Annotated in this window: 43 protein-coding genes, 1 rRNA gene, 2 pseudogenes and 1 riboswitch; of the genes and pseudogenes, 18 read left to right on the top strand and 28 right to left on the bottom strand. The window is 71.4% G+C overall.

The window, feature by feature from the left end; genetic code table 11:
- From ACYVOO_RS40335 to ACYVOO_RS40310, 6 genes are all read right to left on the bottom strand, one after another.
- Window positions 1–1910: condensation domain-containing protein (locus ACYVOO_RS40335; protein ID WP_461020698.1), on the bottom strand; the 1910-nt coding region annotated here is incomplete at its 3' end.
- A gap of 484 nt (window positions 1911–2394) precedes the next feature.
- Entirely contained in the window at window positions 2395–2874 is a 480-nt protein-coding gene (locus tag ACYVOO_RS40330) for a hypothetical protein (RefSeq protein ID WP_461020697.1), read from the bottom strand.
- Between the two features lie 161 nt (window positions 2875–3035).
- Complete coding sequence (locus tag ACYVOO_RS40325; RefSeq protein WP_461020696.1) at window positions 3036–4229, bottom strand: ABC transporter permease; 1194 nt, start codon at window positions 4227–4229, stop codon at window positions 3036–3038.
- Window positions 4226–4966, bottom strand: a complete 741-nt coding sequence (locus ACYVOO_RS40320) for an ABC transporter ATP-binding protein (protein WP_461020695.1) — start codon at window positions 4964–4966, stop codon at window positions 4226–4228. The genes ACYVOO_RS40325 and ACYVOO_RS40320 overlap by 4 nt, the downstream gene beginning before the upstream one ends.
- Window positions 4963–6147 carry an efflux RND transporter periplasmic adaptor subunit gene (locus ACYVOO_RS40315; RefSeq protein WP_461020694.1) on the bottom strand — a complete coding sequence of 395 codons (1185 nt, stop codon included), beginning with the start codon at window positions 6145–6147 and terminating at the stop codon, window positions 4963–4965. Before ACYVOO_RS40315 ends, ACYVOO_RS40320 begins: the two co-directional genes overlap by 4 nt.
- A 302-nt stretch (window positions 6148–6449) precedes the next feature.
- Entirely contained in the window at window positions 6450–13043 is a 6594-nt protein-coding gene (locus tag ACYVOO_RS40310; protein ID WP_461020693.1) for an amino acid adenylation domain-containing protein, read from the bottom strand.
- 390 nt (window positions 13044–13433) lie between these two features.
- Here ACYVOO_RS40310 and ACYVOO_RS40305 point away from each other — a divergent pair, with 390 nt between their 5' ends.
- Window positions 13434–15158 carry a fatty acyl-AMP ligase gene (locus ACYVOO_RS40305; protein ID WP_461020692.1) on the top strand — a complete coding sequence of 575 codons (1725 nt, stop codon included), beginning with the start codon at window positions 13434–13436 and terminating at the stop codon, window positions 15156–15158.
- A 62-nt stretch (window positions 15159–15220) separates the two neighbouring features.
- Window positions 15221–15505 carry an acyl carrier protein gene (locus ACYVOO_RS40300; protein WP_461020705.1) on the top strand — a complete coding sequence of 95 codons (285 nt, stop codon included), beginning with the start codon at window positions 15221–15223 and terminating at the stop codon, window positions 15503–15505.
- A 219-nt stretch (window positions 15506–15724) separates the two neighbouring features.
- Here the strand turns inward: ACYVOO_RS40300 and ACYVOO_RS40295 are convergent.
- Window positions 15725–16288 (bottom strand): annotated as a pseudogene (locus ACYVOO_RS40295) (HAD family hydrolase); the annotation flags it as partial.
- 305 nt (window positions 16289–16593) lie between these two features.
- On the opposite strand from ACYVOO_RS40295, the gene ACYVOO_RS40290 reads away from it, so the two are divergent.
- A complete protein-coding gene (locus tag ACYVOO_RS40290; RefSeq protein ID WP_461020691.1) occupies window positions 16594–18099 on the top strand; it encodes an FG-GAP-like repeat-containing protein in 1506 nt (501 codons plus the stop codon).
- Between the two features lie 67 nt (window positions 18100–18166).
- On the opposite strand, the gene ACYVOO_RS40285 is transcribed toward ACYVOO_RS40290, so the two are convergent.
- On the bottom strand, window positions 18167–19759 hold the full coding sequence (locus ACYVOO_RS40285; RefSeq protein ID WP_461020690.1) for a hypothetical protein: 1593 nt from the start codon (window positions 19757–19759) through the stop codon (window positions 18167–18169).
- A gap of 138 nt (window positions 19760–19897) precedes the next feature.
- Between ACYVOO_RS40285 and ACYVOO_RS40280 the strand changes: the two genes are divergently transcribed.
- The 3 genes from ACYVOO_RS40280 to ACYVOO_RS40270 all read left to right on the top strand — a co-directional run bounded on the left by ACYVOO_RS40280 (window position 19898) and on the right by ACYVOO_RS40270 (window position 23525).
- The gene (locus ACYVOO_RS40280; protein WP_461020689.1) at window positions 19898–22240 is read left to right on the top strand and encodes an alpha/beta fold hydrolase; all 2343 of its coding nucleotides are present in this window, start codon (window positions 19898–19900) and stop codon (window positions 22238–22240) included.
- A gap of 87 nt (window positions 22241–22327) precedes the next feature.
- Window positions 22328–22831: a Rieske (2Fe-2S) protein gene (locus tag ACYVOO_RS40275; protein WP_461020688.1), complete on the top strand. Its 504-nt coding sequence runs from the start codon at window positions 22328–22330 to the stop codon at window positions 22829–22831.
- A 79-nt stretch (window positions 22832–22910) separates the two neighbouring features.
- Window positions 22911–23525 (top strand): DUF1707 SHOCT-like domain-containing protein, encoded by a 615-nt coding sequence (locus tag ACYVOO_RS40270; protein WP_461020687.1) that lies wholly within the window; start codon window positions 22911–22913, stop codon window positions 23523–23525.
- A 34-nt stretch (window positions 23526–23559) separates the two neighbouring features.
- On the opposite strand, the gene ACYVOO_RS40265 is transcribed toward ACYVOO_RS40270, so the two are convergent.
- Entirely contained in the window at window positions 23560–24243 is a 684-nt protein-coding gene (locus tag ACYVOO_RS40265; RefSeq protein WP_461020686.1) for a cysteine hydrolase family protein, read from the bottom strand.
- Between the two features lie 136 nt (window positions 24244–24379).
- Here ACYVOO_RS40265 and ACYVOO_RS40260 point away from each other — a divergent pair, with 136 nt between their 5' ends.
- A complete protein-coding gene (locus ACYVOO_RS40260) occupies window positions 24380–24844 on the top strand; it encodes a pyridoxamine 5'-phosphate oxidase family protein (RefSeq protein ID WP_453349116.1) in 465 nt (154 codons plus the stop codon).
- A gap of 33 nt (window positions 24845–24877) precedes the next feature.
- On the opposite strand, the gene ACYVOO_RS40255 is transcribed toward ACYVOO_RS40260, so the two are convergent.
- Window positions 24878–26209, bottom strand: a complete 1332-nt coding sequence (locus ACYVOO_RS40255) for an aminotransferase class I/II-fold pyridoxal phosphate-dependent enzyme (RefSeq protein ID WP_461020685.1) — start codon at window positions 26207–26209, stop codon at window positions 24878–24880.
- Between the two features lie 46 nt (window positions 26210–26255).
- Here ACYVOO_RS40255 and ACYVOO_RS40250 point away from each other — a divergent pair, with 46 nt between their 5' ends.
- Together ACYVOO_RS40250 and ACYVOO_RS40245 are read left to right on the top strand one after the other, a co-directional pair.
- A complete protein-coding gene (locus ACYVOO_RS40250; RefSeq protein ID WP_461020684.1) occupies window positions 26256–27035 on the top strand; it encodes a pyridoxamine 5'-phosphate oxidase family protein in 780 nt (259 codons plus the stop codon).
- 62 nt (window positions 27036–27097) lie between these two features.
- Window positions 27098–27778, top strand: a complete 681-nt coding sequence (locus ACYVOO_RS40245; RefSeq protein ID WP_461020683.1) for an FMN-binding negative transcriptional regulator — start codon at window positions 27098–27100, stop codon at window positions 27776–27778.
- 102 nt (window positions 27779–27880) lie between these two features.
- On the opposite strand, the gene ACYVOO_RS40240 is transcribed toward ACYVOO_RS40245, so the two are convergent.
- Together ACYVOO_RS40240 and ACYVOO_RS40235 are read right to left on the bottom strand one after the other, a co-directional pair.
- Window positions 27881–28924: an EamA family transporter gene (locus tag ACYVOO_RS40240; RefSeq protein WP_461020682.1), complete on the bottom strand. Its 1044-nt coding sequence runs from the start codon at window positions 28922–28924 to the stop codon at window positions 27881–27883.
- Window positions 28925–28936: 12 nt separating this feature from the next.
- Window positions 28937–29407, bottom strand: a complete 471-nt coding sequence (locus tag ACYVOO_RS40235) for a Clp protease N-terminal domain-containing protein (RefSeq protein ID WP_461020704.1) — start codon at window positions 29405–29407, stop codon at window positions 28937–28939.
- Window positions 29408–29723: 316 nt separating this feature from the next.
- Between ACYVOO_RS40235 and ACYVOO_RS40230 the strand changes: the two genes are divergently transcribed.
- On the top strand, window positions 29724–29933 hold the full coding sequence (locus ACYVOO_RS40230) for a hypothetical protein (RefSeq protein WP_461020681.1): 210 nt from the start codon (window positions 29724–29726) through the stop codon (window positions 29931–29933).
- Window positions 29934–30169: 236 nt separating this feature from the next.
- Window positions 30170–30907 carry a DUF4232 domain-containing protein gene (locus ACYVOO_RS40225; protein ID WP_461020680.1) on the top strand — a complete coding sequence of 246 codons (738 nt, stop codon included), beginning with the start codon at window positions 30170–30172 and terminating at the stop codon, window positions 30905–30907.
- A gap of 141 nt (window positions 30908–31048) precedes the next feature.
- On the opposite strand, the gene ACYVOO_RS40220 is transcribed toward ACYVOO_RS40225, so the two are convergent.
- Window positions 31049–31735, bottom strand: a complete 687-nt coding sequence (locus ACYVOO_RS40220; RefSeq protein WP_461020679.1) for a PadR family transcriptional regulator — start codon at window positions 31733–31735, stop codon at window positions 31049–31051.
- 478 nt (window positions 31736–32213) lie between these two features.
- Between ACYVOO_RS40220 and ACYVOO_RS40215 the strand changes: the two genes are divergently transcribed.
- Entirely contained in the window at window positions 32214–33155 is a 942-nt protein-coding gene (locus ACYVOO_RS40215; protein WP_461020678.1) for an NAD(P)H-binding protein, read from the top strand.
- A gap of 338 nt (window positions 33156–33493) precedes the next feature.
- On the opposite strand, the gene ACYVOO_RS40210 is transcribed toward ACYVOO_RS40215, so the two are convergent.
- Window positions 33494–33700, bottom strand: coding sequence for a hypothetical protein (locus ACYVOO_RS40210; protein WP_461020677.1), 207 nt, complete (start codon window positions 33698–33700; stop codon window positions 33494–33496).
- An 83-nt stretch (window positions 33701–33783) separates the two neighbouring features.
- On the opposite strand from ACYVOO_RS40210, the gene ACYVOO_RS40205 reads away from it, so the two are divergent.
- Together ACYVOO_RS40205 and ACYVOO_RS40200 are read left to right on the top strand one after the other, a co-directional pair.
- The gene (locus ACYVOO_RS40205; protein ID WP_461020676.1) at window positions 33784–34065 is read left to right on the top strand and encodes a hypothetical protein; all 282 of its coding nucleotides are present in this window, start codon (window positions 33784–33786) and stop codon (window positions 34063–34065) included.
- A gap of 116 nt (window positions 34066–34181) precedes the next feature.
- On the top strand, window positions 34182–35018 hold the full coding sequence (locus tag ACYVOO_RS40200) for a PhzF family phenazine biosynthesis protein (protein WP_461020675.1): 837 nt from the start codon (window positions 34182–34184) through the stop codon (window positions 35016–35018).
- Between the two features lie 145 nt (window positions 35019–35163).
- Here the strand turns inward: ACYVOO_RS40200 and ACYVOO_RS40195 are convergent, their stop codons facing one another.
- Window positions 35164–35937 (bottom strand): CPBP family intramembrane glutamic endopeptidase, encoded by a 774-nt coding sequence (locus ACYVOO_RS40195; protein ID WP_453349144.1) that lies wholly within the window; start codon window positions 35935–35937, stop codon window positions 35164–35166.
- 221 nt (window positions 35938–36158) lie between these two features.
- Between ACYVOO_RS40195 and ACYVOO_RS40190 the strand changes: the two genes are divergently transcribed.
- A complete protein-coding gene (locus ACYVOO_RS40190; protein ID WP_461020674.1) occupies window positions 36159–38042 on the top strand; it encodes a substrate-binding domain-containing protein in 1884 nt (627 codons plus the stop codon).
- A gap of 111 nt (window positions 38043–38153) precedes the next feature.
- On the opposite strand, the gene ACYVOO_RS40185 is transcribed toward ACYVOO_RS40190, so the two are convergent.
- Window positions 38154–39650, bottom strand: coding sequence for a glutamate--cysteine ligase (locus tag ACYVOO_RS40185; protein WP_461020673.1), 1497 nt, complete (start codon window positions 39648–39650; stop codon window positions 38154–38156).
- Between the two features lie 488 nt (window positions 39651–40138).
- On the opposite strand from ACYVOO_RS40185, the gene ACYVOO_RS40180 reads away from it, so the two are divergent.
- Both ACYVOO_RS40180 and ACYVOO_RS40175 read left to right on the top strand, forming a co-directional pair.
- The gene (locus ACYVOO_RS40180) at window positions 40139–40744 is read left to right on the top strand and encodes a hypothetical protein (RefSeq protein WP_461020672.1); all 606 of its coding nucleotides are present in this window, start codon (window positions 40139–40141) and stop codon (window positions 40742–40744) included.
- A gap of 356 nt (window positions 40745–41100) precedes the next feature.
- Window positions 41101–41307: a DUF5999 family protein gene (locus ACYVOO_RS40175; RefSeq protein WP_453349135.1), complete on the top strand. Its 207-nt coding sequence runs from the start codon at window positions 41101–41103 to the stop codon at window positions 41305–41307.
- 123 nt (window positions 41308–41430) lie between these two features.
- Here the strand turns inward: ACYVOO_RS40175 and gcvP are convergent, their stop codons facing one another.
- Window positions 41431–44316: an aminomethyl-transferring glycine dehydrogenase gene (gcvP, locus tag ACYVOO_RS40170; RefSeq protein WP_461020671.1), complete on the bottom strand. Its 2886-nt coding sequence runs from the start codon at window positions 44314–44316 to the stop codon at window positions 41431–41433.
- 196 nt (window positions 44317–44512) lie between these two features.
- Window positions 44513–44610: riboswitch (glycine riboswitch) on the bottom strand.
- Between the two features lie 142 nt (window positions 44611–44752).
- Here gcvP and ACYVOO_RS40165 point away from each other — a divergent pair.
- Window positions 44753–45151: pseudogene (locus tag ACYVOO_RS40165) on the top strand (PRC-barrel domain-containing protein); the annotation flags it as partial.
- Here the strand turns inward: ACYVOO_RS40165 and ACYVOO_RS40160 are convergent.
- The 11 genes from ACYVOO_RS40160 to rrf all read right to left on the bottom strand — a co-directional run.
- Window positions 45046–46857 (bottom strand): DNA polymerase IV, encoded by a 1812-nt coding sequence (locus tag ACYVOO_RS40160; RefSeq protein ID WP_461020670.1) that lies wholly within the window; start codon window positions 46855–46857, stop codon window positions 45046–45048. The pseudogene ACYVOO_RS40165 and the gene ACYVOO_RS40160 overlap by 106 nt on opposite strands.
- A 104-nt stretch (window positions 46858–46961) precedes the next feature.
- Entirely contained in the window at window positions 46962–47582 is a 621-nt protein-coding gene (locus ACYVOO_RS40155) for a MerR family transcriptional regulator (RefSeq protein WP_461020669.1), read from the bottom strand.
- 210 nt (window positions 47583–47792) lie between these two features.
- Complete coding sequence (locus ACYVOO_RS40150; protein WP_027764781.1) at window positions 47793–48266, bottom strand: bifunctional nuclease family protein; 474 nt, start codon at window positions 48264–48266, stop codon at window positions 47793–47795.
- A gap of 147 nt (window positions 48267–48413) precedes the next feature.
- Window positions 48414–49166 (bottom strand): transcriptional regulator FtsR, encoded by a 753-nt coding sequence (ftsR, locus tag ACYVOO_RS40145; protein ID WP_461020668.1) that lies wholly within the window; start codon window positions 49164–49166, stop codon window positions 48414–48416.
- 19 nt (window positions 49167–49185) lie between these two features.
- Window positions 49186–49974 (bottom strand): FHA domain-containing protein, encoded by a 789-nt coding sequence (locus ACYVOO_RS40140; RefSeq protein WP_461020667.1) that lies wholly within the window; start codon window positions 49972–49974, stop codon window positions 49186–49188.
- 166 nt (window positions 49975–50140) lie between these two features.
- Entirely contained in the window at window positions 50141–51247 is a 1107-nt protein-coding gene (locus ACYVOO_RS40135) for a DUF881 domain-containing protein (RefSeq protein WP_461020666.1), read from the bottom strand.
- Window positions 51248–51252: 5 nt separating this feature from the next.
- Window positions 51253–51585, bottom strand: coding sequence for a small basic family protein (locus ACYVOO_RS40130; protein ID WP_027750352.1), 333 nt, complete (start codon window positions 51583–51585; stop codon window positions 51253–51255).
- Entirely contained in the window at window positions 51582–52481 is a 900-nt protein-coding gene (locus ACYVOO_RS40125; protein ID WP_461020665.1) for a DUF881 domain-containing protein, read from the bottom strand. Before ACYVOO_RS40125 ends, ACYVOO_RS40130 begins: the two co-directional genes overlap by 4 nt.
- 141 nt (window positions 52482–52622) lie before the next feature.
- Window positions 52623–55118: a sugar phosphate nucleotidyltransferase gene (locus ACYVOO_RS40120; RefSeq protein WP_461020664.1), complete on the bottom strand. Its 2496-nt coding sequence runs from the start codon at window positions 55116–55118 to the stop codon at window positions 52623–52625.
- A 138-nt stretch (window positions 55119–55256) separates the two neighbouring features.
- Window positions 55257–55865 carry a CDP-alcohol phosphatidyltransferase family protein gene (locus ACYVOO_RS40115; protein WP_453349143.1) on the bottom strand — a complete coding sequence of 203 codons (609 nt, stop codon included), beginning with the start codon at window positions 55863–55865 and terminating at the stop codon, window positions 55257–55259.
- Between the two features lie 177 nt (window positions 55866–56042).
- A 5S ribosomal RNA gene (rrf, locus tag ACYVOO_RS40110) occupies window positions 56043–56116 on the bottom strand; the annotation flags it as partial.

Here is a 56116-nt window from a genome sequence, read left to right as displayed (position 1 = left end):
ACCAAATTCGCCACCGAACCATGCGAGACCCCCACACCCTTCGGACGCCCCGTCGACCCCGACGTATAGATCACATACGCCAACGAAGCCGGGTCCACGGCCACCTGCGGCGCCACCTCAGCATCGCCGTCCCACGCCTCGGAGTCGTCCAGCCACACCACCGGCGCGCGGCTCGCGTCGGCCAGGTCCCCGAACTCGTCCCGGTCCGCCAGCACCAGCCGCACACCGCCGTCGGCGAGCATGAACTCCACCCGGTCGAACGGCAGTTGCCCGTCGACCGGCAGATAGGCGGCTCCCGCCTTCCACACACCCAGGATCGCGGCGATCATCTCCACGCCGCGCGCGAGACACAGTCCGACGACGGACTCCGGCCCCACCCCAGCGCTCCGCAGGCAGTGGGCCAGCCGATTCGCCCTGGCGTTCAGCTCCGCGTACGAGACCTCCACGCCCTCGCACACGACCGCGACCGCGTCCGGGGCGCGGAGCGCGTGGGCGGCGAACATCTCCAGCACGGGTGCCGGCCGTTCGGCGACCGCCGTGTCGTTCCAGTCGGTGAGTATCCGGTCCCGCTCCTGCGGGTCGAGCACGTCCACCGCGTGCAGACGTACGTCCGGGTCCGCGGTCACCGCCTCCAGCACCCGCACGAGCCGCTCGGCGATCGCCGCCACGGTCGGCATCTCGAAGAGGTCAGCGGCGCCGGTGACGAGCCCGCTGAGACCCGCCGGGCGGCCCTGGCCGTCGAAGTGCTCGGACAGGTTCAGATCGATGTCGAACTTCGCCACGGGCAGGTTCGGCGCGATCGGCTGGGCTGTGATGCCTGGCAGCTCCAGGGACGCCTGTGCCGTGTTCTGGAGGGTGAGCATGACCTGGAAGAGCGGGTGCCGGGCCAGTGACCGCTCCGGTGCCAGCTCCTCCACCAGCCGCTCGAACGGCACATCCTGGTGCGCGTACGCCCCCAGGCTCGCCCTGCGGACCCGGGCGAGCGCCTGGCGGAACTCCGGATCGTCCGACAGGTCGGTGCGGATGACCAGGGTGTTGACGAAGAACCCGATCAGGTCGTCCAGCGCCTCGTCGGTGCGCCCCGCGACCGGCGACCCGATCGGGATGTCCGTGCCGGCCCCGAGCCGCGACAGCAGCACCGCCAACGCGGTCTGAAGGACCATGAACACCGTCGCGCCTTCGGCCCTGGCCACCTCTGCCAGCCGCTCGTGCACCGAGGCCGGCACCGTCAGCGGCACCCGGTGTCCGCGGTCACCCGCCATGGCGGGCCGCGGGCGGTCCGCAGGCAGCGCCAGTTCCTCCGGCACCCCGGCCAGCGCCCGCCGCCAGTAGTCCAACTGGACCGAGATCCGGCTGTCCGGGTCGGACTCCTCCCCCAGCAGGTCCTGCTGCCAGAGGGTGTAGTCCGCGTACTGCACGGGCAGCGGCTCCCACACCGGGGCCTCACCGCGCACCCGCGCCGCATAGGCCGTCGACAGGTCACGTGCCAGCGGACGGTGGGACGAGGCGTCGGTGGCGATGTGATGCACGACCAGGACCAGCACATGCTCGTCCGGCGCGGCCGTGAGCAGCGACGCGCGGATGGGCACGTCCGAGGACAGCTCGAAGGTGGTGCGGGCCGCCTCCAGCCTGGCCTCGTCCACGTCCTCGCGCGCGACGTGGCGGACCGCCAGCCCCCAGTCGAGCTCCCCCGGATCAAGGATGCGCTGGTAAGGCTCGCCGTCCACGTCGGGGAATACTGTGCGCAAGGATTCGTGGCGTATTAGCAAATCCCGTAAGGCGGCGTCAAGCGCCGTCACGTTCACGGCTCCCCGCAACGCCAAAGCCATGACATTGCTGTAGGAGAGGCTCGAATTATCCAACCTTGACAGGAACCACAGCCGACGCTGCGCGAACGACAACGGGATCATCAATGCATCTCCTCAGCGCATCGGATGCCACACCGTAATTCCGCCCACCGCCGATACACCACCCGAGTCGGCCGGCAGGATCATTCCAGTCCATCTGCGGACGGCTTGGCAAGGTTCCTTAATTCGATGCGATCCCTTGTTCAACCGATGCGTTCGCGCAGTTGAACGCCACGGCGAGCCGTGCGGTGTTCGCGCCGGCGGCGGCGCCCTTGGCGGAGTCGGCCGAGCCCTTGTGCAAACAGGTGGCCACGATGTTCGGCGCCCCGAGGAGAGTGGGGGCGACTCGCTTGACCTTGGAGCCGACGTCCAGGTGGAAGAGCCGGTCGCTGCCGGGCAGCGGGTCGCGGTGCGCGGCCAGGTTGAAGGCGCGCGGGAAGGTTCCCGGCCATAGGGAATCCGAAATTCTCGCGGGTCAGCCGTTCCCGCGCCGTTCCCGCGCCGTTCCCGCGCCGCCTCCGACTCCAAGGTCACGATCTATGGAGCGCTACCCGCGCTTGCCTCCAAATTTCTTGTTGCACACAGAGAATGCCTCGACGAGCTTCTCCTGGGAGACATCGGAATCTTCCCCGATGCCGATTTCCACCGTTCCCGGCTCTGGATCCTTGGCGTCGATCCCCTCTTTACGCAAGCACTCGGCCTTCTTCAGCGCGCGGTCCTGGTCGGCTTTCGAGACGTCCTCGGGGGCGTCCTGGGCGGGCGCGTACTTCGCGCAGGCCATCCGCGCGGCCTCCTGCTCGGCGGAGGATTCCCCGGGTTGCTGGACATCCATCTCGCCCTCCTTCACCTCGCCGGGGGCAGGCATGTCCATGCCGTGTTCCTCCATGCACTTCTGGTACCTCTGCTGCTGCGGGCCCTCATCCGACAGCGACTTCCCGCTGCCGGAGGACGAGTCCTCGCCGCAAGCGGTCAGCCCGAACGTGGCGACAGCCGCGAGGGTCACCGCGGCAAGAATCTGTGTCTTCATGCCCACAAGCGTTGCCGCCGACAGGTTTCCCCGCGGTGACCGTCTCCAGCGGGAGCGAGAACGGGAACGGGAACGGAAGCACGGCGGCGGACATGAAGGCGGGGTGCCTCCGCGTCGGTGAAAGCGGAGGCACCCCTGTGACCGGCTCGGGGGATGACCGGTCAGTTCGTGGCGAGGGCTTCGGTGGGCGTGAGGTTGGCCGCGCGGCGGGCCGGATAGACGCCGGCCAGCGCTCCGATGAGGACGGCGGCCAGCGCGCCGCCGACGATGGCATCGGCGGGCAGGACGGTGGGCCAGCCCCGATAGACGGCGTATCCGACGCAGGTGCCGAGCCCGATGAGCACTCCGGCGGCCCCGCCCAGTGCTGACAGGGTCACCGATTCGGTGAGGAACTGGAGTCTGATCTGCCCACGGGTGGCGCCCAGCGAGCGGCGCAGCCCGATCTCCTGCCGTCGCTCCAGCACCGAGATGACCATGATGTTCGCGATGCCGACGCCGCCCGCCAGCAGGGCGATGGCGCCGAGTCCGAAGAACAGCGCGTTGAAGGTGCGTTCCGCGGCGGCCTGGGCCGTGAGCGCGTCCGACGGACGGCTGACCGCCACCTCCTCCGGGTGCTCGGGGTTCACGGTGTACCCCAGCACGCTGCGCACCTTGTCCACCGTCGCGTCCGTGGACTTCTCATAGAGGGTGGTGATGTTCCCGTCGAACCCCAGCTTCTCCGCGTACGACCAGCCGATGAGGGCGGCGCGGTCGACCTCGGGCGCGAGGTCGACCTCGTCGAGGATCCCGACGACCATGAACCACCGTCCGTCGATGTAGACGTGGGCTCCGGCGCGGTCGATGCCGAGCCGCCCGGCGGCGTCGGTTCCCAGCACGACCACCGGGTATTTGCTGGTGGCGGCGTTGAGGAAGGTGCCGGAGCGCATCTTGCCGCCGAGGGTCTTGAGCAGGTCGGTCCGGCTGGCCTGCACCGCGATGCCGTTGGTGGTGTCGGCGTCGATCTTGTCGGTGCGGCGGGCGGTCGCGTCCTCGACCTTTCCGACCGCGGACACGCTGGTCACCCCGGGGACACGGGAGACCATGTCTTCCGCGCTCTTGGGCAGTTCCGAGTCCTTGCCCGTCAGCGTCGTGCCGGGCTCGACGGTCAGCAGGTTGGTGCCCAGCTTCTCGATGTCGGCGATCAGCCCGGCCCGGCTGGAGGTGCTGATGCCCACCAGGCCGATCATGGCGGCGACACCGATGGCGATGCCGAGCGCGGAGAGCACGGCGCGCAGCGGCCGGCCGCGCAGTCCGTCGACGCCGACGACGGCCAGGTCACGGGTGCGCAGCCGGGCTGCGTTGGGCAGGGCCTTCATGCCGGCATCCCCGAATCGGCGTAGATCCGCCCGTCGCGGATCTCCAGACGCCGCGGCAGCGCAGCCGCGACCTCCATGTCATGGGTGATCACCACGACGGCGGTGCCGTCGCGGTTCAGTTCCGCGAGCAGTTCCAGCACACCCTCACCCGACTTCGTGTCGAGGTTGCCGGTCGGCTCGTCCGCGAGCACGAGCGGCGGATTGCCGACGACCGCCCGGGCAATCGCGGCGCGCTGCTTCTCGCCACCCGACATCTGGTTCGGACGGTGGCCCAGCCGGTGGCCGAGCCCGACCCGCTCCAGCGCGGCCTTCGCCAGCCTGCGTCGTTCCCGGGGCGGTATGCCGTGGTAGAGCAGCCCGGTCGCCACGTTGTCCACGGCGGAGAGGTGCGAGGTGAGGAAGAACTGCTGGAAGACGAAGCCGATCCAGTGGGCGCGGACCGCGGCGAGCCGCCGGTCGGGAACATTGGCGACGTCGTGTCCCTGGATGAGGACCCGGCCGCTGCTCGGCTTGTCCAGGGTCCCCATCAGGTTCAGCAGCGTCGACTTTCCGGATCCGGACGGCCCCAGGATCGCCATCAGCTCACCCTCATGGACGGCGAGCGAGACCCGGCGCAGTGCCCACACGCCACCGGGGTACTCCTTGGTGCAGTTGTCCACCTCGATGACCGCGGCCGACCGGTCGGCGGTCGGTTCCGTGGGCGTCAGCCCTTCCGCGGTGCTGATGCTCTGGCTCATGAGCGGGGCACCTGCACCTTCATGCCCGCCGAGAGGTCGCCCTTCACCTCGACCATGTCGGCTTCGAAAAGGCCGAGCTTGACCGGCACGGTCCGCACCTTCCCGGCCGCGTTCACGACCTTCACCTGGTAGGTGCCGTTCGCCGATGCCAGCAGCGCGTTCACCGGCACCGCCAACACGTCCTTGTGCTCGGCGCTGGTGAAGCCGACGGTCACGGGGGAACCGTCCAGCTTCTCCGCGCCGCTGTTCTTCTCCAGCGCGACGTAGATGGGGATGGTGGCGTTCTCGGTGCCTTGCCCGGTCTGGGATTTGGAGTTGGTCTTCCCGGCGGCCGCCACCTTGCCGATCGAGGAGATCCGGCCGGTGGCGCTCTCGTCACCCGGCAGCTTCACCGTCACCTTCGCGCCCACCTTCGCCATCTCCAGGTCGGTCACCGGCAGATCCACGGTGATCCGCTGCCGTGTGCTGCCGCCGGTCAGTACCGGTCCCTTGGCCGGTGCGCCGAGCTGAGCCTCGACCTCGCTCACCCGCAACTTCCCCGCGCGCATCACCACGTCGCCCGGCGCGACCACGCCGGACTCCTTCACGCCGAGGTCCTCCTGCCAGTCCTTCACGGCATCCGCGGTTGCCGAGGTGAACTCCTCGTCCACGCTCAGGTAGTCGCCGTAGCCGAGTGCGAGCAGGTTGCGTTCCAGCTCCAGCACGTCGCGCCCGTCGGACATCCCCGTCTTCAGATCCCGCCAGAACGGCGTCGAGCCGTAGAACAGCGGTACCGAGTGGCCGTCCATGGCGTAGACCCGGTCGCCCCGCTCGATGACGTCGCCGACGCGCGGGAGCCATGTGAGCCGCCCCGCCCCCTCGGCGAGCACCGCACTGCCGCTCGTATAGCCCAGCGTGCCGTCCACCTCGGTGGTGTCGATCAGGTCGGTGCGGACCACCCCCGCGGTCGGCAGCTTCTTAGCCGACCGTGCCGGCTTGCTGTCTTCGTCCTGCCCCAGGTACGCCGCGCCGGACCCGCCGATCACCAGCACGACGACCCCGCCGAGCATCACCCAGACTCCGCGCCTGCGCCGACGCGGCGGCGACGACGCCTCGTACCGCTCCTCGGCGGAGTCGATTTCCGGCTCTGTCCAGCGTTCCTGCTCGGGCAGGCTCTCCCGGGTGGCCTCAGATTCCCACATGGCTCAGCCTCCGCGTGGTCCGCTCGGCCTCGCCGCGGATCGGGCCGAGGCAGCGGACCACTGCCGTCGTAGCGGTGAAAGGTGACTTCGTCTGCATGACCATCAGGGTGCTGTGCGGCAGGTTTCCCGGCGGTTAGCTCATCCCCGCTGCGCTCCTTACGGCAGGACGACGCGGAAACCGTCACCGCGCCCCGCCGTTCAACCGCGGCGAGGCCGGGGTTGAACGGCCTCCGGCACTCCAGCACTCCAGGACGCCCGGACGGACAGACGGAGGGGGCGGACGGGCAGGCGGACGGCCTGCGCTATCGCGCCCGCATCGGCCGCAGCCGCGGCCTGGCCCGCTTCTCGTCGTCGGCCCGGGTCGCCAGCCAGGTGGCGAGAGCGGCCGGGGTGGGCTTGTCGAACAGCTCGTGGATCGGGAGTTCCTCGCCCAGCACCACCCGCACCCGGCTGACCAGCTTCGTCGCCAGCAGCGAGTGCCCGCCGAGGACGAAGAAGTCGTCCCGTACACCGACCGCGGGCAGCCCGAGGATCTCCGCGAACGCCTCGCACAGCGCCGCCTCCCGCTCGTCGGCCGGCTGCGGTCCCGCCCCCGCTGCCGCCGCCCGGTCCGGTTCCGGCAACGCGCCGCGATCGAGCTTCCCGTTGCCGGTCAACGGCAGCCCGGCGAGCGGTACCACCACGTCGGGCACCATGTGCCGCGGCAAGTTCTCCTGGGCGAACCGCCGCACCGCCTCGGTCAGCGCACCCGCGCCGTCGGCGCTCTGGTCCGCCGGCACGACGTACGCGGTCAGGCGCTTGTCACCCGGCGTGTCCTCCCGGGCGATCACCGCGGCCTGCGTCACGGCCGGGTGTCTCGCGAGCACCGACCGGACCTCGCCGGGTTCCACCCGGAACCCGCGGATCTTGACCTGCTCGTCCGTCCGCCCCAGGTACTCCAGGAATCCGCCGTCGGACCAGCGGGCCCGGTCCCCCGTCCGGTACATCCGCGCCCCGTCCCCGAACGGGCTGGCCACGAAGCGCTCCGCGGTCTGACCGGGGTGGCCCACGTAGCCGCGCGCCACCTGCGCCCCGGCCACGTACAGCTCCCCCGCCACTCCCGCGAGCACCGGCCGCAGCGCGTCGTCGAGCACATGCACCGTCGTGTTGGCCACCGGCGTCCCGATGGGGACCGTGCCGGCGGTCACGGGTGCGCGGTCGAGCCGTGCGGTCACGGCCCCGATCGTGGTCTCCGTGGGGCCGTAGTGGTTGAACACCGGCAGGTCCCCGGCCGCCTTGAGCAGTTGCTCGGCCCAGTCGGTGGGAGCCGCCTCGCCACCCAGCACCAGCGCGCTCCGCGGCAGCAGCCAGCTCAGGTCTCCGGTGGCACCGAGCGCGGCCAGGTGTGAGGGCACCACCTTCACGAAGTCGATCCCGTGCCGGGCCAGATACCCGGCGACGGCGACCGGGTCCGTCACAGCGCCGGCGTCCAGTACATGCAGCTCGCCGCCCGTGGTCAGACTGGTGAACAGGACCGTGTTCCCCAGATCCGTCACGGCCGGCTGAAGCAGTGCGTACCGCCCGCCGACGGCTCCGAAGCCCACCCGCCGCGGCACGTGGATCACATAGTTGGCCAGGTTCCCGTGGGTGACGGCGACGCCCTTCGGCCGCCCGGTGGATCCGGAGGTGTAGATCACGTACGCCAGATGGCCGGGCCGCGCGCCGGTGTCGAAGGGCGTCGCGGGCTGCGCCGCCAGTGCCGACACCACTGCCGGGTCGTCCAGGCAGAGGGTGCGGACCCTTCCTGTCGCCGGCATGTCGTCCAGCACCTCGGCGGTGCCGACCAGCACCGAGGCCCGGCTGTCGTCGAGCATGTAGGCGGTTCTGGCCGCGGGCTGGGCCGGGTCCAGCGGCAGGTAGGCGGCCCCGGCCTGCCATACGGCGAGGATCGCGGTCACCATCTCGATGCCGCGTGGCAGGCAGAGTGCCACCACCGACTCGGTTCCGACGCCGGTGTCGCGCAGCAGACGGGCCAGCCGCGCTGACCGCTCCCGCAGCTCCCGGTAACCGACCTCGACACCTGAGCAGACCAGGGCGACATCCTCCGGGGTACGCGCCACCTGCGCGGCGAACAGCCCCGGCACCGTCCGGCCCTGCGACGTCCGGTCCAGCACCGGTGCCGCGGTCCTGTTCAACTCGTCGAGGAGTTGCCCGCGTTCGGCCGGGCCGAGGACGTCCACCGCGACGAACGGGGTGCCCGGAGCGTCGGCCAGGGCCGTGGCCAGGTTGTCCAGGCAGATGTGCAGGAGTGCGCAGATCCGGGTGGCGTCGGCAGGCGCCAGTGCGTCGACGGTGACGTCGAACGCGGAATCGGTGTCGCGGACGATCAGCGTTATCGGGTAGTTGGTGCGTTCCTTGGCGGAGCGCAGTCTGACCCCTTCGAGACCGATGTCGGACTCGTCGGCCGACGGGTCGCGCCGGTAGTTGACGAGGGAGGTGAACAGCGGCCTGCCGGGTGGCACGGCGCTCGCCTTCTGGGCGAGTGCCAGCGGCGCCTGCTCGTGCTCCAGCAGCTCGGCCAGCTGACGGCGCAGCCCGGCCAGCGCGTCCGCCGCACCACGCCCGTCGACGCCCACCCGCAGGGGCAGGGTGTTGAGGAACAGGCCGGGCACCCGGTCGGCACCGGCCCCCGCGTTCATCCGGCCGGCCAGCACCGTGCCGAACACGACGTCGTCGCTCCCCGACAGTGCCGCGAGCACGCGGGCCCAGGCCAGGTGGAAGATCGTCGCCGGGCTCACAGCGGACGCCGACGCCACGTCGCGTATCCGTGCGCCGAGCCCGTCGTCGACCCGTACGCGCGCGCGTACCACCGCGGCGCCGTCACCGTGCACGTCCAGCAGTCCGAAGGGAGCGGTCGTCTCCGTGACGTCACCGAGCAGACCGGCGAAGTAGCGCGTGTGTTCCGCCGCGGGCGTGCCCAGTCGCGTCTGGGCCACGAAGTTCCGGTACGGCAGCGGCGGCGGCAGCCGGTCGCCCCGTCCCGCCAGGAACTCGCGGACCTCCTGGATGAGAACCCGCAGCGTCGTGGGGTCCTGCACCATGTGATGGACGCGCAGTACGGCCAGCCAGCACCCGTCGCTCGGCTCGGTGAGGACGTGCGCCCTCAACAGCGGGGCCCGGTCCAGCTCCATCCACGGTCCGGCCGCGGCCAGCAACTGCTCCACCGGGTCCTGGCCCGGGTCTCTCTCGACCTTCTCGACCGGAAGTGCGACCCGGCGCGAGACCACCTGCACCGGCTCGCGCAGACCGTCGGAGACGAACGCGGTGCGGTAGATGTCGTGCCGGTTCAACACTTGCCGCAGCGCGTCGAAGAACCCGTCACGTCGCTCCCGTGAGTCGAACTCCAGCACCGCTGACCGCAGGTAGACGTCGGGGTCGCCCTCGGCTCGCGCCAGATGGTGGAAGAGGATCCCCTCCTGCAACGGGGCCAGGGGGTACACGTCCGCGACGTTGGCCGCCCCGCCGTCGACATGGTCCAGGACGCGCGCGAGCTCCGCCTCGGACAGCTCGACGAGCGGCAGCATGCCGGGAGTGATCTCGGTCGCGCCCTCGGGTATCCGGTTCTCCGGCACCGCCACCTGCTCCGGGCCCGAGACCTCGGCCAGCTTCGCCGGGGTCGGGGTGAGGAACAGTGCGCGCACCGAGACGGAGATCCCGCGCGTCCGCAGGTCCTCCACCAAAGCCACGGCCACGAGCGAGTTGCCGCCGAGGGCGAAGAAGTCCTCGTCCGGGCCGACCACGTCCCGGCCGAGCGCGCGGGCGAACGCCTCGCAGAGGAACTCCTCTTCCGCGCCGGCCGGTGCGCGGCCCGCGCCCGGCACGCGGCCCGGCGACGGCAGCGCCTTGCGGTCCAGCTTCCCGTTCCCGGTCAGCGGCAGTTCGCCGAGCACGACGACCGAGGCGGGGACCATGTGGTCGGGCAGCCGGTCCCTCAGATGTTCCCTTACCCGGTCCGCGAGCCCGTCGGTGAGCCCGTCGGTGGGCCCGTCCGCGGCCGTCGGGTCGTCGGGGACGACGTACGCGACCAGCTCCGCCGCCCCGGGCACGCCCTGGCCGCCAACCGGCGGGTGCTGCCGGGCGACGACGGCGGCCCGCGCCACCTCGGGATGGGCGGCGAGGGCGCTCTCGACCTCCCCGGGCTCGACCCGGAAGCCCCGGATCTTGACCTGGTCGTCCGCGCGGCCCGCGAACACCAGCCGCCCGTCGCGGCCCCAGCGGGCCCGGTCTCCCGTCCGGTACATCCGCGTCCCGCGCTCGAACGGGCAGGCCACGAACCGCTCGCCGGTGAGCCCGGGCCGGTTCACATAGCCCCGTGCCAGTGCGTCGCCCGCCGCGTACAGCTCCCCGGTCACTCCCACCGGTGCCGGGCGCAGCGCGGCGTCGAGGACGTAGACCCGTACGCCGTCGATGGGCGCGCCGATCGGGACGTCGCCGTCCGCGACGTCGTCGGGGGCCAGCCGGGTGGTGGTGACCCCGATGGTGGTCTCGGTGGGGCCGTAGTGGTTGTAGACCTCCCGCCCCTGCTCCCCGGCCGCCTCCAGCAGGGCGCGGGCCCAGTCCGGGGGCGCGGCCTCGCCGCCGAGCACCAGCGAGCGGGCCGGCAGCACGCTCTCGGGTCCTGTCGGTGCCGAGAGCGCCGCCAGATGGGACGGAACGGCCTTGAGGTGATCGATCCGGTGGTCGGCGAGGTAGCCGCAGACCGCGGCCGGGTCGAGCACGGTGTCGGGGTCGAGGACGTGCAGTTCCCCGCCGGTGGCCAGCGAGCAGAAGACCATCGTGTATCCCAGGTCGGTCACCTGCGGCTGGAGCACCGCGTACCGGGCGCCCTCGCCGCCGAGACCGAGCCGTTCCCGCGCCGATGCCACGTAGTTCGCCAGGGAGCGGTGCGTCACGGCGACGCCCTTGGGCTTGCCGGTCGAGCCCGAGGTGTAGATGACGTACGCCAGCCCGTCCGGTTCCGGCGCGGGCGCGGGCGCGGGTCCGGGTGCGGGTGCGGGTGCGGGTGCGGGTGCGGGTGCGGGTGCGGGTGCGCCGGTTGTGGCCAGGTCGTCCACCGAGACGGTGCGTACGCGTCCGGCCGGGAGGTCCTCCAGCAGCTCGCCGGTGGCCACGAGCAGGGCGGCCCGGGCGTCGGCGAGCTGGAACGCGGTCCGCTCCACCGGCTGCCGGGGATCGATGGGCAGGTAGGCGGCGCCTGCCCGCCAGACGCCCAGGATCGCCGCGATCATCTCCGGACCCGGCGGCAGGCACAGCCCGATCACCGACTCAGGGCACGCGCCCGACGCGCGCAGGTGCCGCGCGAGCCGTTCGGCACGGGCGTCCAGCTCCGCGTACGCCGTCGCGCCGTCGGCCGAGACGACCGCGGTGCCGTCCGGTGTACGCGCCACCTGCGCGTCGATCATCCGCGGTACGGTCACCCGCGGCAGGTCGGCCGCGGTGTCGTTCCAGCCGCGCACGACCTGGAACCACTCGTCCTCGTCGAGGATCTCCGCGTCGCCGAGCGGGGTCTGCGGCGCCGCCGTCACCATCCAGTCCAGGATCCGGCGGAAGCGGCGCAGCAGGTCACCGGCGGCGGACGGCCCGTTCCGGCCGCGGTCGGCGTCCACGTCGATCTGGACCGGCGACCGGTCCGACGACCGGCCCGAGCGGTCGTAGACCGCCAGCCGCCGGTCCATGGTCGGCCCTTGGGTCAGGTTCCTGACGGTCACTTCCGCGTCGCCGAACCGCATGGGGTAGGCAAAGCTCATGACGTCGACGATCAGCCCGCACAGGGAGGCCCCGTCGCCGAGTTGCAGGTCCCGGATCATGTCCGCGTAGCGGTACCGGTGGTGGCGCAGTCCTCGGCCGATCGCCCGTCCGGTGCGGCGGACGATCTCCGCGACGGGCGTCCCGGGCGTGACGTCCAACCGCACCGGCATGATGTTCGCGGTCATGCCCGGGGTCTGCCCCTCGCGCCACCCGACGCGGCCGGGTACGGGCACCCCGAGAACGATGTCCCGGGTCCCGGTGGTCCGGTGCTCGTGGACGGCCGCTGCCGCGATGACCAGGACGGCGAGGCTCGTCTTCAACCGGCGGGCGGCGTCCCTGAGTTCGGCGCCGCGCTCCGGGCCGAGTTCGACGCTGGCGCGCGAGGGCGTCCCCTGTCCCCCCTGGCCTTCCCGTCCGGCCGGTGCGGCCGGTGCGGCCGGTGCGGCCCGGTCCGGCAGACCGTCCAGGACAGCCAGCCAGAACGCCCGGTCCGAGCCGATGTCCGGAGACATCCGGTACTCACGGTCCGCCTCCACCAACGCCGAGAACGGCTCGAACGCGTCGCCCCCGCCGGGGTCCGCGCCCGCCGACAGCGCGGAGTACGTGGCCGCCACGCGGGTGGCGATCAGCGCGCCGCTGTGCGCGTCCATGACCAGGTGGTGGGCGCGGTGGTACCAGAGCAGATGGCCCTCTCCCAGGGAGAGCACGGCGCAGGTGAACAGGGGGCTCCGGCCCGTCAGGTCGACCGGACGGCGCAGCTCAGCCCGCATCCATCGTTCGGCGGTGGCCCGAGGGTCGGCCTCGGCACTGACGTCGATGACGCGCACGGGAACATCGGCGGTGACGTCGACGTAATGCCGAGGTTGCCCGTCCACCACGCGGAAACGGAGACGGTACGCGTCGACGTCGGAGAGCACCTGCCGCAGGGCCCGCACGAACACGTCCAGATCCACGCCCCCGCGGATCTCAAGGCATTCGGCAATGTTGTACGGAACATTGTCCGGCGCAATCTGCTGGGCATACCAGATACCGAGCTGAGCCGATGTCAGCTCTCCCAGCTCGACGTTCTCATAAGGGTCTCCGTCGGAACCGACCAGCGGAATGGACACGATCCGTTCCCCTTCGGAGAGTGAATGAGCCTCGGTCACAGCGGTGTTCCGGTTCATTTCAGTGCGCACATCCTCACCAGTCGCCGAAGGGACGTCAATTGACGGCCCGGCACATGCGGGTGCGGGTGCGGTCCCGGCTGTTCAACTGCGGCATTTCAGCGGTTGAACGCCGACGCGCGATATTCCCGGGTTTGCGGCGCACAGGTACTGTCGGCGATCGTCGATCGCCCACCTCGATGAGACTCGATGAGACTCGATGAGAATTGCCTGCCTCGATGAGAATGGATTCGGTGATGGCCGGAACCGCCGGTGGGACTGAGGAATCGGCTCCGCACCGGTTGAGGAGTCCGTCACCGTCCCGATCCCAAGCCAGTCGCGGAGGACGAACCCATGTCGCATTCCCTGGCCGACGCACCCGACCTGGTGACACTGTTCCGTGAGCGGGTGGCGGCCCAGCCGGCCGCCGAGGCGGTCGCGTTCCTCGCCGACCCCGACGACCTCACCGGCGGCATGGTGCGCTGGTCGTACGCCCAGCTCGACGAGGAGGCGCGCGGCCGCGCGGCGTGGCTGCGGGAGAACGTCCCCCCGGGCTCCCGCGTGCTCCTGCTCCACCCCAACGGCCTTGAGTTCGCCGCGGCCTTCTTCGGCTGCCTTTACGCCGGAATGATCGCTGTCCCGGCTCCGCTTCCGGGCCGCTATCCGCACCACCGCAAGCGGCTCGCCGCGATCGCCGCCGACTCCGGCGCCACCGCCGCGCTGACCACGTCCCGGCATCTGGACGAGGTGCACACGTGGATGAGGGACATGGACGTCACCACGATCCGCGCCGCCGCGGGTGACAAGCCCGGATTCGGCGACCCACGGGGCTGGGCGCCCCCGTCGCTGGACCGGTCGACGACGGCCCTGCTCCAGTACACGTCGGGATCGACCGGCACCCCCAAAGGCACGGTCATCCAGCACGACCAGTTCCTGTTCAACAGCGACGAGGGCATGCGAGCGCTCCAGTGGCGCGGGCCTTCGGGCGGCTGGCTGCCGCTGTACCACGACATGGGGCTCAACGTGTTCCTGTGGCCGCTGCTGCGCGGCGACAGAAGCGTGCTGATGGAACCGCTGGCTTTCGTCCGACGGCCGCTGCGCTGGCTCCAGTTGATCGAGAGCGAGGGCCTGACCGTGTCGTTCGCTCCCAACTTCGCCTTCGAGCTGTGCACACGCAAGGTCAGCGAGGAGCAGGCGGCCACGCTGGACCTGTCCCGCTGGGACCTGGCCGGCTGTGCCTCGGAGCCCATCGCACCGGACACCCTCGCCGGCTTCGGCGCCAAGTTCGCGGCCTCCGGACTCCGCCCGGAGGCGCTGGTCCCCGTCTACGGCCTCGCCGAGGCGACCGTGTTCGTCTCCGGGCACCCGGGCCGGCGACCCGTGACCCGCGAAGTGGACCTCGACGCGCTCGCGCGGGGCACGTTCGCCCCGGCCACCGGAGCGGCCAGGACGCGCGAGATCGTCAGTTGCGGTGTGCCCACCCCCGCGGTGGAGATCCGCGTGGTCGACCCGACGTCCCGTGAGGTGCTCCCGGAAGGCTCCCTCGGAGAGATCTGGCTGCGCGGTCGCAGCATCTCCCCCGGCTACTGGCAGCGGGACGACAACGCGGAGACCTTCGACGCCGTCACCGCGAACGGCGACCGCGGCCACCTCCGCACCGGCGACATCGGCGTGCTGCACGAAGGTGAGCTGTACGTGCACGGGCGGCTCAAGGACGTCATCATCGTGCACGGGCGCAACGTCTACCCCCAGGACGTGGAGCAGGAACTGCGCGCCCAGCACCCGGAGTTGGGCAACGCGGGCGTGGTGTTCGGCGGTCCTGGCCACGCCCATGGCGGCGACGAGTCCATGGTCGTCGTCACGCACGAGGTGCGCCACATGCGGCACGACGAGTTGCCCGCTCTCGCGGCCGGTATCCGGCACACGGTGGGGCGCGAGTTCGGCATCAGCGTCGACAGCGTGGCGCTGCTCAAGCCCGGCAGTGTCCTGCGCACGACGAGCGGCAAGGTGCGCCGCGCGGCAATGCGGGACCTCTTCCACCAGGGCCTGCTGACCCCCCTCTACCAGGACCCTCGCTAGAGGGTGTCTTCAACGTCCCGTCCGGGCCGCGACGTACTGGTCCACTCACCCGAAGGGCTCCCATGCACATGCAGAACGCCGGTGCCGACACGCTCCACGCCGAACTCCAGGAGTGGCTCTGCGCCCGCCTGGCCGAGGAGCTGCGGCTCCCGCAGGGGGAAGTCGATCCGACTGTGCCCATGTCCGCGTACGGCCTGGATTCGGTCAAGGCCGTCACCCTTCTCACCACGGTCGAAGACCATGTGGGCTTCGAGATCGACCCCAACGCCGTCTGGGAGTTCCCTACCGTGGCCTCCCTCGCCGAGTCGCTGGCCGGCCAGTTGGCCGCCCGGCCCGCGCCGAGTTGATCTCAGGTTCGAGAAGGCGTTGGACACTGCTTCCCCGGACCAGGTGACGGGTGGCCGTTCGTGGGGCTTCGTCGCTCCGGTCTCCGGCCGCAGTCGTCCGCAGATGTCCAGGACCGTCGTCCTGTCCACGACGGTCCAGCCTTTCGCGACAGCTATCGCACGCAACTGTGCGTCAGGTTCGTAGGCGAGAGGGTGCCCGACCATGTCGAGCACGTCGATGTCGGACGGGGAGTCCCCCATCGCGAGGGACTGCCGCCAGTCGACGGGAATCCCGGCGGTGGCCTCTCGCAGGATCGCTCCCTTGACTCCGCTGCTCGCCGGAGCGCGGAGGTAGCGTTCCGTGCACCGGCCGTGAGGGTCGGTCTCCAGCACCAGCCCCCAGGCGTGTTCCACCCCCAGGTCCCGGGCCGCGTGCAGGACCGCCTCCTGGGGGCTGCCGGAGAGCAGACACGGGGAGAAGCCCTGGGCCCGCAGCGCTCTGACCAGCCGCCGGGCGTGCGGGAAGAGCTGCCCGCGCGCAAGCCTCCAGCCCTGCGCGCCCACCTCGCCCAGAACAGCGGCGGGGAGCCCCCTGACGCTGCGTGCGTAGGCGTCGTGGAAGTGGGCCGCGCATTCGTCGTGGTCGATGACCCGTGCGCGATAGGCGTCGATCGCCGAGCGTGCGCGGCGAACGGCGCAGACCTCAGCTCCTGGGACGGCCAACAGGACCTTGGTCACGGCCTCCGCGAGAAAGCCCTCCAGGAGCGTTCCGTCGAGGTCCAGAACAGCGAGTGCGGCTTTCATCGGTACCCTTCGCGGGGCCAGGACGCGGTACACAGTCCGTAGTACGCCGAAGCCCGCCCGGAGCGCCGACGTCTGGACCTGCCGGTCCTCCCAGGAGAACAGCCGCCGCCCCTTCCGGACGAGAAGCTCCGGCCGGGAAGGTGTTGAACCTGGTGAACCATGGAGGACGCGACCGGGGCCCGCGCGTGGCGCAACGCCAGGAGTGCGGAATGCCAGGAGTACCAGCACGCTCCTGTGCCACGGCGCCGTTGTCCCGCACACTTGCTCCCACGGTGCCCGAGTGGGCACGGGAGGGGCGGTTTCTGATGAGACATCGCGCAAGACGGGTGCTGGCGGCCGGGCTCGGGGTCCTGGTCGCCGGCGCGTTGACCTGTACGGCGCAGGCGGCTCCGTCGCAGCAGGCCCAGCAAGGGCAACAGGGGCAGCACGGGCAACAGGCCCAGCAGATACGGCAGGACTTCAACGGCGACGGTTACCAGGACCTCGCCATCGGCGCGCCCGGAAAGTACGGGGAGGAGACCTCCACGGGCTATGTGGCCGTCACATACGGCTCGGCCTCCGGCCTGCGCACGGCAGGCAAGACGGTCATCGAGCAGAACACGCCCGGGGTGCCCGGCGCCTCGGAGCTGGGCGACCAGTTCGGCTACCGGCTGGTGGGCGGTGACTACGACGGTGACGGGTTCACCGATCTGGTCGTCGTCAGCCCCGGCGAGCGGTTCGACGATCCGGACGGCTCGGACCCCGGCGGCTGGGGCTCGGTGACCCTGCTGTGGGGCGGTGCGAACGGGCTGAGCGGCCAGGGCGCCAAGCTGCTGTCGACCGGTGTCCAGGACAACTACCGGTACGGGCATCACGTCTACGCCGGTGACTACAACGGCGACGGCGGACAGGACCTGCTGGTGTCGCGCGGCGGCGATCACGGATTCGCCGTGCTCCAGGGGCCGTTCACCCGCTCGGGAGAGCCCGCCGACATCACACCGGTCGAGCTGGGGAACCTGGAGAGTTCCGTTCCCTCCGTCATCGTGGGCGATCTGAACGGGGACGGCGCCGACGACGTCGTGGTGTGCCAGTCCTTCGAGGAGTCCAGTGAGCTGTCCCGACTGTTCATGGGCGGCCCTGGCGGTCTCACCTTTGAGCGCACCCTGCCCTACGCCGCGACGGGCGCCGTCGGCGACTTCGACAAGGACGGGTACGGCGACCTCGCCTACCGCGCCGTCACCGGGCTCTACGAGGAGTTGCCGTACGACCCCGGCACCGTGAAGGTGAGCTACGGAACCGCGAGCGGGCCCGGCACCCGCACGGCCACCTTCACGCAGAACACCTCCGGCGTCCCGGGCACCAGTGAGGCGGACGACCAGTTCGGCGGCACGCTCTCGGCCGGTGACGCCAATGGTGACGGCTACGCAGACCTCGCCGTCGGAGTGCCGTACGAGGCCGTCGGCACCGCGAAGGCGGCGGGCGCGACGGTGCTGCTCAAGGGCTCGTCGACGGGTCTGACCGGCGCCGGGGCGCAGGCGTTCCACCAGGACACCGCGGGCGTCACCGGGGTCGCCGAGCAGGGGGACCACTTCGGCAGTGCCATCCAGCTCATGGACTACGGCGCCGACGGCAAGGCCGACCTCGCGGCCTCCGCGCCGGGCGAGAACGACTCCAGCGGAGCGGTCTGGTCGCTGCCGGGCGCGTCCGGCAGCCTCACCGCCACCGGGTCGTTCTCCTTCGGCCCGGCAGCGCTCGACGCCTGGTGGGGGACGAACGTGCTGGGTGCCTCCTTCGGCGGCTCGGCGTACGCGCCGCTGTGGGGCCCGGACTGAGCCAGGACTGAGCCCGGGCCGAGGTCCAGGCTGAGGTCCGGGGCCCTCGGGGCCCTGGGGCGGCTGCTCAAGGGGTGTCGCGTACTGCCGTCAGGCCGTTGAACACCCCCACGTACGCCGTACCGTCGGGACCGAGGGTCACCGGCGCCCAGTTGTTGTCATAGGCGAGGCCCGTGCCGACGAGACGGCGCCAGCGGCGCTCGCCCGTGCGGAAGTCGACGGCCGTCAGATACCAGGCGTCGATGCCCAGGGCGTTCGGCGGCTTCTCGTAGAAGTAGAGCAGCCCGCTCGCGGTGGAGAGCTTCGGCACCGTCGAGGGTGAGCGCACGTCGCTCTCCCAGACGGTGTCGCAGCCGCTGCCGTCCGCGCGCACGTCGACGCGGGTGGCGCCGCCGGTCACGGAGCGGCCGAAGGTGAGCGAGGTGATGTTCTCGTAGCCGTAGTTGTTCTCGACGACCAGGCTGTTGCCCCAACTGATCAGCGAGTTGTCGGTCGTCGAGGCGCCGCTGCCGAAGACGGGTACCTTGCACACCAGGCGTTCGTCGTCGAGCACGTCCTCGCCGCGCCGGTACACCAGGACGTTCATGCGGTCGTCGGCGTTGTCCGTGATGGCGACGTATTTCTCGCCGCCGCCATTCTCTGCGTCGGCGCCGAACAGGTCGGGGGTGGTTCCCGAACCCTGGTTCACCGAGCCGGGTTTGCTGCCCGTGCCGCGGTCGTACGTCTGCCGCCAGACCGCCCGCGGGGTGCCGTCGTCGGTGGCGCGGAAGCCGTAGAGCGCGTGGTCGGAGACGATGGAGACGCCGTCCTCGGCGACGGAGAAGGAGTTCTGGATCTCTTCGCCTTCGAGCCGGATGGAGCGGACGGTCCCCGTGTCCGGGTCGACGGTGCCGACGCGGCCCTGACGCGTCACCCACCAGAGGCGGCCCTCCCAGTCGGGCATCACGGAGGTGACCGGGTCGCATTCGCCGCTCGGGTAGAGGTTGGTCCACGAGACGCAGTCGTGCGGGACGTGTGCGGTGAGGTCCCACTCGTCGGTCACCTCGAAGCGCCAACCGCCGTCCGCCGAGCGTTCGTGCGCGAGGCGCAGGATGTGCTGCCGGGAGTCGGCGAACACCAGGCGGTCCTTGTCGTCGAGGTAGGAGTAGGCGCCGCCGGAGGTGTCCTTGAAGATACGGGAGAAGTCGAGCCGGGTGATGGCCTCCACCGTGGACGGCCGCTGCGGCAGCTTGTACTCGGCCAGCGTGTCCATGGTCTCCGGGTCGAGCAGCTTGACCAGGAACCCCTCGAAGGTCCCGCAGACGGTGACGATGCGGCCCTCCGCGTCGAAGGTGACCGTGGCGCACTCGCCGCCGAGCGCCGCCATCTTCTCGCTGCTCACCCCGGGGTTGCGGCCCTGCGGCCCCTGCCAGGGGTACGTGCCGCTGCCTGCGGCGTCCGCGTGCATGCCGCTGCGTCCGTTGGGTGCCATGTACGGATGCTGCGGCGGCTCCGTGCCGGGCACGGGCGCCGGGTCAGCGGGCGCGCCCTCGTACTGCTCGACGAGCCGGTGGCCCGGTGCCTTCGGGATGTCGTCGGCGTACGCGGGGGTCGGCAGCGCGAACACCGCGACGGCGAGGAGCGACGTCAGAGCGCAGCGGTGTCGGGGTCTGCTCGGCATGGGTGGAACGTAGGTTGGCCCACCTGAAGTGTCCATGGAAGGTGAAGGCTTTTCATGACAACGCAACAGGCGCGACGCGACGCAACGCTCGACAGTGGCCGCTTCCCGAGTGCGCACGGGCGATGGCATGGTCACGGCATGAACAGATCAGCCGGACTCCCCCACGAGGTCAACCAGGCCAACCAGGCCAACGAGGTCGACCAGGTCAACGCACCAGAGTTTCCGCGGCAGTTCGCGCGGACGCGCCGCTTCTCGCTCGGTACGGTCAGGCACCCTCGCGTCTCCCCCGGCGGTGCGCGGGTGCTGTTTCTGCGGACGGGCGGGGGCGCCGATCCGGTGGGGCGGCTGTGGGCGTGGGAGGACGGTGCGGAACGGCTGCTGGCCGACCCCCGCGCGCTCACCTCCGTTCCCTCGGGCCCGGTCACCGAGGCGGAGCGGTCGCGCAGGGAGCGGCTGCGGGAGCAGACGGAGGGTGTGACCTCGTTCGCGGCCGACGCCGAAGCGCGTCTCGTGGTCTTCGCGCTCGGCGGGACGCTGTGGGCGGTGCGTGCGGAGGGCGGGGACGGGGGCGGGGACGGGGGCGATGCGAAGGGTGCCGGTGGAGGGGCCGGGGCCGGAGAGGGGGCCGGTGGAGGGGCCGGGCCCTCCCCCGTACCGGCGGCGGGGCCCGTCGCCGGCCCGCGCCCCTCGCCCGACGGACGGCTGATCGCCTACGTGACGGGCGGTGCCCTGCACGTCGTACGGCCCGACGGCACCGGCGAGATGCGGCTCGCCGCGCCGGAGGGCCCCGAGGTGACGTACGGGCTGACCGACTATGTGTCGGCCGAGTCGATGGGGCGCATGCACGGGTACTGGTGGGCGCCGGACGGCGGGGCACTGCTGGCGGCGCGCGTCGACACCTCGCGGGTGCACCGTCGCTGGATCACCGACCCGGCCGACCCGGCGGCGCCCCCGCGCATGACCCGCTACCCGGCCGCGGGGACCGCCAACGCGGACGTCTCCCTCCACCTCCTCCACCTCGACGGGCGGCGCGTGGACGTGGACTGGGACAGGGCCGCCTTCGAGTACGTCGTCACCGCGGGCTGGGACGGACACGGTCCGCTGGTCACCGTGCTGAGCCGCGACCAGCGGACCCTGCGCACCCTCGCCGTCGACCCGGCCTCGGGAGCGACCCGGGTGCTGGAGGAGCAGCGCGACCCGTGGTGGGTGGAGATCGTGCCGGGCGCCTGGTGCCGTACGGCCTCCGGGGCGCTGGTGAGTCCGTACGAGAGCGGGGACACGAGACGGCTGCGGGTCGGCGGGGAGACGGTCACACCTGTGGGGCTGCAACTGGGCGAAGTGCTCGGCACGCAAGGGGAGTCGGTGCTCTTCACCGCGGGTGAGGACCCGACCGAGGAACATGTGTGGAGGTACGCGCCCGGACAGGGGTGCCTGCGGATCAGCGACACGCCGGGCAGTCACCGCGCCGCCATGGGCGGCGACACCCTCGTCCTGGACTCGCTCACCCGCGACGGGCAGGAGGTGAGCGTGGTGCGCGTGGCGCATGCGGCGGAGACGGAGGCGGGGAGTGGGCTCCGGGGCGCTGTGCGGAAGCGGGGGTTCATCGCCTCGCGCGCCGAGGAGCCCTCGGTCCTCCCCCGCCCCTTCTTCCTGTCCCTCGGCGACCGCCAGTTGCGCAGCGCGCTGTTCCTGCCGTCCTGGTACGAGCCCGGCGCGCCCGGCACGGCCCCGCTCCCCGTACTGCTCGACCCCTACAGCGGCCCCGGCGCCCGCCAGGTGATGCGGGCCAGGCACTGGAGCACATGCGTGTCGCAGTGGTTCGCCGAACAGGGCTTCGCCGTGCTGGTCACCGACGGGAGGGGCACCCCGGGCCGCGGCCCCGCCTGGGAGAAGGCCGTCAGGGGCGATCAGCTCACGCCCGTGCTGGCGGACCAGATCGACGCGCTGCGCACGGCGGCCCGTTCCCGTCCGTACCTGGATCTGGGGCGGGTGGCGATCCGCGGCTGGTCCTTCGGGGGCATCCTCGCGACGGCGGCCGTACTGCGCCACCCCGACGTGTTCCACGCCGCCGTCGCCGGAGCGGCACCCTCGGACCAGCGGCTCTACGACACGCACTGGAAGGAACGCTTCCTGGGGCACCCCGACGAGGAGCCCGAGAACTACGACCGCTGCTCGCTGCTGGCCGAGGCCCCGCTGCTGCGGCGCCCACTCCTGCTGGTGCATGGGACCACCGACGACAACGTGGCCTTCGCGAACACGCTGCGCCTGTCGGCCGCGCTGCTGGCGGCCGGACGGGAGCACACCGTGCTGCCGCTGCCCGGACAGTCGCACATGGTGACGGACGAGGCCGCGGCCGAGGCACTGCTCGGGTTCCAGCTCCGGTTCCTGCGCGACGCACTCGCGGGGCGCGCGGACGCGGCGCGTACGGAGCCCGCTGACCACGGGGCGGGGCGCTCGCAGGCGGATCCGGTACGGGGATGAACGCGGCGCCGCCGCGTTCCGTATGGCCTGGAGAACCGTTGCACGGAGTTGTTCCACGAGGGTTGTCCACGGAAGGGAAGTGCCGTCATGAACGCCTCTCTCACCTCACGTCTCACTTCACGACGCACCTCACATCTCGCCTCACGCCGGTCCGTCCTCGCGGCCGCGGGCACAGTCGGGCTCGCCACCGCGCTCGTCGCCTGCGGCGGCTCGGGGGAGGAAGACGGGCAGGAAGCGGGCGATGCCGCGCCCGAGGGCGATGCGGGAGAGGACGCCGAGGACGGGTCCGGTGCCGGTGAGGGCCAGGAGTTGGGCAAGGCGGCCGACATCCCCGAGGGAGGGGGCAAGGTCTTCAAGGAGCAGAAGGTGGTGGTGACCCAGCCCAGCGCGGGGCAGTACAAGGCGTACTCGGCCACCTGCACGCACAAGGGCTGCCTCGTGACGGAGGTGGCGAACGGAACCATCAAGTGCCCCTGTCACGGCAGCAGTTTCAGCATCTCCGACGGCAGCGTCTCCGGCGGCCCCGCGACCCGGCCGCTGCCCAGCGCCAAGGTCTCGGTGGAGGGCGGCACCGTGCGGCTCGACGACTGAGCTCCAGCACAGCGTGAGGCGGGGGCGTGCGGCAGGCGCGTGGTGGGGGCGCGCGCCTGCCGTCCGTATGATTTCGCCCATGACAGCCCAACGCCCGGAACCCGCGGCGCACAGTGCCCTACGCGTTTCTCACGCCGACCGCGAGAGGGTCGTGGACCAACTGCGGGAAGCGGCTGCCGAAGGCCGTCTGGAGATGGACGAGCTGGACACCCGGCTGGGCCAGGCACTCACCGCCAAGACCTTCGGCGATCTGGCACCGCTCACCGCCGATCTGCCGCCCGTCGACTCCCCCGAGCGGCCCGTCGGCCCTCCGGAGCGGAAGGAACCGCTGATCCTCAAGGGCGGCATGCACGGCGCGTCACGCACGGGGCGCTGGCAGGTGCCCGGACGGATCGCCGCGTACGGCAACATCGGGGGCGTCACGCTCGACTTCACCCTGACCGAAACCCGGCTGCCCGAGGTGGAGGTGGAGGTGCACGGCCAGATGGCGGGCGTCACCATCGTCATCCCCGGCGACTGGGCCGCGGAGACGGACGACGTGGAACCCGAGATCGGCGGCGTACAGGACAAAACGACGCCCGACCGCCTGCCCGGCACCCCGCTGATCCGTCTCACGGGCAACGCGGGCATGGGCGGCGTGATCGTCCGCCACCCCAACTTCCGCGAACGCCGCAGACTCAAGCGCGGCCGTTAGCAGAACCCTTGGCCGTGCCGTCCGCCGGGGCGTGTCAGCGCTTCTGCTGCCACACGCCCACCACGTCCGCCGTCCTGGTGACGGTGGCGACGAGGGCGAGGGTGTGGCGGATCATCGCCGGTGTGTAGTCCTCGGGCACACCGGCGATGGCGTCCTCGGGGACGACGGCGGTGTAGCCGAGGTTGACTGCGTCGAAGACCGCGTTGGGTATCGCCACGTTCGCGGAGACCCCCACGACGACCAGCGACCGTATCCCCAGGTTGCGCAGCAGCGGGTCCACATCCGTCCCGGCGAGGGGCGACAGCCCGTGCAGCCTGCGCACGACGATGTCCTCCTCCGCGACGGGCACGGGTTCGGCGACGCGCACGGCCGAGGAACCGGTCAGCTGCCGCACGGGCAGCCGCTCGGCCGCCCTGAACAGGCGCGCGTTGCTGTTCGAGCCCCGGCCGTCGGGACGACGCTCGGCGACCGCGTGCAGCACCTGCACCCCCGCCGCGTGCGCGGCCCGCGTGAGCTGCGCGACGTGGTCAAGAGCGCCCGACTCCCGTGCCGCCCGCGCCAGTTCGGGCAGCGCGCTCTCCTCCCCCACGACGCCACGCTGGCACTCGACGGTGAGCAGCGCCGTGCTCCCGGGCTCCACCGTGGCCGCGAGGCGCTCCCGCGCGGTGGAGCCCTCTCCGCCCCCGCCGTCCGTGCTGCCTGCCGCGTTCGCTGCCATCTGCGCTCCTCACGGTGACGGACGGGACACCCCGGCCTGGGCCAGGCCGGAGGATAGGAGGCATTGCGCACGGACGGAAGAGCCCTCATGATTTTCTGACACCTCATCAGGAGTCGGGCGGAGAGTGGAGAGAGCCATGTCGGTCACGGATCAGCAGCGCCGGGGGCGCCGGATCATGATGTCGTCCGAGGAACTGGACGCGTTCCTCACCGAGCAGCGCACCTGCCGGGTCGCGACGGTCGGCTCCGACGGCGCCCCACACGTCGGAGCCCTGTGGTTCTGCTGGGACGGCCAGGCGCTCTGGCTCTACTCGATCACCCGCAGCAAGCGCTGGGCCCAGTTGCGGCGCGATCCGCGGATCGCGGTGGTCGTGGACGACGGGGAGGAGTACATGGAACTGCGAGGCGTCGAACTCACCGGTGAGGCCGTGTCCGTCGGCGAAGCACCGCGCACGGGCGAGGTGTGCCCGGAGCTGACGGCGCCCGAACGGCTCTTCGCCGCCAAATACTTCGGCCTGGACCACATGCCGCACGACGAACGGCACGCGTGGCTGCGTCTGACCCCGCAGTCCGTGGTCTCCTGGGACTTCCGCAAAATCTGATCCCCCTCTCCCCCGTCGCTCCTCCTCCTTCACTCATTCATAGCGCCGCGCCTCCGCCGGTATCAGCACCCTCGCCACCGCGTCGGCCAGCGGCACGATGTCGTCCTCGGTGAGGGGTGAGACCGTCAGCCGCACCCCTGGAGGCGAGGCGAGGCGGAACCGGGCTCCGGGGGCCACGGCCCACCCCTCGTGCAGCAGCCGGGTGACGGCGCCCGTCTCGTCCGGGACGGGCACCCAGACGTTCATCCCGCTGCGGCCGTGCGCCTCGACACCCCGCGCGGCCAGGGCTCCGACCAGCGCGTCCCGCCGCTCCCCATAGGCTCGGGCCACCTCCCGTGCGTCGACGGCGGCCGTCTCCCACAGGTGCGCGACCGCGTCCTGGAGCAGATGGCTGACCCAGCCGGGACCGAGCCGCTGCCGCCCGCGCACCCGGCCGACCGTGACCTCGTCACCGGTGAGCACGGCCAGGCGCAGATCCGGCCCGTACGCCTTGGCGGTGGAGCGCACCAGCGCCCAGTGGTCCGTCCCGCCCGCCAGCGGGTGCAGCGGGAGGCCGACGATGCCGTGGCCGTGATCGTCCTCGATCAGGAGGGTGCCGGGGTGCGCGGCCAGCACCGCCCGCAGCTCTCTCGCGCGCTCGGCCGAGAGCGCGGCGCCGGTGGGGTTCTGGGCGCGGTCGGTGACGATCAGGGCCCGCGCACCCTGGCGCAGCGCGCGCTCGGCGCCCTCGGCCGACGGCCCGTCATCGTCCACGGCCACCGGGACGGGGCGCAGCCCGAGGGCCGGGACGAGATCGAGCAGGCTGCCCCACCCCGGATCCTCGACGGCCACGGCGTCACCCGGTTTCAGATGCGCGTTCAGCACCCGCTCGATGGCGTCCAGCGACCCGGACGTCAGCCCCACGGGCCCCTCGGGGACACCGTCCTCGTCGAACGCGGCGCGCGCTGTGCGGGCGAGGGAGTCGTCGACGGCGGGAGTGCCATAGAGCGCGGGGCGGCGCGCCGCGCGCTCGGCCGCCACCCTCAGCGCCTCGCTCAGCGACGGCAGCAGCGCGACATCCGGATTGCCCTGCGCTATGTCCATGGCCCCCTCCGGGACCTCCACGCGGATGGCCTCGCGGGCCGTGCTGGCAGGACGATCACGCACCCGGCTGCCGCGCCGCCCCGCCGTCTCGATCACCCCGCGCTCGCGCAGGGTGCGATAGGCCGCAGCCACCGTGTTCGGATTCACCCCCAGCTCGACCGCCAACTCCCGCATCGGCGGCAGCACTTCACCCGGTATCAGCTCTCCCGCACCCACCCCCCGCTCCACACTCTCGGCAATCTCGGCTGCACGACGACCTGCGATCCGATACTCTCCTAGCACAAAGCCAAGTATGCACTAGTACAAATACCTGCGCAAGGAGAATCCCATGCCCATCCCGGCCAACGCCCCCTCCACCGACACTTCCTCCGCCGACACCCCCTCCACTCCCGGCCCGTACTCCCCCACCGAGCGCACCGTCCCGACCCGGGCCCGCGAGCGGGCGACGTACGACCGCGAGGTGGTCCATTCGATACTCGACGCCGGTTACCTCTGCCACCTCGGCTTCGTGCGCGACGGCGCGCCCGTGGTGCTGCCCACGCTCTACGCACGAGTGGGAGAGCGGCTCTACGTCCACGGCTCCACCGGCTCCCGGCCCCTGCGGGAGGCCGGCGAGCAGGACCCCGGGCTGCCCGTCTGCCTGACCGTGACGCACGTCGACGGACTGGTGCTCGCGCGCTCGGCCTTCCACCACTCCATCAACTACCGCTCCGTCGTGGTGCACGGCACGGCCGTCCAGGTCACGGAGCGCGAGGAGCGGTCCGCCGCGCTCGACGCGCTCACCGATCACATCGTCCCGGGGCGCGCCGCCGACTCCCGGCCCGCGAACCCGAAGGAGCTGGCCGCCACCGCCGTCCTCCGGCTGGATCTCGAAGAGGTCTCCGCCAAGATCCGCGCCAAGGGCCCGAGCGACGACGAGGAGGACCTCGGCCTCCCGTACTGGACCGGTGTCGTCCCCGTGACCCGTACGTACGGCACGCCCGTCCCCGCCGACGACCTCGCGCCCGGCATCGGGCTGCCCGGCTATCTCGCGCCCGAGGCCCTCGCCACGGCCCACGGCGGGGACGGCACGGCGAACGGCGCGGTGAACGGCGCGGAGGGGCGCTGATCCCGTAGCCCGCCGCGCACCGCACGCGCACACAGCACCCACCACAAGGAGACCCGAACCCCATGCTCATCCACCCCTGGGACGCCGCCCGCGACGACGCGGAGTGGCAACGGTGGCTCGCGGGCCACGACTTCGGCCAGCTCGCCGTGAACGGCGGCCCCGGAGAGCCGCCCCTCGTCCAGCCCCTGCACTTCGCGTACCAAAGCACGCGAAGTACGCAGAGCACCCGGAGCACGTCGGACGGCGGCACACTGGGCAGCGTCCTCGCCCACCTCGCCCGTCCGAACCCCCTGTGGCCCGCGCTGGACGCGGCCCCGGAGGTGCTGCTCAGCGTCGTGGACGACTACGTCTTCGTCCCCGGCCCCTGGCAGGCGCCCGAGGACACGCCACCGGAGCACGGCGTCCCCACCAGCCTCTACGCCGCCGTCCAGTTGCGCTGCACCGCGCACATCGTCGACGGCCCTGAGGAGAAGGCCGCGCTGCTGCGCGCCCAGATGGACCACTTCCAGCCCGAGGGCGGTTCGGCGCCCGTGACGGCGGGAGAGGCGCCGTACGGGCGGCTGCTGTCCGGCATTCGCGGGCTGCGGCTGGAGGTCACGGACGTCCGGGCGAAGTTCAAGTACGCGGGGCACCGGACGGACGCGGTGCGGCAGCGCATCGCGGAGGGTCTCGCCGCGCGGGGCGGGCCGCGTGACGCGAGCGCGCGCGACCTCCAGTTGCGACGGGGCGCCACGGCGCCGTGACACGTACGGGGCCGGAACGCGTACGGGCCCGCCCGTCGCGAACCGCCCACCCCCGGGGCCGGGCCGCCCGTGGCGCGTCAGGGGGGCGCCGTGCGGGGTGCGTCAGGGGGTGGGCGCCGTGCGGGGCGGGCGGGCGCCGCTGTCCGGTGCTGCGTCGGCGTGCCCGGCGCCGCCGGAGGCGACCAACTCCCCCTGGCCGCCTCCCGTACCGCCCTTCGGCGCCGAAGACTGCGCGATGAAAGCGCCCAGCAGCACGACCGCACCGCCGACGACCTGCACGGGCGACAGATGCTCGCCCAGCAGCACCCACGCGAGCACGGTCGCGATGACCGCCTCCAGGCAGGCGACGACTCCCGCGACCTGGGGCGATAGCCTGCGTACCGAGATGACGCCGGTGAGGTAGGCCAGCACCGTCGCCACCAGGACGATCCACGCCAGCAGCGCGAGCCCTGGCACGGACGTGCCGTCCATCGGGGCCTGTCCGCCGAGCACGGCCCAGTCCATCCGCCAGGGGCGGGCGACGACGGTGAGGACGACGGCGCCGAACAGCAGCCCGTAGGCGATGACCCCGATCGGGTCGGCGGCCCGCTTGCCGTCCTTGGCCGAGCTGCCGTGGTCGGACAGTACGAAGTACGCCGTCTGGCAGCACGCGGCGCCCAGCGCCAGCAGCAGCCCGACGGGGTCCACGCTCAGCCCGGCCCACACCTCGACCACGCAGGCCAGCCCGCCGACGGCGAGCACCACACCCACGGCCGCGGCCCTGGTCACGGGCCGCCGCTGCACGAAACGCACCCATCCGAGCACAAGCGCGGGCGCGAGATACTCGATGAGCAGCGCGACCCCGACGGGGATACGGGAGAGCGCGGCGAAGTAGCACGCCTGCACACCGGCGACGGCCAGCAGCCCGTACCCGGCCAGCAGCCCCGGCCGTTCCCGCAGCAGCGCACGGTGGCGCCAGGCCAGCGGGAGCATCACGAGCGCGGCACCGGCCGCCCGCAGCCAGGTGACATGCAGGGGATCGAGGCCCGCCTCGATCAGCGGTTTGGCCGCGGGCCCTGAACCGCCGTAGGCGAAGGCCGAGAGCAGCGCGATGGCGATTCCAGAGTTCCGGCCCGGGGCGGCCGGCGCGGTGGAGGTGGCGTGCATTGCCACATGATGTCAGGAGCCAACAGCAGTGTCACCCGTGTTGCTCCTGACTCCGAGGCGTACGGCCAGCCGCCCCGTGTCCACTCCAGCGCGCCGCAGCACCTCCACGCCCCGGCACTCCTCGTCCGCCACGAGCCCCGCGAACAGGTCGATGCCCTCGGCCGCCGGCGCGCCCCGGCGCCAGGCCCTGCGCAGTGCGAGATCCATCGCCGCCGAGGCCGTCGGCGACCATCCGGGGACGGCTCCGGGCTGGTCCGCGACGGCGGGCACCGCTCCGGAGTCCTCGACGGCGCCCTGCCAGCGCAGCCCGTAGCCGATGCTGCGCTGCACGAGATAGCCCAGCAGCTTCCCCATCTGCGGGCCGCCGCCGTCCAGGAGTTCCCACACCTCCGGGTCTGACTCCAGGAGGCTGTGGAGCAGATGGGCCGTGTCGATCTGGCGGTCGCCGTCCCGCGCGGCGCGCCTGCGCGCCGTCGTCACCATCGACGCCAGCCGCTCGCTGAGCTGGTCGTCGGCTCCCCTGTCGACGGGCTGACTGGACGATGTACGGATCTCCACGCAACCACCACATCACATGCGCGCTTTTTGGACATCGGCACCCCGGGGCATATGCGGGTCCCACTGAGGTCGGGTATGGCGCCCCGCCTCTCCTCCTTGGGGAGGAGGCGCGATCTTGGCGAGAAGACGCAACCTGAACGCCCGCTTCCACGTCCCACTGGGCGAAGCGGTCCATGACATCCGACGGTGTCCCCGCCTCCCGCGCACGACCGTCCCGCCACGCCCCCGGCCGAGGAGACCGATGGCCACCCGCACCCAGCCCGTACTGGAGAGCTGGCTGGTGGCGCTGCTCGCGATCGACGGCAAGGAGTACGTGTACCGGGTCTACGCGCCCTGCGACGCGCTGCCCGGCGATCTGTTCTGGTCGGCGTTCCACGCGCACGACGACTCGCTGCTCCCCCGCGCGCTCGACTCCTTCGACACGGCCGAGATCTGGCGGCTCCGGGACTGAGCGTCACCGCTCCCGCCACCGCTACCCTTCACCGCTCCCGCCACCACCTCACCGCCCCCGTGTCGGCCACTGGCGAGGCGAAATGGCGCATGTCCCCCATGTCCGCTGACGCCGCCCGTCACCCATGGAGGGTGACGACACACGGAGTTGGCGTGATCTGAGCGGTACGGGGAACCCCCTACGCAGACCGGCAGTCCAAGCACACAACTCTCCGCACGGCAACCACTGGAGACCTCATGGCCCGGCCCCATGCACGCTCCGCGCCCGCCGCTCTCGCCGTCGTCGCCGCTCTGGCCGTCACCCCCGCCCTCGCCGGGTGCGGCGCGGGCACCGTCTCACCCGCGGACGGCGCGCGTTCGCCCTCCGCCCCCTCGTCGGCCGCGGCCTCCGTACCCGGTTCCGGTTCCGGTTCCGGTTCCGGTTCCGGTTCCGGCGAGGACAGCACGTCCGCTCCCGCCGGGTCGGCGGCCAGTTCGCCGCCCGGTCAGGCAGCACCGAAGAGCGACGGCGAGGGAGCCGACAGTGCCCGTGGCGGCGGGGCCCCCGCCTGGTGCGCCACCTCCGCGCTCACCCCCTCGGTCCGCGCCCTCGAAGCGGGAGCGGGCAACCGCTACGCGGCGCTGGTGGTCACCAACACCTCCGGCGCGCCCTGCCGCACCCAGGGCTGGCCCGGCCTCCAGTTCCTCCGCGCCGACGGCGACCCGATCCCGACCACAACCGTGCGCGACCGCTCCCAGTCCGCCACCCAGCTCACCCTCCAGCCCGGCGAGCGCGCCTGGAGCCGCCTGCACTGGACCGTCGTCCCCGGTGAAGGCGACCCGGACGACGGAAGCTGCCCGACCCCCGCGGCGCTCCGCGTGATCCCGCCCGACCAGCGCGAGGCCGACTCCGCGAAGTGGAAGCTGGGGAGCGTCTGCGGGACCGGGCACGTGGAGGAACGGGCACTGCGCGCCGGCGACGGCCCGGCGCGCTGACGGCGGGCGCGACCAGCGGGCAACACGGGAGCCCGGGGCCGGAGGGCACGCGACGGATCGCGCGCGCTCCCGGGCCCCGGGCTCTCTCGTATCCGGGAAGCCGGTCCTCCCCTGCAGGGGATCACCCCTCCCCTGCAGGGGTCAGTCCTCCTCGGCGAGGATCAGATACAGCTTCTTGCGGGCCTCGTTGACCACCTCGAGCGCCTTGTCGCGCTGCTCGGCGGAGCCGGTGGCCCACACCTGTTGGAAGGCGCTGGCCAGGCCGCCGCCCGCCTTGCGCACCTCGTGCAGTGCTTCCCAGTCGACGCCGCGCCCGGCCTCCTCCCAGGGGGCCTCGGGGCCGGACTCGGCCTCGGTACGGCCGGACTCGGTGAGCGCGAACAGCTTCTTTCCGCCCTCGCTCTCGCTGCTGATCAGCCCTTCGTCCTCCAGCATCTGGAGGGTGGGATACACCGAGCCGGGGCTCGGCTTCCAGGCTCCGCCACTGCGCTCGTCGATCTCCTGGATCATCTCGTAGCCGTGCATGGGGCGGTCCTTGAGGAGGGCCAGGATCGAGGCCCGCACGTCGCCGCGCCGCGCCCTTCCGCGCCGTCCCCCGTGGCCGCGGCCACGGCCGCCGAAGGGCGGGCCGTCACCGAAGGGCGGCCCGAAGGGGCCGAAGGCGGCACGCAGCCGCTCGCCGCCGCCGAAGCCACCCCCTCCCGGGCCGCCGAAGCCCCCGAAACCGCCGAATCCACCGGGCCCGCCAGGGCCACCGAAACCACCGGGTCCGCGACCCCCACGGCCGCGTCCGCCCCCATGGGCGTGCTCATGTCCTTCTGTACGCATCGTCGACACTCCTTCTCACTAGTCGTTGATCTGTCGCGATGCCTCAACGATATATCGGAAGAGTTCGCTTAGCAATACCCCACCCCGACACACCTCTGTCCTGTCGCAGTGAAGGTTGATTGCCTCGGCGTCGGCCGTGTCCCGTCTCGCTGAACTTGGAGGAGTCTCACTCGCCTGAGCAGGGCAGCCATCCAATCTCACGTTCGATGGTTGTTGTCGAGGGCGAGGTAACTCGCTGGGGTGACTCGCGTCCCAATCCGTGTGGCTTGTCTCACGGCATCCGCGACGGTCGTGTCATGGATGGAGGCAGCGTCCTGCGGGGGTGAGGCTCCGCCGGACGTCTCGGATCTCGATGCTGACCGAACTCCCACTCGGCAGTGCCCGGCTCTCTCACCTGTGCCGATAGGACTTCGCACAGAGCGGGGGCGGGTGCCAGATACTGTGACGCTCGTCCGCTGACAAGGCGACGGGGGCAACGATGCGCATCGCAGTGACGGGGGCAGCGGGCGGCCTGGGCGGGCGGGTGGTGCAGTTGCTCGCGGGCCAGGACAGCCTGGACGTCGTAGCGATGACCAGGCGGAAACTACCTACGGAGGCATTGCCGGCGCAGGTGGAAGTCGCCGTCGCCGACTACGCTGATCCGCCCGCGCTGCGTGCGGCGCTGAAGGATGTGGACACTCTGGTCTTCGTCTCCAGTGACGGGCCCGATGCACGGATGCTGCTGCACCACCGCAACGTTGTCGCCGCCGCGGCAGCCGAGTGTGTCGGCCATGTCGCGGCGCTGAGCAGCGTCGACGCCGACATGGCGTCCCCGTTCTGCTATGCCGTGGTCAACCGGCTTACCGAGGACCTGCTCCTGGCCTCCGGCGTCCCGTACTCGTTCGCCAGGGCTTCGCTGTACATCGAGTTCTTCCAATCCTGGCTCACCGAGGCACGTGCGACTGGGCTGCTGCGGCTCCCGGCCGCGGATGGCCGGATCTCCCTAGTGGCGCGCGACGACGTGGCCCGCGCCCTCGCCGCGCTCGCGGTGGGTGAGCCGACCGGGCGTCACCATGACATCACCGGCCCCGAGGTGACGGACCTGGCAGGCATCGCCTCGGTCACGGCGGAGGCGTGGGAGACGCCTGTCGCCTACGTGGACATCCCGGCTGACACGTACTGCGCCGAGGCGGCGGCGACCGGCCTGGATCCCTGGTGGCTCTACGCCTTCTCGTCCATGTTCGCCTCGGTGCGCGAGCAGCGCTGGGATCGAGTCTGCAACGACTACACCCGGCTGACTGGCCGCCTCCCCCTCGCTCTCCGCGACGTCCTATCAGCACAGGTGAGAGAGCCGGACGCTGCCGAGCGGGCCAACAACGCGCTCAGTGGGGCCAACTCAAGCGCTGCCGCGGAGCCTGGCCAGAAAACCTCCAAGATCTGATGAGACGGGACAGGCCATCTGGGACCGTGCAGACGCCACCGGGGATCGGCTGTTGACGCTGCCGGTGCTGTTCCATCTCCTCTGCATCCGGGATCTGAGCTCCGAGACGATGACGGTCGAGTTTCTGGGTCCGCGCACGGTCGTCCACTCGGCCGACGGAGCCGGCCGGTGACCGGGAAGAGACAGGTGCCGCAAACGTCCCGCATCGCGGAATTTCCCGAGGCCGCCACCGCGCCGGCCCGATGAAGCCGACCCGGAAACACGGTGGAGCCCGTTCCACCCCAGCTACCGCTGCTGAGCCTGAGTACAGCCAGGTCGTGAGGTGGCCCGGCTGGAGGTCACACGGTGAGGGCGCCGCCGACGAAGGTTCGTTCTGGCGGTGACGCTACGAGTTCGACCATGGTGCCGGCGCGGAGGTCATCGCCGACGACGCGCGTGATCGCGTCGGTGAGCGCGGTGCCGAGGCGCGCGGCGATCTGGACTGCGTCGGGGCGGTCGAAGACGCCAGCGCGGACGCCCAAGATCACCGAGGCGTTTGTGTCCACGGCCTTGCCGCCCTGCGCGAAACGGCCTGCGGGGACACCGGCCAGGCCCCACCAGCATCAACGAGCTGGCCGCTCGGCTGGGCGTGGCCCCGACGACCGTCAGCCTCATGGTCAGCGAGCTGTCACGGCCGGGCGTCCTGCAGCGCACCGCCGATCCCGCCGACCGCCGCCGCCGCATCATCGCCATCACCCCCGCCTACGCCTCACCGATCGGCGAATGGCTTTCTGGCGGCGCCTCTGCCTGGGAATGTGTCATGCGCGGTCTCGACCCCGCGGAACGCGCCACAGTCATCACCGCCCTGCACGCCTACGAGGCCGCCTTGGAGCAGGCGGGCGACCAGCATCGGAAGGCGCAGCCGCGTTAGCGGGCAGCGGAAGCCCGGCCTGAGACAGGACAGCCTCGCCTACCGGTCCACCACCCAGGCCACTTTCCACAGATTGGCCCTTTCCGATGCCTCAGTGGCCCTCTACATTCATGATCATGAGAATTCGTACCGTGGACGCCTTCACCGACCGCCCCTACGCCGGGAACCCCGCAGGGGTCGTCATCTGGGACGAGGGGCCCTTCCCCGAGGACCACCGGCTCCAGCGGCTCGCCAACGAGATCAACCTCGCCGAGACCGCCTACGCGCACCCCCTCACCGACGACCCGGAGGCCGACTGGGCGTTGCGCTGGTTCACCCCCGCCACCGAGGTCGATCTGTGCGGGCACGCGACCCTGGCCACCGCGCATGTGCTGCACACCGACGGCGCCGCCTCCGGCACCGTGCGCTTCCGCACCCGCAGCGGCATCCTGACCGCCACCACCGCGGCCGACGGGGAGATCACCCTCGACTTCCCGACCGCGCCGCTCACCGGGATCCCCGTGCCCGAGGGCGTCGAGGCGGCCATCGGCGCCGAGGTCGTGCGCGCCTACGACACCGGCCCGCTCGGCGACCTCCTGCTGGAACTGGCCGACGAGAAGACCGTGCGCGGACTCACCCCCGACCAGTCCGCACTCACACGCCTCCCGCACCGCTGCGTGCTCGTCACGGCACGCGCCGAGGAGGGGGCGGCGCCGGGACGCGGCACCAAGGGGTACGACTACGTCTCCCGCAACTTCGCCCCGGCCGTCGGCATCCCCGAGGACCCGGTCACGGGCAGCGCCCACACAGCGCTCGCACCCCTGTGGTCGGAGCGGCTGGGCAGCGACACCCTGACGGGGCTTCAGGCGTCGGCGCGCACCGGGCTCGTGCGCACCACGCTGCGCGGCGAGCGTACGGAGCTGACGGGCACGGCGGTCACCGTCCTGGACGCGCAGCTGCGCGCCGAGTTCTGAACCGGTTCTCCGACGGGTTCCGAACCGGCCGAGGGGCGGACGCGGGCGGCGTCGGCGCACCCGCGCCCGCCCCTGCGCCCGCCCCCCACCCACCCCGACCGCTCCGTCGGCCTCCCCGTAGAACTCCCCCGTCACACCGTGGTCGTCACGCCGTGGGCAGCCACCCCACCTTGCCCGCGAGCAGCGCGTACCCCGTGAAGGCCACGATGTCGATCAGCGCGTGCGCCACCACCAGGGGCCCGACCCGCCCCCAACGCCGGTACAGCAGCACGAAGATCACGCCCATCGCCATGTTGCCGAGCATGCCGCCGATGCCCTGGTACAGGTGGTACGAGCCACGCAGCACCGCGCTCGCGGCCAGCGCAGCCATCGGCGCCCAGCCCGACTGGTCGAGCCTGCGCAGCAGATAGCCGACGACGATGACCTCCTCCACCACGGAGTTCTGCACCGCCGAGGCGATCAGCACGGGGAACTTCCACCACACGTCGGGCAGCGACTCGGGAACCACCGTGAGGTTGAACCCCCCGGCGCGCGCCCCGAGATAGAGCAGCAGCCCCGTCCCGCCGATCCCCGCCGCGACCAGCGCGCCCCATCCGGCGTCGAATCCTGGCCTGCGCCTGTCCAGGCCGAGGGCGCGCAGCCCACCGGCCCGTTCCCGCGTCAGCAGATGCGCCACGAGCGCGACGGGCACGAGGGCCGTGGCGATCCCGAAGAGCTGCCAGGCCAGGTCGAGCCACGGACGGTCGGGCGCGCGCGAGGTGTTCAGCTTCGCTGCCTGGTCGGCGAGCCCGCCGGGCGCGGTCAGCGAACCGATGAAGCTGATCAGCGCCGAGACCGCGCTCGCGCCGAGGGACAGGGCCAGTACGAGCACCGTCTCCTGCCGCAGCAGCCTCGGCGACAGCCCGCCGCCGGGCGGCACAGGGGACGCAGGGGTCGAAGCGGTGTCACGCGCCTGTGACTGCACACATGCCTCCAGTTCAGCAATCCCGCCTCTTCGGCACTCCCGCCCCGCTAGGGTCTCGAAAACGGGTACGGGGAGCGCGCGACAGGCCGGGGGGACGAGCGCCATCCGTCACGGCATACCGCCCATTCCTGTCGCCATCCCGCCATCGAGGGGCTTCCAGGAGGGGCGTGGACGCCATGGGACGTCACAGCTTGCCCGACGACTCTGCTTCGTACGGCGCGGGGGCCTCCCCCGCCCTCGAACCGCCACGCCAGGAGCGGCCGCCATCCCGCCAGGAGCGGCGCGGGACGCGGCGCCGCGCCGTCCTGATCGCCACGGCCCTCGTGCTCGCCGTGGGCACCGGCGCCGCCGTCGCCGTGCGCACGGACGTCCTCCCGCTGGGCGACGACTGCGAGGAGAGGTCCGTCCGCCTGCGCGTCGCGGCGGCCCCCGACATCGCCCCCGTGCTGCGCGCGGTCGCCGACCGCGCCCGGAAGCGGCACCTCACCTCGGACGGACACTGCCTCGACGTCCGCGTCAGCGCGCGCTCGGGCGCCGAGATGGCGACGGAGCTGGCGCGCGGAGGCCGCGAGGATCGCGGCAGCGGCGGCAGGGGCAGTGGCGGCAGAGGCAGTGGCGGCGGCGGGCGCGCATACGAGGTGTGGCTGCCCGACTCGGCGCTGTGGGTGGACCGTGCCGCGTCGTCCGACGGCGCACCGCCCCTGGAGACCGTCGGCAACGTGGCCAGCTCCCCCGTCACCCTGGCCACGATGCCCTCGGCGGCCGAGCGACTGGGCTGGCCGGAGAAGAGCTACAGCTGGGCGGGGATCGCGGGCGCCGCGACCGGCGAGAAGGAACTGCGCGTCGGCAGCGCCGACCCCGCGCGCAGCGCGACGGGGCTGCTGGCGCTCACCGCGATCCAGCGCTCCACGGCCAAGGAGCGCGGCAAGGACGCCGAGACCCGTACGGCGGCTGCCGCCGAACTGCTCGCCGAGCGCGCGGCCCCCGGGGACACGCAGGTCATGGCGACGCTGCCCAAGAACGACTCCGGCACGGAGAAGGGCAAACCGCAGCGCAACCAGGCCCTGCTCGTCTCCGAGCAGGCCGCCTTCGCGCACAACACCTCGGCCAACAGCGCGCCCGACCTGAAGCTGTTCTATCCGAAGGACGGCGGCACCCTGCTCGACTACCCGTACACCCTCGTCGACGAGGAGAGCCTCGGCACCAAGAAGAGCCGCGCGGCCTCCCGTTTCCAGACCCTCCTGGGCGACGCGCAGGGCCGCCGCGCGCTGACCCGCGCGGGCTTCCGGCTCCAGGACGGCGGGGCCGAGCCCGCCGTGACCCACCGTGCGGGCGGGCGCGAGCCGCAGCCGTACGGGGCCGCACCGGCCGATCCGCCGTCGGCCGGTACGGTGCGCGCGGCCCTGGGCATGTGGACGATCACGGTGCAGAGCGCGCGGCTGACGCTCGTCGTGGACGCGTCGGCCTCCATGTCGTCGGCCGTGCCGGGGCGTGCGGGGCAGTCACGGATGGACGTCACCAAGGCGTCGCTGCTCCAGGGGCTCTCGCAGTTCACGCCGGACGACGAGATCGGCCTGTGGGAGTTCGCCACCCGTCTTGAGGGCGAGCGCGACTACCGCGAGCTGGTGCCCACCGCGCGGCTGGGCGACCGAGGCGGCGACGGCACGACCCAGCGCGACAGGCTCACCTCTGCCTTCGGCCGTCTGCACCCGATCCCGGGCGGAGCGACGGGCCTGTACGACACGGCACTCGCCGCGTACGAGAAGGCCCGCGAGACCTACCGCCCCGGCAAGTTCAACGCGCTGGTCGTGCTCACGGACGGCGCCAACCAGGACCCGGACAGCATCTCCCGCAAGAAGCTGACCGAGAAGCTCAAGCGGCTCAGCGGCGGCGACCGTCCCGTACCGCTGATCGCCATCGCCGTCGGGCCCGACGCCGACGAGGAGGCGTGCGAGGACCTCGCCGGGGCGACGGGCGGCTCGGCGCACCAGGTCGACGATCCCGCGCAGATCTACTCCGTGATCCTCAAGGCCGTCATGGCGGCGGGCAGCAAGCACTGAACCGCCCCCCCACCCGCCGCGCGGCACACAGCACCGCACACAGCACCGCACAGGGCGCAGCACGCCGCGCACAGCACCGCACGCGGCAAGCGCCACGCCGCGGAACCGCCGTCAGGGACCGGCCGGCCAAGTGTGCACCGGCTCCCCGGTCAGGGCCAGTTCGCGGTAGCGCCGCGTCACCGCCGCCAGTGCCTTGTCCCGGTCCAGGCCCGCTTCCTGCGCCCGGTGATAGGCCGCCGCCTGCCAGGAGGCGCCGTTCACCCCCAGGCGGCAGCGCTCCTCGATGACGGACAGATACCGGTCCCTGTCCGCCGCCTCCACGCCCCAGGCGTCGAGCCCGGCCGCGGCGAGGGGCAGCAGTTCCTCCCGCACGAGCCGCACCGCCGGCACCTGCGCCAGCCCGCCGCCCCTCCCCGCGCGGGGCCACCACAGGTGCGCGTCGATGCCGTGACGGCATGCCGCGTCGAAGTTGCGGGAGGCGTCCTCGAAGGGCAGCCGCGCCCACACCGGGCGCGGTTCGTCGGACAGGGCGCGGACCAGCCCGTAGTAGAAGGCGGTGTTCGCCAGGACGTCCGTGACGGTGGGCCCGGCGGGCAGCACCCTGTTCTCCACCCGCAGATGCGGTACCCCGTCGACCACTCCGTAGACGGGCCGGTTCCAGCGGTAGACGGTGCCGTTGTGCAGCGCCAGCTCGGCCAGCGTCGGGGTGCCGCCCTCGTCGAGCACGCGCAGGGGTTCCTCGTCCTGGCAGATGGGGAGCAGGGCCGGGAAGTAGCGCAGGTTCTCCTCGAAGAGGTCGTAGGCCGAGTCGATCCAGCGCTCCCCGAACCAGGTGCGCGGCCGTACGCCCTGCACGGACAGCTCGGGCGGGCGGGTGTCCGTCGACTGGAGGAAGAGCGGCGGCCTGGACTCGCGCCACAGTTCACGGCCGAAGAGGAAGGGCGAGTTGGCGCCGAGCGCGATCTGCGCGCCCGCGACCGCCTGGGCCGCGTTCCACGCGTCGGGAAAGCGCTCGGGGGTCACCTGGAGGTGGAGCTGTACGGAGGTGCACGCGGCCTCGGGCGCGATCGATCCTGAGGTGCACCTGAGCCGCTCGACCCCCTGTATGTCGAGGACGACCTCCTCGCCGCGCGAGGCCATGATCTGGTCGTTGAGCAGCGTGTACCTGGCCGCCGAGGTGAGGTTCGACGAGACGAGATCCTCGTCCGTGAGCGTCGGCAGAATACCGATCATCACAATGCGCGCGTCCACCTCGCTCGCCTGCCTGTCCGCGTAGGCGAGTCCCGTGCGCAGTTCCTCCGCCAACTGGTCGAAGACACGCCCGGAGAGCTGGTGCGGCACGATATTCACTTCGAGATTGAACTGTGCCAGCTCGGTCTGGAAATCCTCGCTCGCTATTCGCTCCAGAACCTCCGCATTCATCATCTGGGGCATCCCGTGGGCATCGGCGAGATTCAGCTCGATCTCCAGCCCCATGAGATTCCTGGGGCGGTCGAACCGCTTCTCTTCCAGCAATCGCTCCAGGCTCTGAAGACACTGGCGCAACTTCCGCCGGTACCGCTGCCGATCGGACAGGTCGAACCTGTCGGCCACGACCTTCTCTCCCATCGGAGCGTCCCTCCTCCATACGGCCGCTTCGTGTCAGCCATGATGCCCTGCCATGTGATCGACAACGCCTCACCGGCCCCCACAGGCTCAACAGCCGCTAGGCTGGACGGAGTCGCACGCAGGCACATTCCGGAGGCATACGGTCCGGGGCCGGGGACCGGTACGCGGCGCTCGTGAAAAAAACCGACGAGTTTCCGCCGACCGCGTATTCCACTTCCTCCGAGGCAGACGACGCGCATAAGGCACTCATCAGCGGGAATGCCCCCTCGTAAACGTCCTGATATCCCCTTCCGGTGATGAAGGACACTTGCTAGCTGAAACGCCACCTGAACACGTGTCGTATAAACTCCGCCACGAGGCAGAGACTTGGCGCCCCTACGGCTCCCGACTGTCGACGCCCCCGCCGCCCTCGCGGCCCCTCTACGCCGACAGTGCCGTCCGCGCCCCCGCCGAGCACCACATGTCTCCGAAGTGAGAGGCGACCTACCATGCCGCTGCATGTCCCCCCGGCCCCCGCCCCCGCCCTGCGCAGTGTCCTCACCGCCCTCCGGTCGCCTACGGCCGTACGGGGATCCCGCACCCCCGCCGCCGTACGTACCGCGCACGGCACGCTGCGCCCCGAACTCCCGCTGCCCGTCCACGAGATGGCCCGCGTCCGGCCGGCCGACGACGGGCCCCGCACCCGGCTCACCGGCTGGCGGTTCCTGCTCCGGGACACCGGCAGCGCCGCCGACGGCAGGTCGGTGGGCGCGGCGGAGGCCATGCTGACGGCGGACGGCTGGGCCTTCGCCTACTTCTGCGAAGGCCCCTACGTCACCTCTACGGAGCGGGCACTGCGCCAGGCCGAGTCACTGTCCACGGACTACCAGCCCCGGCTGCTGTCCGTCCCGGAGCTCTACATGCTGACGCTGTGGCTGCACCACGACATCGGGGCCGACGCGGCGGAGGGCACCCCGGAGCCCTCGGACGTGCTGATCCCGCTGGCCCCCGCGCCGCCCGGGATCGCCGCGCACCAGCCGCACCGTCTCGACGCGCTGCTGCCGCTGCTGACGCGCCGTCTGGTGACCGCGCCGCTGCTGCGCACCTCTGTCTGACCCGTCGGCTCCATCGAAACCACCGGATCCACCGGAACCGTCTGGTCCGTCTGGCCCGTCTGGTCCGTCTGCGTTTCGGCGGAATGTCTCTCCGGCCTCGTTGTGACCACGGCCCACTCCCCCGTACGGACTAGCCCTCGCTCCTCTCGAACCCCCCGAAAGGAGGGTCGAGTTGAGGGCAACCGGCCGCCTGGGTGACGCGTCTTCATCAGTTGAGGAGTGCTGAGTCGAAATCCCTGCGGAATCGAGCTCGTAGGGGAAGACTGGGACCACGTCGAAAAACGGGGGGAGCGGTCATGAACGTAAGGACAGGCCGCACGACATACACCACAACGCAACGGAAGACGACACCGACAATGTGCAAGCACCAGCCGCCGTGCCCGACAGCAGACTCCGCCGACCGGGAGGCCGCCCATCCGGTGGCCCACTTCCCGGAACAGGGGTGGAGTCTGCTGTGCAACGGAGTTCTCCTCTTCGAGGACACGGGTGAGCTGCTGCCGGATGGTCAGATCATCGCTCCGCACAAGCCGCTCGGTACTCAGCACATCGCCACCGCGGCCTGACCACGCCGCAACGGCACCATGGAAGGCCAGGGCCGGCACGGCAGCACTTCGCCGCACCGGCCCTGACACATGCCGGGACGCTTCTCAGCGCCCCGGCACCCGGTCCCTCTTCGCTTCCGCGGCTCAGCCGTCGTACTCCTCCACCGGCGGGCACGAGCAGACCAGATTGCGGTCCCCGTAGGCTCCGTCGATCCGCCGCACCGGCGGCCAGTACTTGTCCGAGGACTCCACGCCTGCCGGGAAGGCGGCTTCCTCCCTGCTGTACGGGTGTTCCCAGTCCCGGCCGAGCTGCGCCGCCGTGTGGGGCGCGTTGGCCAGCGGGTTGTCGTCCTTCGCCCACTCCCCCGAGCCGACCTTCTCGATCTCGCCGCGAATGGCGATCATGGCCTCGCAGAAGCGGTCCACCTCGGCGAGGTCCTCGCTCTCCGTGGGCTCGATCATCAGCGTGCCCGCGACGGGGAAGGACATCGTCGGCGCGTGGAAGCCGTAGTCGATGAGGCGCTTGGCGACGTCGTCGATGCTCACGCCGGTCTGCTTGGTCAGGGGCCGCACGTCGATGATGCACTCGTGCGCGACGAGGCCGTTCGGGCCCGTGTAGAGCACCGGGTAGTGCGGCTCCAGTCGCTTGGCGATGTAGTTGGCGCTGAGCACGGCCACCTGTGTGGCGCGGCGCAGCCCCTCGGCGCCCATCAGCCGCAGATACGCCCAGGAGATCGGCAGGATTCCCGCCGAGCCCCACGGCGCGCCGGAGACCGGGCCGATACCGGTGCTGGGCCCGGCGGCGGCCTGGAGCGGATGGTTCGGCAGGTACGGGGCGAGGTGCTCGCGCACGCCGATGGGGCCCACCCCGGGACCGCCGCCGCCGTGCGGGATGCAGAACGTCTTGTGCAGGTTCAGGTGCGACACGTCCGCGCCGAACCGTCCCGGCTTCGCCACGCCCACCAGCGCGTTGAGGTTCGCGCCGTCCACGTACACCTGGCCGCCCGCGTCGTGCACGGCGGCGCAGATGTCGCTGATGTGCTCCTCGAACACGCCGTGCGTCGAGGGGTAGGTGACCATCAGCACGGCCAGCTCGGAGCCGTGCTTCTCGATCTTGGCGTGCAGGTCGTCCAGCTCGACGTCGCCGTTCTCGCTGGTCTTCACGACGACGACCTTCATCCCCGCCATCACCGCGCTCGCGGCGTTGGTGCCGTGCGCGGAGGAGGGGATGAGGCAGACGGTGCGCTGCTCGTCACCGGCCGCGCGGTGGTACGCGCGCACCGCGAGCAGCCCCGCCAGCTCACCCTGCGAACCGGCGTTGGGCTGGAGGGAGACCTTGTCGTAGCCGGTGATCTCGGCCAGCCGCTCCTCCAGCTCCTGGATGAGGGTGAGATAGCCCTGCGCCTGCTCGGCGGGCGCGAAGGGGTGCAGCGCGCCGAACTGCGGCCAGGTGACCGGCTCCATCTCGGTGGTGCCGTTCAGCTTCATCGTGCAGGAGCCGAGCGGGATCATGCCCCGGTCCAGCGCGTAGTCGCGGTCGGCGAGGCGGCGCAGATAGCGCAGCATCGCCGTCTCCGAGCGGTGCTCGTGGAAGACCGGGTGCGTCAGGTACTCGTCCTCGCGCAGCAGCCCTGCGGGCAGCGTGTCGTCCGTCGCCGCGTCCAGCCGCTCGACGTCGGCCTCGACCTCGAAGGCGGCCCACACGGCGGCGAGCTGGGCGCGGCCCGTCGTCTCGTCGCAGGTGATCCCGACGTGGTCGGCGTCCACGTGCCGCAGGTTGACGCCCATGTCGCGGGCGCGGGCCACGATCCGGGCCGCGCCGTCCGGCACCCGCACGGTGACGGTGTCGAAGTACGCCGCGTGCACGACCTCCACGCCGCCCTGCCGCAGGCCCTCGGCGAGGAGCGCGGCGTAGCGGTGGGTGCGGCGCGCGATGGCGGCCAGTCCATCGGGGCCGTGGTAGACCGCGTACATCCCGGCCATCACGGCGAGGAGCACCTGCGCCGTGCAGATGTTGCTGGTGGCCTTCTCGCGGCGGATGTGCTGCTCACGGGTCTGGAGCGCGAGGCGGTACGCCTGGCGGCCGTCGGCGTCCTTGGAGACGCCGACGAGACGGCCCGGCAGGCTGCGCGCGTACACGTCGCGCACGGACATGTAGCCCGCGTGCGGCCCGCCGAAGCCCATGGGGACGCCGAAGCGCTGGCTGGAGCCGACGGCGATGTCGGCGCCCAGCTCGCCGGGCGAGGTGAGGAGCGTCAGCGCGAGCAGATCGGCGGCGACGGTGACGACGGCGCCCAGCTCGTGGGCCTGGTCGATGAGGGCACGCGGATCGCGCACGGCGCCGGAGGCGCCCGGGTACTGGAGCAGGACGCCGAAGACGCCGCGCTCGACGATCGCGGCCGGGATGCCCTCGCTCAGATCGGCGACGACGACCTCGACGCCTGTGGGCTCGGCCCGGGTCCGCAGGACGGCGACGGTCTGGGGCAGGCAGTCGGCGTCGACGAGATAGACGCCCTGCTTGACCTTGCCGACCCGGCGCGACATGGCCATCGCCTCGGCCGCCGCGGTGGGCTCGTCCAGGAGGGAGGCGCCGGAGGTGGGCAGCCCCGTCAGATCGGCGACGACGGTCTGGAAGTTGAGCAGCGCCTCCAGGCGGCCCTGGGAGATCTCGGGCTGGTACGGGGTGTACGCCGTGTACCAGGCGGGGTTCTCCATGACGTTGCGGAGGATCACGGGCGGGGTGAACGTCCCGTGGTACCCCAGGCCGATCATGGAGTGCAGCACCTCGTTGCGCCCGGCGAGGGAGTGCAGCTCGGCCAGCACGTCCGCCTCGCTGCGAGCTTCCGGCAGGTCGAGGGCTTCGACGCTCTTGATCACGTCGGGCACCGCGGCGGCGGTCAGCTCGTCCAGCGAGCCGTAGCCGACCTGAGCGAGCATCTTCGCCTGCGCGCCGGTGTCCGGGCCGATGTGGCGTCGCTCGAACGGTGTGCCGCGCTCCAGCTCGGTGAGGGGGATGCGATGGGAAGTCATCTGCGGAGGCCTCCTGGTCTCTGCGACCTTTGGGGGCACCACGGCGCGGGTGCCCGGATGGCCTCCCCCTCTGTCATCACGACCTGAGAGTTTCACCGGACCGTCCGGCAGTGTGGCCCGCCCGGCCCGGCTTTCACCGTCGGTGAGGAGGGGCACCCGGCGCTGGACCGCGGCCCGCCCTGCTTTCCAGAGTGACCTCGTCCGCGCGGTACGTGAGCCTGAGAGATTCCGGGGAGGGTTTGCTCCTTCGGCGCCTCGGGCGACTTTGCCAGAGGACTCTCCCGCACGGGGTCGACAGCCGTTTCCGAGCCTACCAGCGAGGTAGGACGAGAGGACCGGCTGTGCGCTCAAGTGGCCAATGGCCGAAATCTGCCTTTTCGTTGTACTAAGGACTCCAGGGACTCTGATGGAGCAGCCGCGACCAGGAGGAGGGACCGTGCAGACCGATATCGATCCGCGGAGCCTGATCGGCCGCAGGGCCGTCGACAGCAGGGGGACGAAGATCGGCACCGTGGACGAGGTGTATCTCGACGACGCCACGGGCGAACCCGAGTGGGCCGCCGTACGCACCGGCATCTTCAGCCGTGACGCCTTCGTGCCCCTGGAGCCGAGCGAGGTGGAGAACGAGGCGCTGCGCATCCCCTTCGAGCGCGACCTGATCAAGGAAGCGCCCGACTTCGGAGTGGGCCGCCATCTCTCCCCCGAGCAGGAACTCCAGCTCTACCACCACTACGGGCTCGACGTACCCGTGAGGGGCGAGGGCCCCTCACCGACCACGGCTCCCTCCGTCCCGCCGCTCGCGGCCCGGGACCGGAACTTCGGGCGCGTGGCCGGGTCCGGCTCCGGGTCCGGGTCCGGGGGCTGAGGGGCGGCACCCGGGCGGCGATCCGCCCCGGCGGCCCCGGTCACCCCTGCCGTCGCCGCCCGCGCGGCCGGGTCCCGGTCGTCCGGAGACGGGCCCGTTCCGTCCGTCATCGCGGCCATGGCCGCCAGCGGTGGCGGATCGGCCGGGCTGAGGTCCGGATCGTCGACGGAGAACGTCCGCACCCGCCCCGGTACCGAGCCCGGATACTCGAACCGCACGGTCACCCTGCCTATGCCGCTGCCCTGGACCCATCCAGGGCCGTACTCGGCGTGCCGGACATCGTGCCCCGCCACCCAACGCCTGCCCACGGGCACCTCGACGGCAGGCTCACGCGCCGGTGCCGACGCCGACGCGGGCTCCCCGTTCCGCGGCTGCTCGGCCACTGATCCGGTCCCGGTTCCGGTTGCCGACCCGGCGCCCGCCGCCGTCCCGTCCGGCCCGGCCGCCGGGTGCGCGGCGTCGTCCGCCGCATCCTCAGCAGGCTCACCGGGAGCGACATCGGCGCCGAGAGCGGCACCATCAGCAGCGCCGTCGGCACCACCGGCCGCACCGTCACCACCGGCAGCGGCCTCAGCCGCGCTGAGCGCCTCGGCCGCGCTGGCCTGCGCGAACAGGTCCTCCTGCGTGAAGTCCGCGAGCCCGCTCACCCCGACCCCCAGCAGCCGCACCCCCGAGGTGGTGTCCACGCCGTCGATGAGCCGCGCCGCGGCCTCGCGCACCACCCCTGGGTCGTCGGTGGGTCCCCGGAGCGTCTCGGAGCGGGTGAGCGTCGAGAAGTCGTAGCTCCGGACCTTGATCACCACGGTTCTGCCGGAACGCCCCGCCGCGCGCAACCGCTCCACGCAGCGGTCCGCCAGCCGGGCCACCTCCAGCCGCACCCGGGTCCTGTCGGTGAGGTCCACATCGAAGGTGTCCTCGACGGAGACCGACTTCGCGTCCCGCTCGGCGACCACGGGCCGCGCGTCCAAGCCGTTCGCCATGGCATAGAGCGAAGCTCCGTGCGCCCTGCCCAGCAGCCGCAGCAGCTCCGCCTCGCCCGCCTCGGCCGTCTCGCCCACGGTGGTGATCCCGGCCCGGCGCAGGACCTCCGCGGTGGCGGGCCCGACGCCGGGCAGCGTCCGCACGGACATGGGCGCCAACAGCTCGCGCTCGGTGCCCGGCGTGATCAGCACCAGGCCGTCCGGCTTGGCCTGCTCCGAGGCGATCTTGGCCAGCATCTTGGACCCGGCGAGCCCCACCGAGCCGCTGAGCCCCGTGGCCCGCCTGATCTCCTCGCGCAGCCGCTCCCCGACGGCCCGCACGTCCTCGGCACGGGTCCCTGGCCCGACCTCGCCGCCCGCCTCCAGATCCACGAACGCCTCATCGAGGCTCAGCGGCTCCACGAGCGGGGAGAGGCGGGCGAGCAGTTCCATGACGATGTCGCTCACCTGCCGGTACAGCGCGCCGCGCGGCGTCAGATAGGCGGCGTTGGGACACAGGCGCCGCGCCTGGGCCATGGGCATCGCGGAGTGCACCCCGAAGACCCGAGCCTCGTACGACGCGGTGGCGACCACCCCGCGCGGGCCGAGACCGCCCACGATCACCGGCTTTCCGCGCAGGCTCGGCTTCGACGCCTGCTCCACCGCGGCGAAGAAGGCATCCATGTCGAGATGCAGGATCGTCGGTACGCCCCTCACGCCTACCGATGCTGCCGCATGGCACTGACAATCTCACCCGCGGCACCCGCGACGCCGCCCCGCGCCACCTGTCGCACCGGGCGATCCCGGTGCGCGAGCACCGCTCACACGGCGCGGTTGCGCCTGCGGGCCAGTTCGTCGCCGGGGTGTTCGCCGACGATGGTCTCGCCGGTGTCGACGCGCTCGCCGTGCAACTGCGACAGCGCGCCCTCGACGTCCCTCCACACCACGCCCACGGCGATCCCGAAGACACCCTGGCCGCCCTGGAGCAGATCGACGACCTCGTCGGGCGAGGAGCACTCGTAGACCGTGGCCCCGTCGCTCATCAGCGTCATCTGCGCCAAATCCGTCATCCCGCGCGAGCGCAGGTGCTGCACGGCGGTGCGGATGTTCTGGAGCGAGACGCCGGTGTCCAGGAGCCGCTTCACGATCTTGAGTACGACCACGTCGCGGAAGCTGTAGAGCCGCTGGCTGCCCGAGCCGTAGGCCGAGCGGATGCTGGGCTCCACCAGACCCGTACGGGCCCAGTAGTCGAGCTGTCTGTAGGTGATCCCCGCCGCCGAGCAGGCGGTGGGGCCGCGATAGCCGACCTCGCCCGGCTCCTGGCCCTGCGCGTCGGCCGCCTGCGGTTCCAGGGCCTGCGCGCGCGGTGCGGCAGGCCGCGCCGCGGACCCGGAGGCGGGAGAGGAGCCCCCCGCTGCCGTGCCGTCGCCGGTGCTACTCACGCGGACCTCCGTCCTCCACATCCCGGGTCGCCCCCGGAATCTGCCCACTTGAAGGTAGGCAGTCACCCGGGGTGCGTCAACGATCGCCACACTCGGCACGCCGAGTGATAATCACCCAAGGTGTGGTTTCCCGCACCCGCGAACCGGGAAGTGCTGACTGAATGGCCTCGGGAACCTCACAGGTCCGCAGGTCCCCGAGGGTGACGGAGGTCACTGGCTGCTGGTGCCGAAGTCCTCGGGCGAGATCTGGTCGAGGAACTCGCGGAATTTCTCCACTTCGTCCTCCTGCTCGTCCGGGATCGCGATCCCGGCGTCGTCCAGCACCCCGTCACTGCCGTAGATCGGCGTTCCGGTGCGCAGAGCGAGCGCTATGGCGTCGGATGGACGGGCACTCACCTCGACTCCGCTGGCGAAGACCAGCTCGGCGTAGAACACGCCTTCGCGCAGGTCAGTGATCCTGACAGCCGTGAGCTCCTGCCCCACCGCTTCCAGGACGTCCTTGAACAGGTCATGGGTCAGTGGGCGCGCAGGCGTCATGCCCTGCTGTGCGAAGGCAATGGCCGTCGCCTCCCCAGGGCCGATCCAGATGGGGAGGTACCGGTCGCCGCCCACTTCACGCAGGAGCACGATCGGTTGGTTCGAGGGCATTTCGACCCGGACACCCACAACGTCGAGCTCGTTCACACAGTAACCCTAGGCCGTGCCCGGCCTGTTTGGGTAGTCGGGGCCCCCTCCCGGCTCCCGGCGCGCCGCTCCGGCGGGCCGCCCGCCAGGCGGTTTACCCGCTGCTGCCGGTCTTGTCGGGGTGAGCCGGTCCCTGTCAGGTCGAGGTCAGGTCGAACGGAGGCCGAGCGCGGCCCGTACGAAGGCGGCGTGCAGCCGCGCGGAGAGCCCTGACAGCTCCCGCGCCGTGGCCTCGGCCTTCGAGCGCGCCTGGGGGTTCTGATGGCGGCGCAGGGGCGCCACGATCTGCTCGACGAGATCGGCCTCGCGGTCGGCCGCGGCCTTCATCGAGCGCAGATGACGGGGTTCGATGCCAAAACGCCCCAGGTCGGCCACCAGACGGGCGACGGCGACCTCGGCGACGTCGTACGCGCCGTCCACCGCCGGAGCGATGAGGCCGTACGACTCCCACTCCGCCAGCTCCTCCTCCGCCACCTCGGCCGCAGCGAGCAGCTCGGCCCGTCCCAGCCGGGCCGCCGTGGGTGCGGCCTGTGCCGCCTCTGCTATCTCAGCGTTCCGGTCCACCGGGCCGCAGGGCGGCCCCGGCGCTGGGAGGGGCGGCTGCTCGCCGCGGGCGAGGGCGTCGAGATGCTCCCTGATGACCTTCAGCGGGAGATAGTGGTCGCGCTGTATGCGCAGGACGTAGCTGAGCCGCTCAACGTCCTCGGCGCTGAACTTGCGGTACCCCGAGGGGGACCGCGTCGGCTCGACAAGGCCCTCCGTCTCCAGGAAGCGGATCTTGGAGATGGTGACCTCGGGAAACTCCTCACGGAGCACCTGGAGGACGGCCCCGATGCTCAGGGGGCCGCCGCTCCCGGCGGCGGTGCCGGTACCGGCACCGCCGGACGGTGAGCGCTGCATGAGCCTTCCCTGGAGCAGGTCAGACGGTCCGCGGGCTGGCGAAGAAGACCAGCCTGTACTTGCCGATCTGAACCTCGTCACCGTTTGCGAGCGGGACCGCGGCCTCCATCCGCTCACGGTTGACGTAGGTGCCGTTCAGGCTGCCGACGTCCGAGACCGTGAAGACCCCGTCCGGGCCGCGCCGAAACTCGACGTGGCGCCGGGAGACGGTCACGTCGTCCAGGAAGATGTCGCTCTCCGGGTGGCGGCCCGCCGTCGTCAGCTCGTTGTCCAGGAGGAAACGGCTGCCGGAGTTGGGGCCCCTCCGCACGACCAGCAGGGCCGAGCCCAGCGGCAGTGCGTCGACGGCGGCCTGCGCCTCGGGCGGAAGAGGCGACGGCGTCTGGCCTGTGACCTCGGCCTCGTACGCCTCCAGTCCCGAGATCGAGATCGTGGAGGTCGTCTCCGAGGACCCCTCGGCAGGCGCACCGCCGCGAAGCGGCGCCCCACAGTTGGAGCAGAACCGGCTCGCCTCGGCGGCCCGGGTCCCGCACCTGCTACACACCGGCAAGGCAAACCCTCCACCCGTACTTGAGGTTGATGGTGCCTCGGAACCTATGCGCCCCGACGCTCCGGGGTCAACAGAACCCGCCCCGTGACCACTCGAATTGTCTCCGGAGGGGGCACCGACCTCGTCACGGAACAGGGGGCGCTCCACGCTCTCGCCCTCGCCGCTCCCCGTGTCCCCGTGCCGGGGAGCGCGGTGCCGCGCGGCACCGCTGCCGCCGTCCTGGCGGCTCTTGCCGAACAACTTCGCAAAAAAACTCACGGGCGATTCCCCTCGCACGAAACAGACCCGCCCGTGGGGCAGGACAGACCCTCGATGCTCTCATTGGCCGATACGGACGCCCAGAACAACGTCCGCGACCTACAGACAGTTTCCCTCACGCAGTGCACTACAGGCCCGGCGACCCCCCGGTAGCCACTCCGTCATCTCACTGCGATGACGACCGAGCGTAGTCAGGCCGCTTCGCCGATCGCAAGGCGTCCACGGTGACCTTCTCGGAGCGGGTCACGGATACCGTGGCCTGCTCCTTCCGTAGAGTCTGCACGACTCCGCCGGGGATGTTCAGCGCCGGTTCGAGATCCTGCGGCTTGCCGATGACCTCGAACTGGTACGGCTGAGTGATCTTACGCCCATCGACCCGTACCCCTCCGTCACCGTCCGAAAAGTACGTATCCGCCACCACACGGACGTTGTTGACCTCTATCGCCTCGGCGCCCGCCGCACGCAGCTCCTGGACGGTGTCGAGGAGCATGTCGGCCTCCACCGACTTGTTGCGGTCGCCGACCTTCAGCTCGATGCCGGGGCCCTCCGCCGCGACAGTACCCGCCAGCACGCCCAGTTGGCGCTCCTTCTGCCGGGTCTGCTTACGGGCCTCCTCGGCCTGGTCCGAGCTGTTCTCCAGCTCGGTGCGCTGCCGGTCCAGGCTCTGCTTCTCGTCCTCCAGGCGCTTGGTGCGGTCGTCCAGCTCGTCGAGGATGCGCACCAGATCCTCGTGACGGGCACCGCGCAGGGCGCTGTTCTCGCTGGTGGAGCGCACCTGGATGGCGAGGCCGAGGCCGAGCACGAACAGCAGCAGGGCGACGATCAGTTGGGCCCGCGACACTCTCGGGGGCCACACGGCCTTCGCCAGCCGCTGGCGTCCCGACAGCCCGTCTCCTCCCCCGTCGCCCTTGGACTCGTCCTCGGGCCCGCGCTCGTTCCCGTCCTCCGCCTCGGTCTCGGCAGCGGGGCCAGGGGCGGAACCGGAGCCGGGGCCGCGCTCGGCTTCGGGGCGCGAGGTTCCGGTTCCGGGGCGCGCGTCGTCCCCGGGGGCGTTGCCGCCCTTCCCCTTGGACGCGCCGGAGGCGCCGGACGCACTGGACGCACCGGACGCAGCACCTCCGCCGCTCCGCTCCGGAGCGGGAGGCCACGACGGGGGCCGCTCCGAGGACCGCTTCGAGGGACCGGTGTCCCCCGGTTCGCGCCGGGGCCCGGGGCGCTCGGGCGGCAGCTCGCCGGGCGGGGTGTCCTTCTCGTTTCCGTCGCCGTCGTTCATCGGCCTCACGCCCGGAACACGTGCCGGCGGATCGCCGCGGCGTTGGAGAAGATCCGGATGCCGAGGACGACGACCACGCCCGTCGACAGTTGCGCGCCGACCCCGAGCTTGTCGCCGAGGAACACGATGAGCGCGGCGACCACGACGTTCGAGAGGAACGAGACGACGAAGACCTTGTCGTCGAAGATCCCGTCCAGCATGGCGCGTAGCCCGCCGAACACCGCGTCCAGCGCCGCCACGACGGCGATGGGCAGATAGGGCTCGACCACCGTCGGCACCACGGGCCGGACGACAAGTCCGGCCACGACTCCCACGATGAGACCCAGTACGGCGATCACGATGTGCTGCCCTCTCCTGTCTGCACGGGCTCTGCGTTGCGTACGGTCAGACTCGGCGCGGCGGGAAGCCGCACGTCGTCCTGGGTACTGATGCTGGTGCGCACGCCGTAGTTCTCCTGCAACACGTGCAGGTACTGGCCGTCGGCGCTGTCCTGGAACGCGGTGCTGAGCTTCTGGCCCGGACCCACCGCGAGGAGCGTGTACGGGGGCACCAGGGGCTTGTTGTCGACGAGTATCGCGTCTCCGGCGGCCCGGATCGCCGAAAGGCTGGTGAGCCGCTGGCCGTTGACGGAAACCGCCTCGGCTCCCGACTCCCACATGCCGTTGACCACGCGCTGGAGGTCGCGGTCCCGCACCCGTCCGGTGTCCGAGAAGCCGCTGCTCTGCCGGGGCCCGCCCGTGTCGCTGTCCTGGGTGTCCTTCGCGTCGTCCACGACCAGTTTCACGCCGGGCCCGTGGACGGGAAAGGCACCGGACAGCAGACCCGTGACCTCCCCCTTGTCACCACCGTGCTTCTCCAGGGCCTTGCGCTGGCGTGCCTCGACGTCCTCGCGCAGGGCGTCCACCCTCTTCTGGAGGACGTCGGCGTCGTGCGTGCCGTCCTCGATGCGCTTGATGAGTTCCTCGCGCTCCTTGGCGATCGTGGGCGCGGTGATGCGGGCCTGCGCCGCGCCCACCGTGACCACGAGCGCGGCGAGGACGAGTCCGGCGGCCAGCCACAGCTTCGCGCGCATGGTGCGCGGCAGCCCGGAGCGGCCCTCGGCGCCTCGGCGGGCAGCGGCCTCGGCGTACCCGTCGTCGAGGCTGTGATCCATCACGTTGGTCAGCAGCGACATGGAGGCATCGGGTCGCGCAGGCCGCGATGCGGTACTCCGTACGGGGTGCTGCTGCGACATGACGCACATCGTCGCATGTCGAGGTCACTACCGCCGAACGGGCCCACCGGTGTGCCGTGGGGAGGAACTTGGCGGGTGCCGCGCCTGAGCGGGCCCGGACGGAGCCGGGCCGCCGCCCCGCGCGGGCACCCGCCCGCGCCGTCAGCGCCCGGCGCCGTCCACGACGGCCGACCACTCGTCCAGCAGTGCCTGCGCGGAGGCGTCGTCGGGGCCCTCCGCCCACAGATGGGTGACGGCTTCGGCCGGGTCGGGCAGCACCATGACCCAGCGGCCGTCGGACTCCACCACGCGCACGCCGTCGGTCGTGTCCACGGAGCGCTCGCCCGCCGCCTCGACGACGGTACGCATCACGAGCCCCTTCACCGCCCACGGCGTCGCCAGGTCACGCCGCACCACGTGGGCGCGCGGGATGCGGGCGTCGATCTGGCTGAGGGTGAGCTGGGTGCGCGCGACGAGTCCGATGAGGCGGACGAACGCGGCCGTGCCGTCGAAGACGGAGCTGAACTCCGGGACGATGTAGCCGCCGCGGCCGTCGCCCCCGAAGACCGTGGCGTCGTCGCGGCCCACCCTGGTCAGGTCGTCGGGCGAGGTCGTCGTCCACTCCACCTGGGTACCGTGGTACGCAGCGACCTGCTCCGCGATACGGGTCGTGGTCACCGGCAGCGCCACCCGGCCGCTGCGGCGCTCGGCGGCGATCAGATCGAGCATGACGAGCAGGGCCCGCTGATCCTCGATGATCTTGCCGTGCTCGTCCACCAGCGACAGCCGCTCGCCGACGGGGTCGAACCTGACGCCGAACGCGGCCCGCGCGGAGGCGACGATCTCGCCCAGCCTGACCAGCCCGTCGCGCCGCGCGTCCGCGGTCTCGGTGGGGCGGAACTCGTTCAGCCCGGGGTTGATGGTGAGCGCGTCCACGCCCAGGCGCCCGAGGAGGCTGGGCAGCACGAGGCCCGCGCTGCCGCCCGCCGCGTCGACGACGACCTTGAGCCCGGACTCCGCGACACCCGTGGTGTCCACGGCGCGGAGGAGGGATCCGGTGTACGAGTCGTAGACGCTGGAGGGGAAGCGCAGGTCGCCGATCTCGCCGGGGAAGGCCCGGCGGTACTCCTGGCGCGCGTACACGCGGTCCAGCTTGCGCTGCGCCGCCTGGGAGAGGTCGGCTCCGCGCTCGTCGAAGAACATGACGTCGACGTTGTCGGGCACGCCCGGGGTCGTCCGGATCATGATGCCGCCGGCGCTGCCCCTGGCCGTCTGCTGGCGGGCCACGGGGAGCGGCACGTTCTCCAGGTCACGCACGTCGATGGCGCTGGTCTGGAGGGCCGAGATCATGGCCCGCTTCAGTGCGCGGGCGCCTCGGGAGTGGTCGCGCGCCGTGGTGACGGTGGAGCCCTTCTTGAGGGTCGTCGCATAGGCGCCCGCCAGCCGTACGGCCAGCTCCGGGGTGATCTCGACGTTCAGGATCCCGGAGACCCCGCGTGCGCCGAAGAGGTGCGCCTGGCCGCGGGACTCCCAGATGACGGACGTGTTGACGAAGGCACCGGCCTCGACGGTCTTGAAGGGGTAGACCCGCACATTCCCCTGGACAATCGATTCCTCGCCGACGAGGCACTCGTCGCCGATGACCGCGCCGTCCTCGATTCGGGCGGCGCGCATGACGTCCGTGTTCTTGCCGATGACGCAGCCGCGTAGATTCGTCTGCTGCCCGATGTAGACGTTGTCGTGCACGACGGCACGGTGCAGGAAGGCGCCGCTCTTGACGACGACGTTGGAGCCGATGACGGAGTGCTCACGGATTTCCGTGTCGGCCTCCACCTTCGCGTAGTCGCCGATATACAGCGGCCCGCGCAGCACGGCGTCGGGGTGGACCTCCGCGCCTTCGGCGACCCATACGCCGGGCGAGATCTCGAAGCCGTCGATATCGACGTCGACCTTGCCCTCCAGGACGTCGGCCTGGGCCTTCACATAGCTCTCGTGCGTCCCGACGTCCTCCCAGTAGCCCTCGGCGATGTAGCCGTAGATCGGCTTGCCTTCCTTCATGAGCTGCGGGAAGACGTCACCGGACCAGTCGACGGGGACATCGGGCTCGACGTAGTCGAAGACTTCCGGCTCCATGACGTAGATGCCGGTATTGACGGTGTCCGAGAAGACCTGACCCCAGGTGGGCTTCTCCAGGAAACGCTCGACCTTTCCGTCCTCGTCGACAATGGTGATGCCGAACTCCAGCGGATTGGGGACCCGTGTCAGACAGACGGTCACCATCGCACCGCGTTCCCGGTGGAAGTTGACCAGCTCGGTCAGATCGAAGTCGGTGAGCGCGTCTCCCGAGATGACGAGAAACGAATCGTCCTTCAGAGCTTCCTCGGCGTTCTTGACGCTGCCGGCGGTGCCGAGAGGCTTCTCCTCATTGGCATAGGTCAGCTCCATGCCAAGCTCTTCACCGTCCCCGAAGTAATTCCTCACGAGGGAGGCGAGGAATTGCACGGTGACCACGGTCTCGCTGAGCCCATGGCGCTTGAGCAGCCGTAGCACGTGTTCCATGATCGGGCGGTTGGCCACAGGCAGGAGCGGCTTGGGCATGCTCGCGGTCATCGGGCGAAGGCGCGTGCCTTCGCCACCGGCCATCACAACGGCCTTCATGTCGGAAGCGTCCTCCTTGCAAAGACGACGGTCGTACCGACTTCACCTATCCACTCCAGCATGCACGCCGGCCCGTGTTCGCGCGCTGCGGGTGGCGCTCCGGGCGACCGCTTTGGCCGTGCTGCGGGAATTGCGGCATCAGTCGGTCGAGGCGTCCGCCTTGACAAGCCGGCGGACCTGAACCACGTAGAGGATTCCTGCCCACCAGTAGAGCGTCGTACCCCATCCGGCGAACGCCCATCCGAAAATAGCAGCAAGTGAGGCGAGCCACCCGCTCCCGTCGCTGAGCAGCAGCAGCGGAAACGCGTACATCAGGTTGAAAGTGGCTGCCTTGCCGAGAAAGTTCACCTGTGGCGGCGCGTAACCGTGCCGGTCCAGGATCCACACCATGACCAGAAGCAACAGCTCCCTGGCCAGAAGGGCGGCCGTCAGCCAGATCGGGAGGATCTCGCGCCAGGTCATCCCGACGAGGGTGGACAGGATGTACAGCCGGTCGGCGGCCGGGTCGAGGATTCTGCCGAGGCTGCTGATCTGGTTCCAGCGGCGCGCGAGCTTCCCGTCCAGATAGTCGCTGACCCCGCTCAGGGCGAGGACGAGCAGCGCCCAGCCATCGCAGTTCGGCCCGCCGAACTCGGGCCACAGGATCAGCCACAGAAACACCGGCACGCCGATGAGACGGGCCATGCTGAGGATGTTCGGGATGGTGAGGACCCGGTCCGTCTGGACCCGCGTCTCCTGGACCTCCACCCGGGGGCCTCCTGTGAGTAACCGTGCCTACGATGCCCCCCGACCTTACCGGCAGTCCGTACGCACAGATGCGCGGGGGTATGTGACGTGGTGGGGCCGATCATGCGAAAAGGGCCCCCGAGCGGTCCTGGTGACAATGTCACCGGATCCGGCCCAGGGGCCCTCTTCTTAAAAGGAGTTCGGCGGCGTCCTACTCTCCCACACGCTCCCGCATGCAGTACCATCGGCGCTGAAAGGCTTAGCTTCCGGGT

Source organism: Streptomyces daliensis (genome assembly GCF_054782395.1).
Note: the sequence above shows the minus strand (reverse complement) of the source record. Positions and strands in the feature narration are given on the sequence as shown.

Excerpts from the sequence above, each read along its gene's own strand:
- ACYVOO_RS40230 (WP_461020681.1), top strand. The coding sequence starts at position 29,724 with ATGGCCACCCGCACCCAGCCCGTACTGGAGAGCTGGCTGGTGGCGCTG.
- ACYVOO_RS40300 (WP_461020705.1), top strand. The coding sequence starts at position 15,221 with ATGCACATGCAGAACGCCGGTGCCGACACGCTCCACGCCGAACTCCAG.
- ACYVOO_RS40220 (WP_461020679.1), bottom strand. The coding sequence starts at position 31,735 with ATGCGTACAGAAGGACATGAGCACGCCCATGGGGGCGGACGCGGCCGT.
- ACYVOO_RS40290 (WP_461020691.1), top strand. The coding sequence starts at position 16,594 with ATGAGACATCGCGCAAGACGGGTGCTGGCGGCCGGGCTCGGGGTCCTG.
- ACYVOO_RS40265 (WP_461020686.1), bottom strand. The coding sequence starts at position 24,243 with ATGGCAGCGAACGCGGCAGGCAGCACGGACGGCGGGGGCGGAGAGGGC.
- ACYVOO_RS40305 (WP_461020692.1), top strand. The coding sequence starts at position 13,434 with ATGTCGCATTCCCTGGCCGACGCACCCGACCTGGTGACACTGTTCCGT.
- ACYVOO_RS40215 (WP_461020678.1), top strand. The coding sequence starts at position 32,214 with ATGCGCATCGCAGTGACGGGGGCAGCGGGCGGCCTGGGCGGGCGGGTG.
- ACYVOO_RS40135 (WP_461020666.1), bottom strand. The coding sequence starts at position 51,247 with ATGAACGACGGCGACGGAAACGAGAAGGACACCCCGCCCGGCGAGCTG.
- ACYVOO_RS40330 (WP_461020697.1), bottom strand. The coding sequence starts at position 2,874 with ATGAAGACACAGATTCTTGCCGCGGTGACCCTCGCGGCTGTCGCCACG.
- ACYVOO_RS40240 (WP_461020682.1), bottom strand. The coding sequence starts at position 28,924 with ATGCACGCCACCTCCACCGCGCCGGCCGCCCCGGGCCGGAACTCTGGA.
- ACYVOO_RS40245 (WP_461020683.1), top strand. The coding sequence starts at position 27,098 with ATGCTCATCCACCCCTGGGACGCCGCCCGCGACGACGCGGAGTGGCAA.
- ACYVOO_RS40175 (WP_453349135.1), top strand. The coding sequence starts at position 41,101 with ATGTGCAAGCACCAGCCGCCGTGCCCGACAGCAGACTCCGCCGACCGG.
- ACYVOO_RS40260 (WP_453349116.1), top strand. The coding sequence starts at position 24,380 with ATGTCGGTCACGGATCAGCAGCGCCGGGGGCGCCGGATCATGATGTCG.
- ACYVOO_RS40235 (WP_461020704.1), bottom strand. The coding sequence starts at position 29,407 with ATGGTGACGACGGCGCGCAGGCGCGCCGCGCGGGACGGCGACCGCCAG.
- ACYVOO_RS40200 (WP_461020675.1), top strand. The coding sequence starts at position 34,182 with ATGAGAATTCGTACCGTGGACGCCTTCACCGACCGCCCCTACGCCGGG.
- ACYVOO_RS40125 (WP_461020665.1), bottom strand. The coding sequence starts at position 52,481 with ATGTCGCAGCAGCACCCCGTACGGAGTACCGCATCGCGGCCTGCGCGA.
- ACYVOO_RS40120 (WP_461020664.1), bottom strand. The coding sequence starts at position 55,118 with ATGAAGGCCGTTGTGATGGCCGGTGGCGAAGGCACGCGCCTTCGCCCG.
- ACYVOO_RS40275 (WP_461020688.1), top strand. The coding sequence starts at position 22,328 with ATGAACGCCTCTCTCACCTCACGTCTCACTTCACGACGCACCTCACAT.
- ftsR (WP_461020668.1), bottom strand. The coding sequence starts at position 49,166 with ATGCAGCGCTCACCGTCCGGCGGTGCCGGTACCGGCACCGCCGCCGGG.
- ACYVOO_RS40325 (WP_461020696.1), bottom strand. The coding sequence starts at position 4,229 with ATGAAGGCCCTGCCCAACGCAGCCCGGCTGCGCACCCGTGACCTGGCC.
- ACYVOO_RS40320 (WP_461020695.1), bottom strand. The coding sequence starts at position 4,966 with ATGAGCCAGAGCATCAGCACCGCGGAAGGGCTGACGCCCACGGAACCG.
- ACYVOO_RS40180 (WP_461020672.1), top strand. The coding sequence starts at position 40,139 with ATGCCGCTGCATGTCCCCCCGGCCCCCGCCCCCGCCCTGCGCAGTGTC.
- ACYVOO_RS40285 (WP_461020690.1), bottom strand. The coding sequence starts at position 19,759 with ATGCCGAGCAGACCCCGACACCGCTGCGCTCTGACGTCGCTCCTCGCC.
- ACYVOO_RS40280 (WP_461020689.1), top strand. The coding sequence starts at position 19,898 with ATGAACAGATCAGCCGGACTCCCCCACGAGGTCAACCAGGCCAACCAG.
- ACYVOO_RS40185 (WP_461020673.1), bottom strand. The coding sequence starts at position 39,650 with ATGGGAGAGAAGGTCGTGGCCGACAGGTTCGACCTGTCCGATCGGCAG.
- ACYVOO_RS40270 (WP_461020687.1), top strand. The coding sequence starts at position 22,911 with ATGACAGCCCAACGCCCGGAACCCGCGGCGCACAGTGCCCTACGCGTT.
- ACYVOO_RS40250 (WP_461020684.1), top strand. The coding sequence starts at position 26,256 with ATGCCCATCCCGGCCAACGCCCCCTCCACCGACACTTCCTCCGCCGAC.
- ACYVOO_RS40225 (WP_461020680.1), top strand. The coding sequence starts at position 30,170 with ATGGCCCGGCCCCATGCACGCTCCGCGCCCGCCGCTCTCGCCGTCGTC.
- ACYVOO_RS40190 (WP_461020674.1), top strand. The coding sequence starts at position 36,159 with ATGGGACGTCACAGCTTGCCCGACGACTCTGCTTCGTACGGCGCGGGG.
- ACYVOO_RS40315 (WP_461020694.1), bottom strand. The coding sequence starts at position 6,147 with ATGTGGGAATCTGAGGCCACCCGGGAGAGCCTGCCCGAGCAGGAACGC.
- gcvP (WP_461020671.1), bottom strand. The coding sequence starts at position 44,316 with ATGACTTCCCATCGCATCCCCCTCACCGAGCTGGAGCGCGGCACACCG.